This window comes from Microbulbifer sp. GL-2 (assembly GCF_007183175.1).
Taxonomy (GTDB): domain Bacteria; phylum Pseudomonadota; class Gammaproteobacteria; order Pseudomonadales; family Cellvibrionaceae; genus Microbulbifer.
In genome coordinates this window covers 4810985-4867141 of the sequence record NZ_AP019807.1, presented here as the reverse complement: position 1 = coordinate 4867141, position 56157 = coordinate 4810985, and the positions used below count along the sequence as shown (strand labels likewise).

63 protein-coding genes and 4 tRNA genes (2 of these 67 only partly in view) are annotated in these 56157 nt (G+C 48.0%); 54 read left to right on the top strand and 13 right to left on the bottom strand.

All coding sequences use genetic code 11. The annotated features are described in order from the left end of the window. Together GL2_RS21025 and GL2_RS21020 are read left to right on the top strand one after the other, a co-directional pair. Positions 1 to 114: the 3' portion of a glycosyltransferase family 4 protein gene (locus tag GL2_RS21025; protein ID WP_143732670.1), read on the top strand. 774 nt of this gene lie to the left of the window's left edge; only the last 114 of its 888 coding nucleotides appear in the window; its start codon lies off the left edge, out of view; its stop codon occupies positions 112 to 114. Between the two features lie 226 nt (positions 115 to 340). Next, entirely contained in the window at positions 341 to 2116 is a 1776-nt protein-coding gene (locus tag GL2_RS21020) for a nucleoside-diphosphate sugar epimerase/dehydratase (protein WP_232053702.1), read from the top strand. A 629-nt stretch (positions 2117 to 2745) separates the two neighbouring features. Here the strand turns inward: GL2_RS21020 and GL2_RS21015 are convergent. The 3 genes from GL2_RS21015 to GL2_RS21005 form a co-directional block, all read right to left on the bottom strand. Continuing rightward, positions 2746 to 3741, bottom strand: a complete 996-nt coding sequence (locus GL2_RS21015; protein ID WP_143732668.1) for a right-handed parallel beta-helix repeat-containing protein — start codon at positions 3739 to 3741, stop codon at positions 2746 to 2748. Between the two features lie 458 nt (positions 3742 to 4199). Then, positions 4200 to 5222 (bottom strand): tyrosine-type recombinase/integrase, encoded by a 1023-nt coding sequence (locus tag GL2_RS21010; protein ID WP_143732667.1) that lies wholly within the window; start codon positions 5220 to 5222, stop codon positions 4200 to 4202. Then, positions 5212 to 5544 carry a RodZ family helix-turn-helix domain-containing protein gene (locus GL2_RS21005; protein ID WP_172621231.1) on the bottom strand — a complete coding sequence of 111 codons (333 nt, stop codon included), beginning with the start codon at positions 5542 to 5544 and terminating at the stop codon, positions 5212 to 5214. Before GL2_RS21005 ends, GL2_RS21010 begins: the two co-directional genes overlap by 11 nt. Positions 5545 to 5748: 204 nt before the next feature. Here GL2_RS21005 and GL2_RS21000 point away from each other — a divergent pair, with 204 nt between their 5' ends. From GL2_RS21000 to GL2_RS20960, 9 genes are all read left to right on the top strand, one after another. Continuing rightward, complete coding sequence (locus tag GL2_RS21000) at positions 5749 to 5961, top strand: DNA-binding protein (RefSeq protein WP_143732665.1); 213 nt, start codon at positions 5749 to 5751, stop codon at positions 5959 to 5961. Positions 5962 to 5971: 10 nt separating this feature from the next. Next, entirely contained in the window at positions 5972 to 8704 is a 2733-nt protein-coding gene (locus tag GL2_RS20995) for a toprim domain-containing protein (RefSeq protein ID WP_143732664.1), read from the top strand. Between the two features lie 256 nt (positions 8705 to 8960). After that, positions 8961 to 9233, top strand: coding sequence for a hypothetical protein (locus tag GL2_RS20990; protein WP_172621230.1), 273 nt, complete (start codon positions 8961 to 8963; stop codon positions 9231 to 9233). Then, complete coding sequence (locus tag GL2_RS20985; protein ID WP_143732663.1) at positions 9230 to 9670, top strand: hypothetical protein; 441 nt, start codon at positions 9230 to 9232, stop codon at positions 9668 to 9670. Before GL2_RS20990 ends, GL2_RS20985 begins: the two co-directional genes overlap by 4 nt. Beyond that, entirely contained in the window at positions 9663 to 9905 is a 243-nt protein-coding gene (locus GL2_RS20980) for a hypothetical protein (RefSeq protein ID WP_143732662.1), read from the top strand. The genes GL2_RS20985 and GL2_RS20980 overlap by 8 nt, the downstream gene beginning before the upstream one ends. 19 nt (positions 9906 to 9924) lie before the next feature. Continuing rightward, positions 9925 to 10164, top strand: coding sequence for a hypothetical protein (locus tag GL2_RS20975; protein ID WP_143732661.1), 240 nt, complete (start codon positions 9925 to 9927; stop codon positions 10162 to 10164). Beyond that, complete coding sequence (locus GL2_RS20970) at positions 10161 to 11150, top strand: hypothetical protein (protein ID WP_143732660.1); 990 nt, start codon at positions 10161 to 10163, stop codon at positions 11148 to 11150. Before GL2_RS20975 ends, GL2_RS20970 begins: the two co-directional genes overlap by 4 nt. A 72-nt stretch (positions 11151 to 11222) precedes the next feature. After that, on the top strand, positions 11223 to 11711 hold the full coding sequence (locus tag GL2_RS20965) for an SMI1/KNR4 family protein (protein WP_143732659.1): 489 nt from the start codon (positions 11223 to 11225) through the stop codon (positions 11709 to 11711). Positions 11712 to 12123: 412 nt separating this feature from the next. Beyond that, positions 12124 to 12867 carry a hypothetical protein gene (locus GL2_RS20960; protein ID WP_143732658.1) on the top strand — a complete coding sequence of 248 codons (744 nt, stop codon included), beginning with the start codon at positions 12124 to 12126 and terminating at the stop codon, positions 12865 to 12867. An 82-nt stretch (positions 12868 to 12949) separates the two neighbouring features. On the opposite strand, the gene GL2_RS22520 is transcribed toward GL2_RS20960, so the two are convergent. Continuing rightward, positions 12950 to 13231, bottom strand: a complete 282-nt coding sequence (locus GL2_RS22520; RefSeq protein ID WP_143732657.1) for a helix-turn-helix domain-containing protein — start codon at positions 13229 to 13231, stop codon at positions 12950 to 12952. A gap of 316 nt (positions 13232 to 13547) precedes the next feature. Between GL2_RS22520 and GL2_RS20950 the strand changes: the two genes are divergently transcribed. Continuing rightward, on the top strand, positions 13548 to 13796 hold the full coding sequence (locus GL2_RS20950; protein ID WP_143732656.1) for a hypothetical protein: 249 nt from the start codon (positions 13548 to 13550) through the stop codon (positions 13794 to 13796). On the opposite strand, the gene GL2_RS22515 is transcribed toward GL2_RS20950, so the two are convergent. The 3 genes from GL2_RS22515 to GL2_RS20935 all read right to left on the bottom strand — a co-directional run bounded on the left by GL2_RS22515 (position 13793) and on the right by GL2_RS20935 (position 16959). Beyond that, positions 13793 to 14044, bottom strand: a complete 252-nt coding sequence (locus tag GL2_RS22515; RefSeq protein ID WP_172621229.1) for an ogr/Delta-like zinc finger family protein — start codon at positions 14042 to 14044, stop codon at positions 13793 to 13795. The genes GL2_RS20950 and GL2_RS22515 overlap by 4 nt on opposite strands. Positions 14045 to 14130: 86 nt before the next feature. Further along, positions 14131 to 15186: a phage portal protein gene (locus GL2_RS20940; protein ID WP_143732654.1), complete on the bottom strand. Its 1056-nt coding sequence runs from the start codon at positions 15184 to 15186 to the stop codon at positions 14131 to 14133. 12 nt (positions 15187 to 15198) lie between these two features. Beyond that, positions 15199 to 16959: a terminase large subunit domain-containing protein gene (locus GL2_RS20935; protein WP_232053701.1), complete on the bottom strand. Its 1761-nt coding sequence runs from the start codon at positions 16957 to 16959 to the stop codon at positions 15199 to 15201. Positions 16960 to 17132: 173 nt separating this feature from the next. Between GL2_RS20935 and GL2_RS20930 the strand changes: the two genes are divergently transcribed. From GL2_RS20930 to GL2_RS20810, 26 genes are all read left to right on the top strand, one after another. Further along, entirely contained in the window at positions 17133 to 17981 is an 849-nt protein-coding gene (locus tag GL2_RS20930) for a GPO family capsid scaffolding protein (protein WP_143732653.1), read from the top strand. A 50-nt stretch (positions 17982 to 18031) separates the two neighbouring features. Then, the gene (locus tag GL2_RS20925; RefSeq protein ID WP_143732652.1) at positions 18032 to 19081 is read left to right on the top strand and encodes a phage major capsid protein, P2 family; all 1050 of its coding nucleotides are present in this window, start codon (positions 18032 to 18034) and stop codon (positions 19079 to 19081) included. A gap of 70 nt (positions 19082 to 19151) precedes the next feature. Next, the gene (gpM, locus tag GL2_RS20920; protein WP_143732651.1) at positions 19152 to 19859 is read left to right on the top strand and encodes a phage terminase small subunit; all 708 of its coding nucleotides are present in this window, start codon (positions 19152 to 19154) and stop codon (positions 19857 to 19859) included. 95 nt (positions 19860 to 19954) lie between these two features. Continuing rightward, entirely contained in the window at positions 19955 to 20419 is a 465-nt protein-coding gene (locus GL2_RS20915; RefSeq protein ID WP_143732650.1) for a head completion/stabilization protein, read from the top strand. Between the two features lie 2 nt (positions 20420 to 20421). Continuing rightward, complete coding sequence (locus tag GL2_RS20910; protein WP_143732649.1) at positions 20422 to 20910, top strand: phage tail protein; 489 nt, start codon at positions 20422 to 20424, stop codon at positions 20908 to 20910. Then, complete coding sequence (locus tag GL2_RS20905) at positions 20900 to 21547, top strand: phage virion morphogenesis protein (protein ID WP_143732648.1); 648 nt, start codon at positions 20900 to 20902, stop codon at positions 21545 to 21547. The genes GL2_RS20910 and GL2_RS20905 overlap by 11 nt, the downstream gene beginning before the upstream one ends. A gap of 8 nt (positions 21548 to 21555) precedes the next feature. Then, complete coding sequence (locus GL2_RS20900) at positions 21556 to 22665, top strand: DUF2586 domain-containing protein (RefSeq protein ID WP_143732647.1); 1110 nt, start codon at positions 21556 to 21558, stop codon at positions 22663 to 22665. A 55-nt stretch (positions 22666 to 22720) separates the two neighbouring features. Continuing rightward, positions 22721 to 23167: a phage protein gene (locus GL2_RS20895; protein ID WP_143732646.1), complete on the top strand. Its 447-nt coding sequence runs from the start codon at positions 22721 to 22723 to the stop codon at positions 23165 to 23167. A 9-nt stretch (positions 23168 to 23176) separates the two neighbouring features. Beyond that, a complete protein-coding gene (locus tag GL2_RS20890) occupies positions 23177 to 23386 on the top strand; it encodes a TraR/DksA C4-type zinc finger protein (protein ID WP_143732645.1) in 210 nt (69 codons plus the stop codon). Between the two features lie 38 nt (positions 23387 to 23424). After that, positions 23425 to 23976 (top strand): hypothetical protein, encoded by a 552-nt coding sequence (locus GL2_RS20885; protein ID WP_232053700.1) that lies wholly within the window; start codon positions 23425 to 23427, stop codon positions 23974 to 23976. Continuing rightward, positions 23973 to 24455 (top strand): hypothetical protein, encoded by a 483-nt coding sequence (locus GL2_RS20880; RefSeq protein ID WP_143732643.1) that lies wholly within the window; start codon positions 23973 to 23975, stop codon positions 24453 to 24455. Before GL2_RS20885 ends, GL2_RS20880 begins: the two co-directional genes overlap by 4 nt. Further along, entirely contained in the window at positions 24455 to 24718 is a 264-nt protein-coding gene (locus GL2_RS20875) for a hypothetical protein (protein ID WP_143732642.1), read from the top strand. The genes GL2_RS20880 and GL2_RS20875 overlap by 1 nt, the downstream gene beginning before the upstream one ends. Before the next feature lie 34 nt (positions 24719 to 24752). Beyond that, complete coding sequence (locus tag GL2_RS20870; protein WP_143732641.1) at positions 24753 to 25061, top strand: putative phage tail assembly chaperone; 309 nt, start codon at positions 24753 to 24755, stop codon at positions 25059 to 25061. A 14-nt stretch (positions 25062 to 25075) separates the two neighbouring features. After that, a complete protein-coding gene (locus GL2_RS21605; protein WP_172621002.1) occupies positions 25076 to 25243 on the top strand; it encodes a hypothetical protein in 168 nt (55 codons plus the stop codon). 4 nt (positions 25244 to 25247) lie between these two features. Beyond that, positions 25248 to 27164 carry a phage tail tape measure protein gene (locus GL2_RS20865; protein WP_143732640.1) on the top strand — a complete coding sequence of 639 codons (1917 nt, stop codon included), beginning with the start codon at positions 25248 to 25250 and terminating at the stop codon, positions 27162 to 27164. Next, positions 27164 to 27487 carry a DUF2590 family protein gene (locus GL2_RS20860; RefSeq protein WP_143732639.1) on the top strand — a complete coding sequence of 108 codons (324 nt, stop codon included), beginning with the start codon at positions 27164 to 27166 and terminating at the stop codon, positions 27485 to 27487. The genes GL2_RS20865 and GL2_RS20860 overlap by 1 nt, the downstream gene beginning before the upstream one ends. Then, positions 27484 to 28653 (top strand): baseplate J/gp47 family protein, encoded by a 1170-nt coding sequence (locus GL2_RS20855; protein WP_143732638.1) that lies wholly within the window; start codon positions 27484 to 27486, stop codon positions 28651 to 28653. Before GL2_RS20860 ends, GL2_RS20855 begins: the two co-directional genes overlap by 4 nt. After that, complete coding sequence (locus tag GL2_RS20850) at positions 28650 to 29174, top strand: phage tail protein (RefSeq protein ID WP_143732637.1); 525 nt, start codon at positions 28650 to 28652, stop codon at positions 29172 to 29174. Before GL2_RS20855 ends, GL2_RS20850 begins: the two co-directional genes overlap by 4 nt. Before the next feature lie 9 nt (positions 29175 to 29183). Continuing rightward, positions 29184 to 30962, top strand: a complete 1779-nt coding sequence (locus GL2_RS20845; RefSeq protein WP_143732636.1) for a phage tail protein — start codon at positions 29184 to 29186, stop codon at positions 30960 to 30962. Positions 30963 to 30970: 8 nt separating this feature from the next. Further along, the gene (locus GL2_RS20840) at positions 30971 to 31615 is read left to right on the top strand and encodes a hypothetical protein (protein ID WP_143732635.1); all 645 of its coding nucleotides are present in this window, start codon (positions 30971 to 30973) and stop codon (positions 31613 to 31615) included. 3 nt (positions 31616 to 31618) lie between these two features. Continuing rightward, the gene (locus tag GL2_RS20835; RefSeq protein WP_143732634.1) at positions 31619 to 31819 is read left to right on the top strand and encodes a hypothetical protein; all 201 of its coding nucleotides are present in this window, start codon (positions 31619 to 31621) and stop codon (positions 31817 to 31819) included. A gap of 3 nt (positions 31820 to 31822) precedes the next feature. Continuing rightward, positions 31823 to 32728: a hypothetical protein gene (locus GL2_RS20830; RefSeq protein WP_143732633.1), complete on the top strand. Its 906-nt coding sequence runs from the start codon at positions 31823 to 31825 to the stop codon at positions 32726 to 32728. Then, positions 32725 to 33282 carry a hypothetical protein gene (locus tag GL2_RS20825; RefSeq protein WP_197736491.1) on the top strand — a complete coding sequence of 186 codons (558 nt, stop codon included), beginning with the start codon at positions 32725 to 32727 and terminating at the stop codon, positions 33280 to 33282. The genes GL2_RS20830 and GL2_RS20825 overlap by 4 nt, the downstream gene beginning before the upstream one ends. Beyond that, the gene (locus GL2_RS20820) at positions 33269 to 33970 is read left to right on the top strand and encodes a hypothetical protein (protein ID WP_143732632.1); all 702 of its coding nucleotides are present in this window, start codon (positions 33269 to 33271) and stop codon (positions 33968 to 33970) included. Before GL2_RS20825 ends, GL2_RS20820 begins: the two co-directional genes overlap by 14 nt. Continuing rightward, positions 33955 to 34914 carry a hypothetical protein gene (locus tag GL2_RS20815; protein ID WP_143732631.1) on the top strand — a complete coding sequence of 320 codons (960 nt, stop codon included), beginning with the start codon at positions 33955 to 33957 and terminating at the stop codon, positions 34912 to 34914. The genes GL2_RS20820 and GL2_RS20815 overlap by 16 nt, the downstream gene beginning before the upstream one ends. Positions 34915 to 34944: 30 nt before the next feature. Then, positions 34945 to 35196, top strand: coding sequence for a hypothetical protein (locus GL2_RS20810; RefSeq protein ID WP_143732630.1), 252 nt, complete (start codon positions 34945 to 34947; stop codon positions 35194 to 35196). Between the two features lie 43 nt (positions 35197 to 35239). Here GL2_RS20810 and GL2_RS20805 read toward each other — a convergent pair whose 3' ends face one another. The 5 genes from GL2_RS20805 to GL2_RS20785 form a co-directional block, all read right to left on the bottom strand. After that, entirely contained in the window at positions 35240 to 36031 is a 792-nt protein-coding gene (locus GL2_RS20805) for a hypothetical protein (RefSeq protein ID WP_143732629.1), read from the bottom strand. Between the two features lie 66 nt (positions 36032 to 36097). Continuing rightward, on the bottom strand, positions 36098 to 36886 hold the full coding sequence (locus GL2_RS20800; protein WP_143732628.1) for a DUF2971 domain-containing protein: 789 nt from the start codon (positions 36884 to 36886) through the stop codon (positions 36098 to 36100). 58 nt (positions 36887 to 36944) lie between these two features. Further along, positions 36945 to 37394: a hypothetical protein gene (locus GL2_RS20795; protein ID WP_143732627.1), complete on the bottom strand. Its 450-nt coding sequence runs from the start codon at positions 37392 to 37394 to the stop codon at positions 36945 to 36947. 488 nt (positions 37395 to 37882) lie between these two features. After that, positions 37883 to 37958: transfer RNA gene (locus tag GL2_RS20790), tRNA-Asn, on the bottom strand. A gap of 46 nt (positions 37959 to 38004) precedes the next feature. Continuing rightward, positions 38005 to 38080, bottom strand: a tRNA-Asn gene (locus GL2_RS20785). Positions 38081 to 38320: 240 nt separating this feature from the next. On the opposite strand from GL2_RS20785, the gene uvrB reads away from it, so the two are divergent. The 15 genes from uvrB to GL2_RS21600 all read left to right on the top strand — a co-directional run bounded on the left by uvrB (position 38321) and on the right by GL2_RS21600 (position 54304). Further along, entirely contained in the window at positions 38321 to 40327 is a 2007-nt protein-coding gene (gene uvrB, locus GL2_RS20780; RefSeq protein WP_143732626.1) for an excinuclease ABC subunit UvrB, read from the top strand. A gap of 172 nt (positions 40328 to 40499) precedes the next feature. Then, a tRNA-Val gene (locus tag GL2_RS20775) sits at positions 40500 to 40576 on the top strand. 85 nt (positions 40577 to 40661) lie between these two features. Continuing rightward, the gene (gene thrS / locus GL2_RS20770; RefSeq protein ID WP_143732625.1) at positions 40662 to 42590 is read left to right on the top strand and encodes a threonine--tRNA ligase; all 1929 of its coding nucleotides are present in this window, start codon (positions 40662 to 40664) and stop codon (positions 42588 to 42590) included. Positions 42591 to 42617: 27 nt separating this feature from the next. Continuing rightward, the gene (infC, locus tag GL2_RS20765; RefSeq protein ID WP_143732624.1) at positions 42618 to 43157 is read left to right on the top strand and encodes a translation initiation factor IF-3; all 540 of its coding nucleotides are present in this window, start codon (positions 42618 to 42620) and stop codon (positions 43155 to 43157) included. A 146-nt stretch (positions 43158 to 43303) separates the two neighbouring features. Continuing rightward, the gene (gene rpmI, locus GL2_RS20760) at positions 43304 to 43498 is read left to right on the top strand and encodes a 50S ribosomal protein L35 (RefSeq protein WP_020413351.1); all 195 of its coding nucleotides are present in this window, start codon (positions 43304 to 43306) and stop codon (positions 43496 to 43498) included. Positions 43499 to 43534: 36 nt separating this feature from the next. After that, positions 43535 to 43894: a 50S ribosomal protein L20 gene (gene rplT, locus GL2_RS20755; RefSeq protein ID WP_020413350.1), complete on the top strand. Its 360-nt coding sequence runs from the start codon at positions 43535 to 43537 to the stop codon at positions 43892 to 43894. Positions 43895 to 44088: 194 nt separating this feature from the next. Next, the gene (gene pheS / locus GL2_RS20750; RefSeq protein ID WP_143732623.1) at positions 44089 to 45102 is read left to right on the top strand and encodes a phenylalanine--tRNA ligase subunit alpha; all 1014 of its coding nucleotides are present in this window, start codon (positions 44089 to 44091) and stop codon (positions 45100 to 45102) included. Positions 45103 to 45198: 96 nt separating this feature from the next. Further along, positions 45199 to 47574 (top strand): phenylalanine--tRNA ligase subunit beta, encoded by a 2376-nt coding sequence (gene pheT / locus GL2_RS20745; RefSeq protein WP_143732622.1) that lies wholly within the window; start codon positions 45199 to 45201, stop codon positions 47572 to 47574. Positions 47575 to 47705: 131 nt separating this feature from the next. Then, positions 47706 to 48011: an integration host factor subunit alpha gene (ihfA, locus tag GL2_RS20740; protein ID WP_020413347.1), complete on the top strand. Its 306-nt coding sequence runs from the start codon at positions 47706 to 47708 to the stop codon at positions 48009 to 48011. Then, on the top strand, positions 47992 to 48360 hold the full coding sequence (locus GL2_RS20735) for a MerR family transcriptional regulator (protein WP_143732621.1): 369 nt from the start codon (positions 47992 to 47994) through the stop codon (positions 48358 to 48360). The genes ihfA and GL2_RS20735 overlap by 20 nt, the downstream gene beginning before the upstream one ends. Positions 48361 to 48472: 112 nt before the next feature. Next, positions 48473 to 48549 (top strand) — tRNA-Pro (locus tag GL2_RS20730). Positions 48550 to 48603: 54 nt separating this feature from the next. Continuing rightward, positions 48604 to 49416 (top strand): hypothetical protein, encoded by an 813-nt coding sequence (locus GL2_RS20725; protein WP_143732620.1) that lies wholly within the window; start codon positions 48604 to 48606, stop codon positions 49414 to 49416. 1510 nt (positions 49417 to 50926) lie between these two features. Next, a complete protein-coding gene (gene csrA, locus GL2_RS20720) occupies positions 50927 to 51106 on the top strand; it encodes a carbon storage regulator CsrA (protein WP_143732619.1) in 180 nt (59 codons plus the stop codon). 945 nt (positions 51107 to 52051) lie between these two features. Next, positions 52052 to 53875, top strand: coding sequence for an integrin (locus GL2_RS20715; RefSeq protein WP_172621228.1), 1824 nt, complete (start codon positions 52052 to 52054; stop codon positions 53873 to 53875). Between the two features lie 216 nt (positions 53876 to 54091). After that, positions 54092 to 54304, top strand: coding sequence for a hypothetical protein (locus GL2_RS21600; RefSeq protein ID WP_172621001.1), 213 nt, complete (start codon positions 54092 to 54094; stop codon positions 54302 to 54304). 309 nt (positions 54305 to 54613) lie between these two features. Here GL2_RS21600 and GL2_RS20710 read toward each other — a convergent pair whose 3' ends face one another. Then, positions 54614 to 55648 (bottom strand): IS481 family transposase, encoded by a 1035-nt coding sequence (locus GL2_RS20710; protein ID WP_143732617.1) that lies wholly within the window; start codon positions 55646 to 55648, stop codon positions 54614 to 54616. A 338-nt stretch (positions 55649 to 55986) separates the two neighbouring features. Here GL2_RS20710 and GL2_RS20705 point away from each other — a divergent pair, with 338 nt between their 5' ends. Beyond that, positions 55987 to 56157: the 5' portion of a hypothetical protein gene (locus GL2_RS20705; protein ID WP_143732616.1), read on the top strand. Its footprint extends 126 nt past the window's final position; 171 of the gene's 297 nt are visible here — the first part of the coding sequence; the start codon lies at positions 55987 to 55989; the stop codon falls past the right edge of the window.

The following is a 56157-nucleotide window of genomic DNA, read 5'->3' as shown; positions in this document are numbered from 1 at the left end:
CAAAAAAGTGCTATTCGTATGGGGGTTAAGAATACATTGTATCTACAGTTGGTTTTTATGCTTTGTATGTCGATATTGGCGGTAGTGCTGTCTGCTCTTGATATAAGTGGATAAAGGGTGAGGTCAGCCTCCCGGTTTTCAAAAAAATTTGGGTATTTGTGTGATTAGTGTTTGGCGGAAATTAGAAAAAGCGCAAAAACCGGTGCTAATGCTGTTATTTGACTTGGTGATGCTAAGTCTCGCTTTTTTTATTGCGATGGCAGTTCGCCTAAATAGTATATCTCACGCCCTAGAGTTCAAAATGCTTGGCTGCCTTTTGCTTACGCTGAGCTGTACAAGCTTGATTTTTCTCAGGCTTGGCCTGTATCGCACAGTTATCCGTTATATGGGGCAGAAGGCAATTATTGCTGTGCTTCAGGGGGTAACTGCGTCGGCAGTGGTGTTGGCGGTTGCCTCATATCTTACGACAGCGGGAGTGCCGCGTTCGGTGCCAGTAATATATTGGTGTTTTGCCCTTATGACAGTTGGTGGGTCCCGTTGGTTGGTTCGTATTTACTATCAGATGGCTCTGGAGATACATAAGACCCGTGTGGCGATTTACGGTGCAGGTACTGCGGGCTTGCAAATGTATAAAGCCCTTGTGCATGGAGAAATTTATAAGCCGGTGGCTTTCTTTGATGACAATATCTCAAAGCAGAAAACGTTGATTGATGGGCTTCTGGTTTATAGCCCGGGAAGTATTTTGGAGGTGGTGGCTGAAAAGGATATCGCTGAAATATTGCTTGCGATGCCAGGAGTGCCTAAGCGTCGACGCAGAGAGATTACTCGGGCTTTGAGGGAGCGGGGCCTGGTTGTGAAGGCAATTCCTGGTGTTGAAGAGCTAGTTGATGCGGCGGGTAAAGTGGAAGGGGTATCCCAAACCTACGAAAATATTCTTGGGCGCGCCCCAGTAGAGCCGCAGAAGGCGCTGATAGCTGGTTCGATCAGCGGCAAAGTAGTACTTGTTACAGGAGCTGGGGGATCTATTGGCTCTGAACTTTGCCGGCAGATCGCCCAGTGGGGGCCGGCCCATCTGGTGTTGGTGGAGTCTTCTGAATATGCCTTGTACCAAATAGAGCGAGACCTGTGCCAGCAACAGCTGGATGAGGGTTATCAGCTGAAAGTTACTGCACTGCTTGGCGATGTTCGAGATAGGACCCGAATGGTGGAGATCATAAAGGGTTTTGCAGTTAATACAATCTACCACGCTGCGGCATACAAACATGTACCTCTAGTTGAGCAGAATGTGGTGTTGGGGGCTGATAATAATGTCCTGGGTACGCTTTCTGTGTTGGAGGCGGCCGAGACTTCAGGGGTGGAGCAGTTTGTGTTGATCTCCACGGACAAGGCCGTGCGTCCCACCAATGTGATGGGGGCAACCAAAAGGCTTGCCGAGTTGCTCTGCCAGGACTTTGGGCGCCGATATAATAGTGGGACACAGATTTGTATGGTCCGATTTGGAAATGTATTGGGCTCCTCTGGGTCGGTAATTCCGCTCTTCACTGATCAGATCAATGCTGGTGGTCCGGTTACTGTGACTCATGCCAAGGTGACGCGCTATTTTATGACCATTCCTGAAGCTGCACAGCTCGTATTGCAGGCTGGGAGCATGGGGCGCAACGGGGATGTATTCGTTTTGGATATGGGTGAGCCTGTTCAGATACTTGATCTCGCCGAGCGTCTTATTAGGATTATGGGACACTCAGTCAGGGATGATAAAAATCCTGACGGGGATATCGAAATTCAGATAACCGGTTTGCGACCTGGGGAAAAGCTCTATGAAGAGCTGCTCCTCGGTGATAATGTTTCTGGAACGGATCACCCCATGATCATGCGCGCAGAAGAGGAGTGTCTCGAGAATGGGGTGCTGCAAGCGCTGATAGGAGAGTTGCGACATGCTTGTGCCCAGCACGACTGTGAACGAGTCCATCAACTTCTATCCTCAGCCGTGAAAGATTACGTTTCCAAGCAGGGGCTGGTTGATGTGGTTTGGGCGCAGCATCATCAAGTGCACCCAACACCCAAAATGGCCAAAGTGGAAAGGTTGCCCGTTGCTAGTGAGACTGGCGCCCGCTAGTAATTTAGCGGTTTTCCTTGAAGCTGAAGTTTCTTGGGAGGGCAACAGGCTTTGCTTTTACTTGAAGTGCAAAATAAAAAACCCCGCACAGCTTGCACCGTGCGGGGTTTTTGTTTGGCTCCGCCTGCTGGGCTCGAACCAGCGACCCAATGATTAACAGTCTATTTTTTAAGTATTCTTTATTCTCCTACACGCTCCAAACCCGCATAAACTCTAAGCTTCTTTACCCTCTGTTAACCTCTATTACTCACCCGCGTTGACACTTTGTTGACACTATGCGAGTTCTGTGAGGAGGGCGAGTCAATTTGCCTGGAGGCCGAACTGTATCAGCAAAAAATGGGTTAAGGTTCTTGAAGCTTCAATCACTCCAATTTCGATTGGCATAAGTTCAATTCTACTACTTCACTTTTAAGGAGCTAACTTTAATTGAAGTACACTGTTACAAGATCAAAAAGCGGAAATAACCTGAATGATAAGATGCAAAAAACGTCAAAATTCCTGTTATTGAACGCCGTCCTGAAATGGCCCTGAATTAATAGTCCAACAGACCTAGTACCATGCAATGCACAGTAAGCAGTACATGAACCACAGTGTGTATGAAAAGTATGTGGTTCATGTATGGCTCACCGCTATTGATCTTTTAAACACTCAGGGTCAGAAGTTCCATCGATGCCCACATCATTATTAGCCCAGGTATTTAATTGATTCGTGCATGTCATATTCTCAGTAAAATCACGCAAGTCAAAACCGCTATTGTTCATTACTGTGTTATCCTCAATAGTATTACCTGTGCCGTTAAAATTTATAATGCCATCTCGGTTTTTATTTACCGTGTTGTCCCTGATCAAGTTGCCTGTACTGTCTTCCGCTATAAGTATTCCATCATCGTTGATTTCGGTCACAATATTGTTAGATATAAAGTTCGAATCACTCAATACTTGAATCCCGTCATCGTCAGTGAAGCTGATAAAATTACCGGTTACCGTAGCTCCTCCTGAACCCATCAGAAGATTAATTCCATCGCGCTGAATGTCTATAATTTCATTTAGTGTTATGGTTGTGTGTTTGCCGTCGACTTGAATTGCATCATCGTACGTAGTGCTAATAAAATTATTATTTACAGCGTTATAATTTGATTCAGACTCAATAAATAATCCTACGCCATTTCCCAGGCCTGCTCCAGCCTCGCCAAGTCCAACTATTTCATTCCCTTGCATGAAGTTAAAGCTACTCGAAATAATGATTCCATTATTTGTGAAGTCAGTTATATTAGAATTTAAGATGGTATGGTTACCCAATCCCTTCACACTAATACCATCCGAGCAAGATTCAATTTTTCCGTTGATAACGCTTGCAGAAACTCCTTCCATAAGTATCCCGTTGCCGGTTACACCACCTAATGTGCAAGTAAGTTTTCCAGCGCCAAGCATACGCAGGCTTCCAAATGGGCCAACTATGGTCAAGGCATACGGGTTGCCAGGTGTTGGAGGGCAAATAAGATCCTCCACAAGTAAGGTAGGGGTATAGATGGTATCGTAACATTCAACAGAGAGAGCGTAAGAAGAGGAGAAAATTCCGTAAGCCAAAAGAGAGGTGGCTAATGCCGATTTTGTTTTTATAGACATAGTGAAGTCCTTTTACAATTTTTATAACAATTTGTGTACTGAAATAAGGCGCTCAGCGCTTAGGTAAAATAATCTATTTCATTAAAATATACTCTTTAACTTTAAGAGTTTGTTGAAATTTAAAGCATCATCATAAGAATTTTTCGTTTGGACAATACGTGCAATGAGTAAGAGGGGTCACGATAGAGTGGTGGGTTTAAAGGGTGGGCGGCTCAAATGATAATGCCGCTAAATGCCATGCCGGCAGTCCAAATCAAGCGGGATGGTGATGTTTCCGAGAATCTCTTTAAAATTTGTGTGATTAATGTCGAAACCAGAGTTTAGGTATGTCGGTCGACCAAAAAAACTGAAAATTGGAGGGGGAGACAAATAAGTTGATCATAGGTAAGAGTACACAAACTACTACACCCGCATAAACTCTAAGCTACTTTACCATCTATTGCCCTCCGGCATTGACACTAGGCAAGCTCTGTAAGGGGGTTCCTGGTGACAGCGTCTTCAAGGTGTTCTGGCGATAGATGGGCATAGCGCATAGTCATTTTTATATCAGCGTGGCCAAGTATTTCTTTTAAGGTGAGAAGGTTTCCACCACGCATAATGAAGTGACTCGCGAAAGTGTGGCGTAGTACATGACTGGCTTGACCCTTGGGCAAATCTATCTCGCACTTGTCTAATACGCGAGTAAAAGCCTTATAGCAGTATTGGAAGAGGGGGCCTGTTCGCGGCCGCTCCAAAAATATTGCCTTCTCTAGTGACTCACTGATTGGAACCACGCGAACTTTACCGCTCTTAGTACCTGAGAAGGTGATACGGCTGTTGCGAATTTGTTCGCCGCGCAAGTTTTGTGCCTCGCTCCAGCGTGAACCAGTTACTAAACATATTGTTGCCACGAGGTAGGCGTGTTGTGAGCCGCTTTTCTTTAGGGCACTGAGTAGCGTTTTTATCTGTTCTTTATCAAGAAAACTTAATTCTTGATCATCATATTTCAGTCGCCGTACACCAGCGAGGGGATTTTCCCCTTGCCATTTCCCCAGGCGAATTAATTCATTAAATACCGCGCGCAAATAGGCTAAGTCATGGTTACAAGTATTTGCGGAGATGGGCCCCCGATGGCGCTTGTTGGTTTTCAAATCACCCTTTAGGCGTTGCTGGCGAAACTCTGCATAAAAACCAGCGGTTATCTGGTTAGCTAGGGGGTCACCCATTAATTGGCAGAGCGACAAAAGGTTGTCCCGCCGTTCCTCTCCTTTTTTCAGGGTATGTCCATGTAGGTTGTACCACTCTACGATTAAATCCTGTAATCGCCGTTTGTCACGTTGAGGTGGAACCCATTCTCCTTTGTCTGCGGCGGCTAGCTGCGCGCGCTCCCAGCGGATACCCTCGGCCTTCGTATCAAAAGATTTGCGGACACGGCGCCCGCCGCGCCCTTGTGGCTGTATATCTACTTGCCAACGCCCACTATCAAGTTTCTTAATTGCCATCCCGAATATCCAGAAAGGGAGCATCGGCAACTAAACCAATGTCTATGCGTACTACTAACAACTTGCAAAAGTCACTCTTGCTTTGCTCCAGTTGTTCTAAAGAAACTTTGCCACCGTAAACCACCCAGGGCAGAAGCTCAGGCATAAGGCGCCCAATCTCGGCAAATACCTCTTCAGGAATCCGAGAGGTTCCGTATTCAATATTTTTAACTTGATGAACTTTTATATTTAGTTTCGTCGCGAAGTCCGCCTGCGTAAGACCTACCGCTTCTCTAACTTTCCGCAGCCTCTTTCCCGCACTATCTGTCGGCGCCTCACTCACCTTTATTACCCTCTGTTACTTGTTTGGTGCGGAATTTAGCCCAAAAAGCAGTCAATTCAAAACAAAAAGTCATTACATCTAAGCTTATGTGTTGAATAGTGCGCCAAAGATTAACATTTATACCCAATAAGTATTGAATCTAAACCTTATTGCATCTAAAAATAGGCCCTCAAGTAATCAATGCAGAACAAAGGGCAATAAGGAATGAGTGATAAAGCAGATCCAGCACCACTGAAAGCACCAGTTTCAACCCAAGAGCAATATGCCATTGATACCGGTCTCACCTTAAAAACGGTGCGGGGCCAAGTGCAGCGAGGCTACCTGCCAACAATCAAGATTGGCCGTTACAACTTAATCAACATGGTCAAACTGTCCCAGCTCTGCATGGGCGAAGACGCCCAATCAACTAAAGAGTAGGGCGGTTTCTATGGACTACAGCCAAATAAACCGAGATGTTGCCGAGTCGCTAGAAAAGGATTTGAGTTTTAAATTCAAGCGCAGTGGCAAGTATCTAAATTCTGGCAACTGCCCAGATTGCGGCAAGAAGTCAGCCTGGATTGAGATTGAAAAACCAATCACTGTGCGCTGTAACCACAAAAACAATTGTGGGTACGAAGAACCTGTCCGGGATATTTACCCGGATATTTTCGAAAATTTTTCCGAGAGATTCCCGGCAACTCCTGAAGAACCCAACGCAACAGCCCGAGCGTATATAGAGCACGTTCGCCAGTTCCCGCTTCTTAAAGTGGGAGACTGGTTTGAACAGGCCGCGCGGCCTTTACCTGAAGGTGACTATGCACCCGTGGTTCGTTTTCAGCTATGGGACGGTTTCTACTGGGATCGCGTAATTAATAAAACCCATGAGCGCGCATTGGGCGACAAAAGCTTTTTTAAAAAGCATATTAAGTACGGGGGTAAATGCTGGCAGCCCCCAGGCCAGCAGATAGAAAAGGGCGATACCGTTTTTATTGTGGAGGGTATCTTTCACGCTATCGCCTTATGGCTTTGCGGCTATAAAGTGGTCGCCGCATTTTCAAGTAATAACCTGCCCACAGAGCTAATAGAAGAACACAAAGCCCAGGAGATAACCTGGGGTCTTGGCTATGACGATGACCCTGCCGGTCGTTCCATGGCAAAGAAATATTATGATCGTTTGCGCAAGCAAAAAGAAAAGGTCGATGTTGCCCTGGTGGGCGGCGGTAACGACTGGGATGACCTATACCGGGCTGATAAATTAACCCCAGAATTTATTGAAGACTGCCTTTACCGGGGGCGCCTATTCACTGCCGGCAGTATTGAAGAAAAAGCCTACCACTGGCACTGCAAAAAACGCCGTAATTATACGGTGCTTGATTTCAATAACCGCCTGTATTCAGTCCATATCGAAGACGATATTAACCGGGAACTGTCAAAATCTATTGAGGAGCAAAACCAGACTGATATAGAGGATACAGGCACCGAAAAAGAAGCAGTCAAAACCCTAGAAGATGCCTTGGCCACAGACCGGGGGCGGGAAATTTTCAATAGCAACCTCAACGTCAATAGTATTAGTAATTGCCTGCCAAGGTTTCTTTACTGCGAGATAGACCAAGAGACAACAGACGTTGCCTATTTTTTTGATATTTATCTTCCCAAAGGGAAGGGGTTGCAAGTCGCCCTCACCGGCTCAAATCTAGAGAGCCCAAAATCCTTTAATAAAGCACTCCTCAACCAAGCACCGGGCAGTACATTTGATGGCAGTGAAAACCAGCTCAAGATGTTGCGTGATCGCTGGTTTGATAATGGCGTTAAGCAGGTGCGGACTATTGGATACCTGGGTTACGACAAGTCCTGTCAAACCTATGTCTTTCAGGATTTCGCCTTTCACAATGGCCGACGCTTAAAGGTCAATAAGCAAGGCTACTTTGTTGCCGGTAAAGACCGTATTAAAACTGGCTTTAAAAGTCTCTACATCCACAACAATAAAAGCTTTGATTCCAGCTGGATACAGGATTACTACTTGGTGTTCTCCCATCTAGGCATGGTCGCGCTTGCGTTTTGGATGGCTTCACTATTTGCCGAACAGATCCGAGCAGAACTAAAGGTATTCCCATTCCTGGAGCTAACTGGCGAGCACGGCGCTGGTAAATCCACGGTGATTGAATTTCTGTGGAAGCTATGTGGTCGTGACGACTACGAAGGCTTCGACCCCAGTAAAGCCACCTTTGCAGCCCGTGCCCGTGCATTCTCTCAGTTGTCCAATATGCCGGTGGTATTGATTGAATCCGACCGTCAGAACGATTCGGCCAAGAAGGGCAGCTTTGATTTTGAGGAGTTGAAGACCGCCTACAATGGCCGCGCCATCCGCTCAACCGGTGCCTTTAATCGCGGCAATGAAACCGTAGACCCGCCATTTCGCGGCTCTATTGTAATTGCCCAGAATGACACCGTAGACGGTAGCCCCGCACTGCTATCGCGCATAGTCCACTGCCACGCGACCAAAGCGCACTTTTCAGAGAAAACAAAACTGTTAGCCCAGCAGTTCGAGCGAGCCGCAGTGGAAGAAGTCAGCGGCTTTCTACCCGCTGCATTGCACAAAGAGAAAGCCATTATCGGCAAGATCCTAGAGGACTATCCGAAGTTTGATGCGGAGTACGCCCACCGGGGCGAGATCCACGACCAGCGTGTAGTGAAAACACATGCGATGGTTTCTGCCATGGCTGGAACTTTGCCCATCCTGTTTCCCTCGCTCACCGCCAATACCGTTCAGGACATCCAGCACTTTATCTATACCCGCGCGGTAAACCGCCAGGGCCGCTTAAGCGCGGATCACCCGGAAGTACAGAAGTTCTGGGAGATATACGACTACCTCAATGTTCGCCTAATGGCGGACACAGAGGCGCCTGCTGTGTACACCAATAGCGCCGGCAAAGTAGAGGCGCAGACCCTCAATCACAGCAAAGACAACGGCTTAATTGCCATCAACCTGATTCATTACAAGCAGCAATGCGAGCTGGCCAAGGTGGATCACCCGGACATCAGAGAGCTGAAAAAGCTATTGCCCAACAGCCGCCGCCACAAGTTTATCGCCTGTAAAAACGTGAAGTCGGGGATAGACGGCGACCGCACTCGATATTGCTGGGTTTTCCAGCATAGAGACGCCAAGAAGGGCGCCGATTAGGAAACGGTAGGGGGCTTCGGAAAGACCGAACCGAGCTAACCGAAACCCAAAAATGCCCGCAAAGCCAATAACCACGCGGGATATAGAGAAACCGGGAAAACGAACTTTTACCTAACCAGGACCGAACCAAGTTAGGAAAAACAAAAACTAGAAACCTAACTTTTTACTTTAAAAAAACCTATATAAATCAATTGGTTAGGTTTTTGGTTCGGTCAGGTGCGGTTTTCAACTGAACCGAAATTAGGGAGCTAAGTGTATGGAAGATAAGGACTTTTTATTGGTGCAGAGGGAGCGGTTAGCCCGGTTCGGTCTTTCCGACACCCCCCCCCTTATATCTGCCGCTACAGACACTTATAGCGAGTCCCACCGCCGCAACTGCCTAGCCTGGCACTTGCTCTGCACCCGTACCCGATCCGAGATAGGGCAGTGGCTGAAGAAGCAGAGCGGGGGTATGGCCGAGGATATGCGCAGCCGCTTGAACCAACTGAAACAGCAGGTACAGGAAATGCGCCGGGAGGCTGAGGAATGAACCAGCGCGGGTTACGCCTTTACCAGACGGTTACTGAATATCAGGTTTACAACGCATGGCTCAATAACGCACAGGTCCACGCCGCCTGTAGTTGGCCAGAGGTTGTGCGTGATCAATTGCTTTTTGGTTGTCTCTATCGTGAGGCCGCCTACACCCATCGCGGGCAGAGCCCGCAACAGTTTTCAAAATACAACAATGAGGAAATCGCTATGCCCGCCAAAGAAGTTTGTGTACTTGATCTAGCTGAAGTTCGCCAAATAAAGCTTGCGCTCGCTTTATGTCGTGAGCGTATCGCCTGCCCGGAAACAACCACCGTAAATAGGCAGGAAGCTGTTCGGGAATTAAGAGCTGCGCAAGATATTTTTGTAGCACATGAAGATCGGGTTTCAGATATTAGAAAGTTAAATAGTGAACTGGGAGGGGCCGCACATGGATAAGAAAACCGTTGCTATTTCAACAGACCTGTTGAATCGCATTGAATATTTGGTTGGGCTTTTAAATGGATACGAAACGCATCTTGTGAACGGAGGATCACTAACGCCTGAGATAGAACGCAATAGTGATTGGGCAAGAAGCCAATTGACAGATTGCGCAATAGACATCTTTGAAGAAATCAGTCTGCCACCTATACAGCCCCAGAACATTCATAAGGTTTCTGGAAAAATTCACTAGGGAAGGTGAAGGATAGCAAATGACTAATGATCAAATGGAAGCCTGGGAAAAAATCGGATCGGTATCAGATAGGGCCAAATTTCTTTTAAGTATTGGCGTGACTGCTGAACTGGAAACTGATGAACCAAATTTAGAATTTCGGGCATGTGTGGGCGATGTACGATTACCCATTACCGGTGCAACAAAATTAACAGCCATAGAAAGGGGTACTACTTGGTTACAGGAAAAAGCCAGTGAAAATGAGGAGGAGAAAAAGTGAATTTCTGGATATATCCAACTGGTGTAGCCGCCCTTATATTTTGCGGAACCTCTGTAGTTTTCACCATAGGTCTCTGGGTATCTATTCCCTCTGCTGAGGGGGAGCCCCTGATATGGGGCATAACTGCTGGTGGGTTGGTGGCGGGTTTGACCGCCGCCGCCCTGGAGTTGTGTAAATTCTCCTTTGCACCTCTCGGTTTATGGTTGAAAAGGAAGGGCCGTTCTATTGGTAATGTTCTGTTGATCTTATGGCCTTTTCTCGTATTAATCAGCATAGCTGCCACTGTTGGCTTTCTGGAAAGCAACACAACAAAGCAACAACAGTCGATAGCTGTTAATAGCGCTGAGTATCAAGCGTTAAAACAACAGTTAAACAGTTACAACCGGCGAATCAACAATATAAACGAGATAATCACCGGTTATAAGGCGGGTAATTTCAAGAAAGTAGCTCTTGAAACAGATGAACGGTTGGATGAACTAGAGGAAAATCGAGATAAGACATTGGCCCAACTTAAAGCCGTACAAGGCAGTACCGCAAATAGCGCCCAGGCGGCTTTTACAGGCTGGGCAACCCTAACCCACTTAGACCCACAAAAACTACAGCATAGCGCTTTCTTGGCGCTCGCTGTAATTACTGATTTGGTAGGGCTGATTGCATTACTAGCATTTAACAGTGCATTAAACGTTTACTCCAATCATTCCCTACAGAGTTGGGGGAAAGGTAAGAATCAACATCAAGGAAAATGTGTAAGTGAAGAGGTAACGCACACAACGATGCCTGAAAATTCTTTAAGCGAGCTACAGCAGGAACTTGCAGAGCGTATAATGGATGGTGAGTTTGGGGCGCGCCCAGTTCTGAGAAAGCTCAACGATAAATTTAAAGGGGGGAACAATTTTGTTAGACCTGTTTTCGAGTATCTGTTACTGAAAGGGGAAATCAAACGAAAAGGGAAAGGTTTTATCTTAGCTTCTTATGATTTGAGGTGATGAATAGCATTGCATTCAGAGTTCTTCTTAACGCAGAATGTGGCCCAGGTATTACAACTGAGAAATTTTAATATGGAATTTTTGGCAAGGCTGTCTAAATATGCAGAAAATCTCGCAGCCGTTATTGGTGAGCCTGACCCAAATATATTTGAGGCGGATTCAAAAACGATTCGTGAAATTGAAAAAAATATAGGGTTGAAATTTCCGGTAATCTATGTTGACTTTCTAAGGGTTTTCGGTAGGGGGCCAAAGAGGTTAAATGAGCTGTGCGGCTTTATGCTTATTGATTGTTTGATAGAGTTTCAAGAAGAGGTCAGGGAAGAGTTAGAAGAGGAAGGTGATAGTGATAAATTACTAAGTAGTAGTTTTGTTTTTAGGTGTATAGATGGCGCTGAATTACTTTTCTTCGAGTGTAGCGCCGATGCTAATCCAATAGTATATGAAATAAGTTATGGAAGAGATGGAGCGGAAGTTAACTCCACGGGGGAAACATTGGAGGAGTACATAGAAATCGCAATTAGAGATCTACTACGGGGAGCTGACGTAGAACCTAAGAAGTAATTCATCTATTTCCACACCTATAGTGGTTCAAAGTTGATCTGACATTTATCAATTTTTCTATTGGTGGTTAGTCAGGTCAGCTTCAATATGCTATTCCTTCCCTCTAGACCTTTTATCGTGATGAGTTCGTGCGCTAGAATTTAGCGCATGATTTATCTTGCAGTGTTATTTGATATGTTAATATCCATATTAAAGCCAGAGATCCGCTCTGGGGAGTGAATTACTTGTTTTATTTAATCCCCGTTATTTTGTCGTACTGTTTTTGATTATCAGAGAAAATAATCGTTTACAAATTGCTAATATAGCAGGAGTATAGCTTTTTAGTTGTTAATCGGTTATATCTGATGCTCTAAGGTTTTTAATCTAATTATATTTAAAAGATTACATAAGGATCTCCCCAAGGAGGGTATAAATGCCATTTATAAGCGAATTGAAATCAATTGGTAATGAATTGATTGAATGTGATGTTTCCCGTGAAACTGTCAATGAGTTGATAAGAGGTGTTGCTGCCAGGATATCTACCGATTGGAATTCTACCATGAGTGATTTACCTGGTCATTTGTACGAAATCACAAAGCTCAGGAAGCTTTACAGGACGGGTAGAGTTGTGTTGGAAAATGACAGTTATGGTGATCAGTTTTACGAGTCGAAAGAAAGGACTACTGTTACCCAGCAGAAGTGGTCCACAGCGACTTCTCAAAGAGGTGCCTTGAGAAATGTTAGCCTCGCACTGACACAGCTAACTGGTGAGAAGGGTGAGAATCCGCCTGCGGCCTCGAACAGGTTGATTGCGGATGTAGTTATTGCTGGTATCTCCGAGGAAGGTTTTCGAGGTAAATTGGATAGTTATTTGGATACAGGCGTCAAGAGTTTTGCAAAAAATGATATGCCAGAAGTATATAAGAGTAAAGAATGGGGGGTTCGAGTTACCCACAGAGATAATGATCAGCCAAATTTAAGCAAAAAGAAGTTTTATTCATTTGGTGAGGATGGCAGTGTAACTCTAACAAAAAGTTCAGAAAAGGAAAGAAAAGAGATCAACGATGTTATTAGTATGATGATACTGGCCACTGATGATTATAAAGTCAAGGGCAAGGATAAACTTAAAAGGGAGATTCAAGAGTTGGCCCAAAGTTTCCTAGCGGCTCAGAGTTGACTTTAATAGAGCACCTTCTAATAACTAGACATTAGTAAATAATTATCGTGGGCTGCTTTTCAGCCCCTTTCTCCTTCTTCTATCATCTCTCTTTTTTCTCATGCTTATAAACCATTTCCAAATGCTTAAGAACTAGCGTCCTATGATCTTGGTTCAACTCCGATAGGATTTTCATATAGAAAAGAGCCTCCTCCTCATGGGCTCTATCAGTTCCTTCTGGGTAAAGAATTGTAGATACAGAAACCTCCAAGATACAGCACCAATCAGCAAGGAGTTCCGCGGGGATAGCTTGGTCTCCGTGTTCCATTTTGGAAAGGCTGGTCGGATGGACTCCAAGCTTGTTGGCCAATTCTTGACCTGTCATGCCAGTCTGTGTTCGAGAGCGTCGTAGCTGGTAGGCGATTGAGGACCTTTTGCTTGAATAGTCAGGTACGCGAGGGTTGGTCAATTACTGTACACCTTAATTCAACAGCGGGCTGCTTACAGGTTGTGTAAAAATCACCCAAAATTTCGATATTAGAAATCCCTTTCACGTAATATTTCGATATTAGAGATATAAAATAAATTCCATTTACAGCTGTGATTCTTTGATGGTAAAAGATTTTTACGTTAGCCACTTGGAGGGAAAATTTTCCTAAAGAGTGGGTGTGAATGCTTAGTTTAAAGATGGAGTTTTAGACATGACTAACGCAAAACGTAAGACCGTCAACCTGCCAAATTCTCTTGTGGCTGTAGTGGAACAACGGAGAATACAGTTTGTGAAAGAGCTATCTGATTTGCGGCTGGCTCTTAAAATGTTTGGGGGGGATGCTCCGCAAGAATCAAGAGTAGCCTATCTAAATCTGATTGATCGGGAATTAATGCGGATACAAGAGGGGGTTAATGATGACCTGCGACAATTACCAGATTGGCTTACAAGCCAAGTTTAGCTTGTAGCCAGTTGTTTTAGCAGCTCGTTGCGCTCTGTAGTGGGCATGGTATTTATCAAGCCTAAAAGCAGGGCGCGACGATCTGTAGCGGGTGGGCAAATAGTGTGTTTAAAACTTAGGTCCATTACGAAAGTGTGCCCGCAGTCAGTGTTTTTACAAGCGCAATAGAGCTGTGAAAGCTTAGGGTCAAGATCTTTTCTGCTGGTTATCGTTGCTTTGCTACCACACTTGATACAGTTTATAAGCATTCCACCATCACCTTCTTCTCTGAAGCATCCGCTCATTTTACTACCTTGGTATAACATGTAAATTAAAAAGCATTGAAATTATACTTTTAGTTTTGAGTGTGGGCGAAATCTGGTTGAGTAAACTCAATCTTCTTTCCCCTTGGCAATAATTCATTAAGCTCTAAGAAAACATTCTGCATTGGTAGCACCTCGTTTTCGTAGTAAACGCGGTCTATTTTTTCAATATCACCAAAGCCACCGTTGTTCTCTGGCATAACCCCAGCAAGGGCGGGTTGGATTCGCCAGCTGCTGAGGATGTCGTTTCGGCTCAAATCCTTAATTTTTGCAAACTCATCTTTAGTGGCAATGTCACCCACAGGAATAATCTGGACGCTCTTTTCTTTCCCGTCAGGAATGTTGATGAACATTGAACGGAAGTTGCCGACCCCCTTGCTCTGTTCAATCTGGGATTGGATACGTTCTTTGTCTTTTTCACCCAGGTTTTTATCAGCGGTGTAGAAAATGTACCCCATGTGCGCCCCGTTGTTGTAATACTTGCGCCGGAATAGGGTGCTATCTTCATTCAGCAGAACAGACTGGACCCCGCCCAGGTACTGGGGCCTGCCGTATATCTGCTGGGTTGGGTCATATTCTTTCAGTTGGACCACTTCGCCCGGCTCAAATGGGATTGGATCTGCTCCGTTCGGTTGCAACATGCAATAGCGATCTTTTTCTTTCATCCGGCGAATATTAAATGCCGGTAAGTGTGCCAGGCGCAGGAAGTGGCCAAACGGGTTAAATATCCTTTTGAAATAACAATGCCCGAATACAGAGTGATCAAAACCAGCGTTTGCTAAACACTCGGGCCGTAAAACCTTATTGGGGGCATACCATTTACGCAAAAGGTTACGTTTGAAAAATGGAATAGTACCGTGGTGGGCATTGGCACCCAGCAAGCTTACCAATCCTTTCTGACTTATTGGCGGCTCGTAGTAGTCACCGTTGGGCTGTAGAAAGGTGCCGAGATAGTCGCCCCAGTTACCACCCAATACCGGTTCAGGCTCGCCAAAGCTAAATAACAGTGGATCATTATCATTCCTGACTTCTGCTTTTAAATTTTGCTTAGCGGCTTTCGCTTTGAATCTTTTGTTCTTGCGTCCCATGGTCTGTACTCGTTAGCTGGCAAAGGCTACGGTTGTTGTTTGCTGTTGACGGTTTAGGGGTTCGTTGCTGAGGGCGTGCATTAGTGCCCAGGCCACGTCCGCATGCCCGGTGCTGCTGGTGCGATTGGCTGCATAAGTGATTTGGTCGTTACCGGTGGTGGTTTGGTGAATCTGCATAAACGCCTGCGGTAAATCGGTGTGCTCTGCGTCCCACTCAACCCGGCCCGATTCGATAACATCCTGCGCTTTTAGCACTAGGTTGGTTTTAGTGCTAATGCCGTAGGTAATGGGGGTAACGCCGGGGAAGAAACCCTGTACCATTTCATAAACACCAGACCCAGGTCCGGTACAGTCAACACCGATAAATTGCACATTGTATTTTTCGGTAAGCTCTTTGATTCGCTCCGCCTGCCACTGCCAAGCGCGATTGCGCATGACAATTTTTTCTAAAACCCGGAATTTACCACCAGATTTTAATGGAGGCGCAATCACTACAACTGCTGCACCATCGCCACTGCGGGACGGATCGTAGCCAATCCAAACGGGATGATTACCATATGGGCGTACTTTATCAATTTTGAAATCACGCCATGTTTCCTTGGAATCTATAGAGCAATTAAGAAGGTCTCCGAGCTTAAAGACTGATAGTCCCGCCTCCATAAAGGCGCACATATATTTATTATTGAATGCTGGTGTACTGTTCTCTATTTTTAACTGTTCAATGTCAAATAGGTCACACCCTTGTTCCTCCGCATCCTTAATGGTGACAATGTTCCTCCATATCTTATCCGGGCCGAGCAGGCCTTGCTTTAATGCCTTGTGGCTTAAATCAAAATCTACTTTGTTTTTTCTTTCCTTGTTAAAGTTTTCCCCGCTCCACATTGCGTAGGCGCCATGACTTTTTATTGATGGTACTGAAAAGTATGTAAGACGCCATTTCTTATGCGTCGCCATACCGGACGCTAAGTTGTTGGTGTTTTCAAAATCAGGAATCCAAAACACTTCATCTGCATAAAAGTGACCATGGTATCCTTGCGCGGTCCTTCCATTCGTTGATACAAATCGTAATTCAGCACCGTTTGATAGTTCCATGAAATCTGCTCCTTTAAGTTCAAGGTCAAAATATTCGCGTGCGAATTTAATGATGTAGGCTTTGAAAATCTCAGCTTGGCTGCGGCTGGCGGATAGGAATATCTGGTTGTCACCGCTAAGTATTGCGTCCTCGAAAGCTTCCCAGGCAAAATAGTAGGTAGCCCCGATCTGGCGTGACTTAAGAATAAAGCGGGTTCGTTGGTCCTTGTTTTCGTGCCAGCGGTGCTGATATTCATAGAACAACTCCTTACGGATTTCCTCAAGTTGCTCTGCGGTTATCCCGCTAATATCGTTTCTTGTCTTTTTCTTTTTACCTTTCCCGTCTCCGCGTTCCCCTCGTGAAGCTGCGGCTTTCTCCTTGGCTGCGCGTGCTTTCTTTATGTCAATACCGGCGAGTTTATCTAGCAGGTTGCTTAGGCGCTCTATCTCCTTGAAATCTTCATTAGTTTTGTTGGGCTTTTCAATGAGGACAATAAGTCGGCGAGACGTGGCTTGTTCCACAGTCTCATGCTGGAGCATTTCATCCCATTTACCTTTCTCCGCCCACTGGTAAACCACCCGTGCATTGTTCAGGTTTAATTGATCCGCTATTTCTCGTGCGCTCAATCTGCGCAACCACATAATTTTAGCGGCTTGTTTGATTTCGTCTGAGTAGTTAGCCATGCCGCGCAGTTTACGCAAGGAAAGTCTTTTTTTGCGTAGTTCTATTCCTGAAAATTCCTATATCTCAGAAATAGGAATTTGTAGGAATTTATCTGATTGTTTGCCTTGCTCTACCTCTTTAAATTTGGAGTCCTCAGAGCGGCAGAGTCCGCACAGTAAAAAAACACTCAAACTTTGATACCGGGCAGACAATGGCAAGAAACCTAAAAACAGGATGGGTTGTTTTGGCTACCAGTGGATCGGTTGTGCATGGGGCTGAAGATGGTCGCACGATAGAGAAGCAATGGCTGGAAGATATGGCAGAAACCTATAACGCCAAAATTCACACAGCCAGAATTTGGCCAGATCATCGCCGTTACGTTAATGGCGGAAAAGTTCTAGCCCTGAAGGTCGAGCCAGCAAAAGAAGCTGAACTTAAGGGTGAGATACAGCTCTATGGAATTCTTGCTCCAAATGACTTCTTAATTAGCGCAAATCGCCATGGCGACTATACGCACCCTTCTATAGAGCTTGGAGATAATTACCGTGGAACAGGGAAGTTCTTTCTTAGTGGTCTTGGCGTAACAGATCAGCCAGCAAGCTGTGGTGCCTCGGAACTTCTCTTTTCCAAGCAAAATGGAGAAGAGGAAAAGGTAACTGTATTTTTAGGTGATCAAATCAATGTTGCAGAATCCTTGGAAGAGGATAACAGCATCTTTAAACGTATTTTCAGTAGGCAAGCCGAACAAAAACCAAATACCCATCAATTACAGGACGGTGAAGACATGCCATTAAGTGAAGAGCAAATGGGCGAGTTGAAGAGTTCTATTAAAAGTGAAGTCGAAAGCGCATTTTCCAGTTTGAACTTAAAGCCAAAGGGAAACAACGAAACAGAATCCGATGATGACGAATCGGAAACCGTGCCACGTAGTGAATTTAATCAGGTGAAGCAGGAGCTGGATGAGTTGAAAACCCAGTTCTCAGAAGCGTTGAATCAGGAAACGCCCGGTACACATACCCCTGAAGGTACCGGCGGTGACGCAACCGAGCGTGTGCTTTAACAGAATTTTTGTATTTAACCCTTAAAGACAAATTACCGGACTGAAAAATTATGAACCCTAAAACCAGTAAATTATTTGCGGCAATGTTGACTGCCATGGCTGCAACCTACGGCGTAGCCAGTGTATCTAATGAATTTAGCGTTCAACCCACAGTGGCCCAGGAACTATCGGACGCGATTGTCGAGAGCCATGAGTTCCTTCAAAAAATCAATGTGTTACCCGTTGAGCAAATTAAGGGTGAGAAAATTCTAGGTTCAGTAACTGGCTTGGTGGGTAAACGCACCGATACTGAAAATGAAGACCGTCAAACCAGCGAAGTGCTTTCCCTTGGTAGTAAAAAATACGAGTTGTTTTCTACAGAGTTTGATACTCATATCCGCTGGGTAACCATTGATTCTTGGGCGAAGTTTCCAGATCTGTCTAAACGCTATGGGGAGTGGGTACGCAAGGCAATCGCTCTGGCACGCATACGTACTGGTTGGTTAGGTACTCACGCAGCAGAACTTAAAACTGATAAAGCCTCCTATCCCAATGGTGAAGATGTCAACAAAGGTTGGTTGCAGTTGTGCCGGGAATATGACGGTGGCAGCCACTGGTTTGATGGCTCTGAAGGAACCCAGGCGGCAAACAAAATCCGCATTGGTGCTGGTGGTGATTTTGAAAACCTGGATTCTGCGATTCATGCTTTAAAGCAAATGATTAACCCTCTTCATCGGGGCGCCAAGGATTTAGTGGCAATTGTTGGCGAGGATCTTATCGCCGAAGAAAAGGCCGCTCTTTATAAAGCGTTGGGCCAAAAGCCCAGTGAGAAAGAGCGAATAGAAAAAGAGGTGGTGACAAAGGTCTATGCAGGTCTACCTATTGTTACCGACGTTGCATTCTTTCCTTCGCGCGGAATCTTTATTACCAGCCTGGACAATCTTTCCATTTATTTTCAATCAGATAGCTGGAGGCGTGAAGTAGCAAACGCTACCAAGCGGAAGCGCGTCGAGGACTACAACTCTGTAAACGAAGGCTATGTGCTGGAAGATGAAGAAAAAACAGCGGGCCTAGAATTTGCCAATGTACAACTTCCTGACGGCAACGGCGGCTGGGCATAGGTGAGCGGCATTTCCCTCGGTCTTCGGGCCGGGGGCTTTTTAAAAATCAAAATTAAAACAGGTTAAGAAAATGCCGTTTATTACTTTGCAACATCAGGCCAAGTGTAAAGCCAAAGTGAAAGCAGAAAAGATTCAGGAAGATTTGGAGCAAGGCACGGTTGAGCCTGAAATTTTGGTTGAAGCTGCTGAAGATGATAGCTCTCGCGATTTGGTTCAAATATCTCTTGATCGGGATCTAGAGCTTTTAAAAGAGCGTGCCGACATTAAAGAAAAGATTGAGCTTAAGCGTCAATTGTTGCCTAAGTATCTGCCACTGGTAGAAATGTACCGAGGAAAAGGTGAGCGCTACCAGAATTGGCCCCTGGTGTACTGCACCATCTGGGCCTTGGATGTTGGGCAAATTGAAACGGCATTGAAACTTGCCAAGTTTGCAGTTGAGCAGCAGCAAAAACTACCAAGCTTCTTCAAGTCTGCTGACTTACAAACTTTTATGGTCGAAGGGTTCCACGATTGGGCCTTAGAGCAATTCAAACAAAACGGCAGTGCTTCCCCTTATCTCGATGAGGTTGTGCAACTGGTGAAAACTGAAACGTGGCCAGTAACCAATACCATTGTACTCAGCAAACTATACAAGGTGGCCGGCATGTTTGCTGAGCGTGCGGGAGAGATTAAAGCCGCCGTGTCATGGTTCGAAGCCGCAGAAGAATCTAACCCTGGTAAAGCGGGTGTAAAAACCCGGCTTCAGGTTCTCTATAAAAAAATAGAAAACAATTCATAAAAGTTCCACCACCCGCGCGGGCCAGTGGGGCGCCTGTCGCCCTGAGCGTTCAAGCAAACCACTTGGCGCCGCGTTTTTAAATATGGACTTGCTTTATGAGCTTTACCGGAAGACCTGACACCTACTTGGAAGCCGTTATAGAAAACAACGGTTTTTTCCCCGACCTTACATTGGGTGATTTCCAAAAAATGTACGGTGTGCCGGCGGACATAATGCAGGAGAAGACAGAGCACCTATTGCGGCTGTCAATTCTTGATGTCAATGACAGTTTGATTGATGAGCAAGCGGCATGGCAGGCAGCGGGACACGCAACCCTGGAAGCTGTACCCGCGCAGAAGATAGGCGGAAAAAGCCGGTTAATTATTCAGTACCAGCGCGCCGTGTTTGCACAAGCAACAGCTATGGCTTTTCGACAATCAGCGACTATTACCCGGCGCGAGATTGGAGAAAACAAAGCAGCGGAAAGTCTGGAAACAGAGCAGATGTATCGCGCAGAGTCTGACAAGGCGATACGTAAACTGCGCGGCATTGAAACCAATATCACTGTGGAGTTGATCTAGCGATGGCCGGCAGAAAACTACAAGCCATTTTTTCCCACTTACGTTCCGCCAATCTGGTAGCTGATACAAAGATTGAATCCTTTATGGATGACGTAAAGGTGGAGGCTTGCAGCAAAGATCTAGGCAACGGCATTCGCGTAAGTCGGGTTGAATATAGAGCGGAAATAATCATTGAAGAATTTATTGGAGATTCGGCCTTTGTTTTCGCCCTAGTCACTACCTGGCTTATGGAGCACGACAGCGAACGCCACCACGACAGGGTTGCTGAACCGACAATCGAAGTCACGCCAGTTGATAAAAAATCCGTAGATATTGAAATTTCAATTCCATTTTTTGAGAGCGTCGATTTAGTCCCGGATGACAACGGACCCATTAATTACTTGGGGGAAAACTGGGCGGTGGCCGTTGTGCCGATTGATGAACCAAACCAAGTAGCAGTTGGGGACAACAAAGATTTACCAACAGACGCCCCGTACCCCAATGCAAATTGATCTAAGCGGACATTTAAAAGTGCGGCAGCAATTGCAGCTGCTGAAGATGCCACCAGCAAAGCAACGGCGCGTGGGGGCAATCATAGCTCGCAAGGTACGTACCTACAGCCGCAAACGGTTGCGCGAGCAGAAAGGATTGGATGGTAAAGCTTGGGAGAAGCGCAAAAAAAAGGACCGTAAAAAAATGTTGCGCGGCCTTAGTAAAAAGATGCGGTCTAAGGGCGTTGAGTTAGGTGGTGAAGTTTTCTTTGTCGATGGTAAAACCGCCGAGATTGCGCACCAGCACCAGTACGGCGAGCCGGAAGAGTGGACCAGCAAGAAAGCGGAAAAGGTTTATGGCCAGCCGGACTACGGCGCGCCGGCGACAAGTTATCAGGCACGGGCACTGAAGAAAGAAGGCTACAAAGTGCGCTTGCCCGGTGGGCGAAAAAAGAAACCCACCATGCGATGGATAAAGGAAAACCTCAGCCTTGGGCAAGCGGGATTGATATTAAGAACACTGCGCGATGACCCACGATTAAACCGTTGGGTCATTGAGTTACCAGAACGTGATTTTTTAGGGGTTACAGAACGGGAAGTCTCCGAACTGGCCAGCAAAATATTTGATGAAACAAGCGGACGCGTTAAAGGCGCATAGGGGGCCAAATGGCACTGGGCAAGGTAACAGTCAATAACTTGAATTTGGGGCAGGGAAGCTTTGACGAAATTGAACGCAAGGCGCTTTTCCTGGGTGTGGGCGATACCAGCAAGGGAAGTGTGGTAGCGCTGAACTCTCAAAGCGACCTGGACCAGATGTTAGGGGCCAATGAATCGCAACTGAAAACTCAGGTGGCCGCCGCACAGGCAAACGGCGGGGAGAACTGGCAAGCCTGGGCTTTTCCCCTGGATGTATCCGACGATTGGAAGGTGGGCCTGGATACCGCTATGCAGAGCGTTTCCCCAGAGCTTGTGGCGGTCTGTACCCCAGCTTTGGCCGCTAACGACCTGGATGTAGCCTTTGCCAAGGCGGAGAGCATCAGAACCAGCATGGGGCGGCGTGTAGCAATGCTTGTGGCTACCCCCGGCATCGATGACACCAGCCAAACCTGGAGTGACTACCTGGCAGCACAGGCAGCCATTGTGGAGCCGGTGAGGGCCTACCGCCTATCACCAGTCCCTCTGTTGCACGGGAATAACCTGGGCGTGTTGGTGGGGCGCTTGTGCAACCGTGCGGTGACTATTGCCGATACCCCTATGCGCGTTGAAACGGGGCCCGTGTTGTCGCTGGGATCGGTCCCGAATGATAAGGACTCCATACCCTTAGACAATGCCATGCTCGCCAGCCTGGATGCGCTGAGGCTATCCGTACCCCAGACCTATACAGATTACTCCGGCACTTACTGGGGTGACTGTAACTTACTGGATGCTGAAGGCGGGGATTATCAGGTAATCGAAAACCTGCGTGTCGTGGACAAAGCGGCGCGAGCGATCCGGGTGTTGGCAATTGCGCGCATTGGTAATCGCCAACTGAATAGTACCCCGGCTTCTATTGCCTCAAATAAAACTTACTTTTCCCGACCACTGCGGGAGATGTCACGCGGTATTCAAATCGGCTCAACGGTATTTCCCGGCGAAATCAAAGCGCCGAAGGATGGCGATATAGAAATCTCGTGGCCAACTCGAAATAAGGTGTGGGTGTTTTTCAAGGTTACGCCTTACAACTCACCGAAAGAGATTGTGGTGAATATTGCGCTCGACCTGACAAACGCTGGGTGATTTTAGTTAATAAAAATCACAAATATTAATTTTTAAATACTGGGGGTATTTACCTATGTCCAAATTATCTGGGCGCGATGTTGACGCGATGATCGGTAGTTACCGAGTCAACTTTGATGAAGCCAGCATATCCATAGAAGACGGCACCGGCGCCACTAAAACCCGTGGAATACCTGACGGTTTTCTTCCGGGTGATGTCGCCGCCAGTGGTGAAATCAAATTAAATACCGGGCAGTTCAATATTATTCTTCAGGCCGCTAAAGAAGCGGGTAGCTTTCGGGGATTGCCAACTTTTGACTTGGTATTTAATGCAGAGTCCAGCGATGAAAAGCTCAACATTGAGGCTTTTGATTGCAAGTTAAGTGTTACGGATTTGCTCAACGCCACACAGGGCAATGAACGTTTGATGCACACGATTACTTTTGAGGTGACAGGCCGCGAGTTTGTAAAGGTCAATGGCGTGTCCTACCTGCGCCCCGAAGAAATCGAACGGCTGAACTAAGGGCCTACCATGCCAGACCAATTTGACCGGGCATCACAGCTTGAAGAGGAGGAGCGCAAGCGTTCGCTGGATGCACAGCGCAACCGCACCAACTTCGACAAGCCAAGCCTGGAGAACTGCGAGGATTGCGATGGGCCTATACCGAAAGAGCGGCAAGCCTTCGGCGGTGTGACTCGGTGTGTTGAGTGTCAGGGGTTCTTTGAAAAAACAGGACGGTAATTGAAATGCGGATACGTTACGGAAAATTGCAAACGGCAATGATCAGAAAAGGCTATCGCTTTTTTGACGAAGGTGATTTTAATTTGAACTTGATTGGTATTCGCACAGCGGACAATCAATCCAATTCTTTTAACGATCACTTTGCCGTTGCCTGGCGTTTTGATGGCGTACCGCATTGTCTGGTGTTTCCGGCTACCACCGACCCCGGCACCTTTTGGAGAGAGAACCCGATTAACACCGATGGCACCGCCATTTTAGTTCCTGGGCAGTATCCGGGCCTTTGGCAACTGGGATTACACAGGGGCCAGTATCGCGCCCTGGTACAACGCAAGCCGGCGCGAGTGTACCGAGACAATAACCGGGATTCGGTTATCGATATGGATGCACCTATCGATGACGGCTTGTTCGGTATCAATTGCCATAGAGCCAGCGGAACCCGTGAAAGCCTGCGGGTTGATAAATGGAGTGCTGGTTGCCAAGTGCTGGCTAACCCTTTCGATTTTTCATTGCTGATTGCCTTGTGTGACCGGGCGGCGGAACAGTGGGGAACCACTTTTACTTACACACTATTGGAAGAGGCGGACCTATGAAGCTGTTAAAAAAATTAGTGGATGTTGCTACAGGTGGTATTGGGAAGTTGGCTTTTGATGTGGCTCAGAAATATTTCCCGCCGAGTATGAGCGAGGCCGAACGCTCCAAAGCACGTATGGATTTTGAAAGCATGGAACTCCAACGGGCTAGGGAAGCTGACGAGGCCGCGTTGGAAGCGGAAAAAGCACACACAGAGAGGGTGCGCATTTTGGAGGGTTCCGCTAATGACCTTAAATCAATACCGCTGTTAGGTCCGGTGGTCCTTTTCTTAAGGGGTTGTCAGCGCCCATTCTGGGGGTTCGCCACAATCTATTTGGATTGGCTTTGGTTTAGTGAATGGGCTCTTACAGAGAAGCAGGAAACCGCATTAATTGTTATTAACTTCTTAGTTTTAGGTTTTCTTTTTGGTGAGCGTGCTGTGCGCAATGTAATGCCAATGATTACAGAAGCATTTAGGGCACGCACGGAGGGCAGATAGTGGCAAACCTCACTGAGCAGGAAGCAGAAGCAATTGCGAAGCGGGCGGCAAAGGAAGCCAATGACGAACTACTACAAAAGCTTGGTGTGGATACAGAAAACATTCTGGAGATGCAAAAGGATTTTGCACACTTACGGCGGCAGCGTGTCGCCTCAGATCAAGTAGGGGTATGGACTAAGCGAATAGTTCTAGGAATTGTTCTTTCCGGTCTGTTTGCAACTTTATGGGCTGGATTTAAAACGGCCTTAAATATCAAAGGCTAATTAATCAATAAACTCAAAATTGAGGGAAACCAAAATGGCAAAAGCCACTAAAGAAGTACAAGAAATCACTGACGAAAATACACAAGATTTTAACGCTCACATTGAGGGCCAGGATTTTGTATTCAAAGTCACTCGCGGTGAATACAACAGTTTGGTTAATGTGCTTGGGCCGGGTAACAAGGTGAATGCCTTCCACAACTTTCTGGTTTCCACTGTGAGCGATGATGGCAAGGAGGCACTTGTAAAGATCCTGGCTAATAAACCCGGCAGTGAAATTACTATTGGTACCAATATTTATGAAGCCTACACCCCGGACTTGAACGTAGTTGTAAAAAAGCTTTAGCCCTTGCCGATGCGATGGCAGATAACGGGTATAGCCAATTGTGCGCCTATGCGCGCAAGTGGCTTCCTGGGGAACCACTCACAGTAGATACGTTGGCAACTGCGACTCTGTTAGAGCGGGAACACTGGAAGAACTTTGAAGCGGCTGTAACCAACGGAATCGGCAAAGCCTGGAAGAAATAGCGTAATGAGCACTAAATTTGAAAAGCTGATGTTTCGTATTGGGTTAATTGATACGGCTAGCGGCCCTATCAATAAGATCGATGCGCAAATGCAACGGCTTTCCAATCGTGCCACAAAAGGCGGCGCCATGCTCGGTGGTTCAGCTGCTGGGGCCTGGGCTTTGCATCGCTCACTTTCCGGGCTGCTCGGTCCCTCCATCGAACTTAACCGCGCAATGGGCGAAGTACGAAGCCTGGACGTACACGGCGAAGCCCTGGACAAATTACAGCGCACGGCTATTTCATCTTCCATTAAGTATGGAACCGGTGCCGATGATTTTATTCGGGCCTCTTATGATATTCAGAGCGCAATTGGAGGGTTAGAAGGCGGGGAGCTGGCCAAGTTTACCGAGGCCAGCGCAGTACTTGCGCAAGGCACCAAGGCAGACGTGGGCACCATCACTGATTATATGGGCACCATGTATGGCATTTTTCAGAATGATGCTAAAGAGCTGGGCAATGCCAAATGGGTTGAGATAGTCGCAGGACAAACAGCCACAGCGGTGCAGATGTTTAAAACCAACGGTGCCGAAATGGCTTCTGCCTATTCCGCCTTGGGTGCAGAAGGGCAATCACACAAAATAAAAATGGCCGAACAGATGGCCATTATGGGCCAGCTACAGGCCACCATGAGCGGCAGTGAGTCCGGTACTAAATATAAGGCGTTTTTACAGGGGGTAGGCAAAGCACAGGGCCAGCTGGGGTTACAGTTTACCGATAGCCACGGACGGATGCTCCCGATATTGGATATTCTCGGCAAGCTAGAGGGCAGGCTTGCCGGTTTGGGTTCGGTAGAGCAGGGCCAGTTGTTAATGAAGGCGTTTGGCCGTAAAGAGGCCGTATCCCTGATTCAACAGCTGATGCTAGATACAAAAGGGCTGGCCAATAATATTCAAGCCCTGGGCAACGTAAAGGGTATGGAGAAGGCGCGGCGCATGGCAGCCGAAATTGCCGACCCTTTCGACCGCTGGACCCAAAGTAGTAAAGCAGTGCGCGCGGTGATTGGTAATTCTCTATTACCTGTTATTTCTCCGCTCGTTGAAAAGTTCACCCAGGGAAACGCCACCCTGGTTGACTGGTCCTATAAATTCCCGCACCTCACCAAAGCAATAGGAATCACCACACTAGTGATTGCTGGGCTTATCAGCACGGTACTGTTATTCGCCGCCGTGGGTGGTGTGGTGCAATTAACCATGGCTGGGTTGATAGGGTGGCAGACCGCCTGGACTGGAGCGACAGCACTATGTACCGGTGCTTTTGGACTGCTTACCAAAGGGCTCAAGGCCGCACGGATCGCAACTCTATTATTTAGTTTATCCCTTTACGCCAATCCTATTACATGGATTGCGGTTGCTGTTGTCGGTTTGATTGCAGGGCTGGCAATGCTGGTAATTCATTGGGATACCGTCAAGGCCGCAACCCTTGGGTTTATTAATGGATTTGTTGAGCGCTGGGGTTCTATTCGCAAAGCAATAGAAGGCAATCCAATAACGCGCATTCTAGCCGCGCCGTTTCTGCTGGCCGTTGATGGCGTAGGCTTCCTGTTTAAACAAGTAATGAAGATCCCCGCGCTTTTTACCCGTCTTAAGAATTGGCTAGGCAAATTGAATTTGTTCGATGCGCTGGGCAGTGCTGCGGATTGGGTAGTAGAAAAATTAAACCTGATACCGGGTATCAATATTGAAGCCAGTGTAGATAGAGAACGCACCAGCATTCCCAAAGCTTTAACGCCTCAGTATCAACCAAGCGCTGTGCCAACTGGGGGAATTTCTCAGCATATCCAGAACAACCAGCGCGGCGGTACAACTATCGAAAAAGTGGAAGTGTATAACCCTGTTAGCGGTTATGGCTTTGTTGACGAAATGGAAATGGCGGCGGGCTAATGGCTGAACCTAAATATCAAGACCTGTTGATTGTTAACAATGATATAGCACTCGACTCGGTTGGTGTGCCCATAGGCATTAGCGACCGTGCATCGATTGCGCAGGATATTAAGCACATGATCCGCGAAAGCGGTTTATTAGTGGAGTTGGTCGGTGAAAGACAGGCTGATAAATGGGCCTTGAATCTCTCGCGCTTGGAAAATCTGGTGGAGAGTGACACGCGCATTCAGCCGGGAACGGCAAAGCTAACCCGGCTGGAAAAAGAAATCGTTTTAGTTTTTGCGAAAACTGTCGAGTATCAACATATAGAGTTCACCCTATGAGCGAGCAAGAACTTTTCACAAATCTTTTGAAAGAGGGTGGCGTTCCAACCACTGAAGAGGAAGTGCGCAAGATATTTGAAGGCGATGTTGACGAGGAAAAAGTCGCTTTTACCAATAAGCGGGATATATCGCCCTGGTGGCGTATGGTGACTGAACTCATTACCACCCCGGTTATATGGCTGATTCGAGCGCTAATTAAGTCTGTGATGCCCCAAATGTTTGTGAAGACCGCAAGCGGTGAATTTCTCGCATTACATGCCGATGGGGTAAACCTTGAGCCGAAGAAAAAAGGCAAGGCGCGGGGGTTTGTACAGTTCACCCGTGCTGATAGTTCCGGTTCCCTGGATGTTGTCCAGAATACAGCAATACAAAGCCCGGTAATTAATGGGCGAGTGTATACCCTGCGTACCACAGCAAAAGTTACCTTTACTGACGGTCTGGAAACGGTATTGGCCCCAGTTGAAGCGGAAGAAGCCGGCAGCGCTTACAACCTGGCAGCGGGCTATTACTCTGTTTTGCCGGTGCTGTTGCCTGGTGTTATTGCTGTAACTAATTTGTCTGACTGGTTAACACATCCCGGCACAGATGACGAAGACCCGGAAGAGTTACGCAAGCGCATTCGCACACAGTATCAGGCTGTGAACCAGTGGCATACAGACGCAGTTTACCGGTCACTAATTGCGGGCTTTGATGGGGTGAACGATGACAATGTGTTTTTCAATAGCGATGCACCACGCGGCCCTGGTACTGCGGACGCCTATGTGATGTTTGAGATAGGCAACCCGGATGCCACTTTTATTCAAAGCATACAGCGGAAAATATCCGATGAAGGCAACCACGGGCACGGCGACGATTTAAAAGTGTTTCCCATGCCGGAATCTCAGCATGACATAACCGTCACGGTATACGCGATTGATGGCCTCAGCGGGGATACCAAGGATCATATAAAAGCGGATGTTGAGCACTTTATTCGCGCGGCATTCCGTGAAAATCAAGACTACAAACCAACCCTGGTTAAACCCTGGAGCCGCTTTTCTTTCTCATTCCTGGGGGGAGAGTTACACAGCCAATTTGAATTGCTGCGCGGTGTTGATTTCAATCTTGATTACATCGTTAGTCAGATGAATTTACCGAGAATCAATAGCCTATCGGTGACAGTAGCATGATTAAATTAAAATTATCCTTTTGGTTGGGTGGTCCGCAATTATCCAAACTGGAAAGAGCCACCCAGCGATTCTGGGAAAGGGTGGAAGGCTGGCTTTATTGGCCAGTACGACAGCTGGACCCTGAAACCTGTATACCCGGCGTTTTAGATCTTCTGGCATGGCAAAAGGGGGTAGCGCGGTTTGATGGTGAATCAATGCGGCTGTATCGATTGCGGGTGAAATATGCGTTTGTGAATGCACAGGACGCGGGCAGCGTAGCTGGGCTTAAACGGATCTTTGAACGCTTGTTAATTGGATACGTGGAAATTGAAGAGCGCCTACCGGACAGGGATTGGGATGTAATCAAGTTGCATCTGTCAGATCAGCAAATGGCAGATAACCCGGAACTATTACAAATCATTTTGCGCAAGTATGGCCGCTTGTGCCGTCGCTATGAGTTTGAAGTTTTAACACCACTACAAGTGCAATTGCGCACGGCGGATTGTGGGCACGATAACGGATTCTTAAAGGCTTCATTGTAGGAAAAGAATATGCCAGCAATTATTAATACAGGTGCGGCCTACATTGCCGCCAAGACCGGGGCCAGTGAGCCGGTAGAAATTTCCCGGTTTGTGCTTGCGGATATTAGCGGCTTGGACCATACGCAGCCGGTTAATCCGGCTGAGGCAATGCCAGCAATCAATGACATAGTGCATGAGGCGGCAGTTTCTCAAAAAGGCTATTTATCACTGGATAAGGTGGTTTATTCGCTGGCTATGGATACCAGTGTGGGTGATTTCCCCTTTAACTGGTTGGGGCTGGTGGCTAGTGATTCGACTCTTATAGCGGTTGCCTATCTACCGCGAACAATTAAAACCGCCACAGCAAATGGTGTTCAGGGAAATAATATTACCCGCAATTTCCTTTTACAGTTTGCCGACGCGCAACAGGCTACAGGAATCAACGTACCCGCCGAGACCTGGCAGATAGATTTTACTGCCTGGTTAAACTCGATGGATGAGCGGGTACGCCTCAGCAATCGGGATATATACGGGCGCGCTACCTTCTTTGAAAGTGGTTGGAAGCTGGTTGCAGACAATGGAGATTACAAAATACTGCCGGGCATTGCTTACGTTGAAGGTATTCGCATTGTTAATGCTCAAGACATTTTTGTCCCTACTCCGAGTGGTCTACCAAAGTCAATTTGCCTGGATGTTTCTTTACAAAAGGACGTTGATCAAGTTAAAGCCGTGGTGACGGTTTATGTCGGCCTTAAAGATGATTATGTGGATAGCGCAGGGGTTCAACATTATGTGGAGAGAATTGCAGGCTTAACGGTCAGTGGTTCCACGCAAGATAGACGCGCTTATCATAATATTAATGAAGGCGGGGTAATTAAATATTTAACAACCCGCACGAATCTTTATGTATCAGTCAATCAATTCGCAACAACCACTGAGCACGGTATTGTCAAACGCGCAACTCAAACGCAGGTTTTAGAGCGTGCAGATGATCAAACCTATGTTTCCCCAAAACAGTTATGGGCGGCCCTGGACCATTTAGTTCCAAAAAATGTTGGGGTTTTCTGGCACGGGACACTTGATGATATACCCGAAGGCTGGGCACTTTGTGATGGCCAAGACGGGCGGCCAAATACCATCAGCCGGGTAATTGTTTGTGCGGGTGCCCAGTATGCCATAGGCGAAAGCGGCGGCGCCGATTCGCAGACAAGTTCCGCCAATGGTGGCCACACGCACACCGCCTCATCAAGTACCACGGGGGCGCATACGCATTCGGGCGACACTGCGGATGGAGGCCTACATACGCACTCGGCCTCAAGTGGTAATGCGGGTAGCCATTCGCACAGCGCGTCAACTGGCAGTGCCGGGGCCCACGCCCATACGATTTCAGTAGCAAATCACACCCTGGCAACTTCGCGTATACCAGCCCACGGGCACAGCATTAATAGTATTTCAATGCTGAAATATCCCGGTAATGAATCCTCTTGGTTTGGCCCGGATTATGACCCCAGTGACCGCGACGGCGCGACGGTAACGGGCGCGAATAATGGTAGCGGCGGCGCGCACAATCACTCCGCGAGCAGTAATAACACAGGGGCGCATACCCATACGGTAAGCGTTGCCAGTAACGGTACACATAATCATTCAGTGTCGGTAAATAAAGACGGGACACATAAGCACAGTTACGTAACGTCAAATGATGGTCTCCACTCACACACCATTACGGTTGGCAGCGTTGGCAATCATTCTCATTCTGTTGATGTGCGCCAGCGCTACTACGCCGCCGCGCATATTATTCGAATTGCTTAGGGGGATTTATGCAGCTAACCATCATTAATGGCGACGCGGGAGACGATACCGTCGTGATTGATGGCCTTGCCTTCAAGTTTGATTTGGCGGGTCTCATCGATGATGCGATGTGGGCGGTACAGTGGAGTGATGAAGGGGTAAAGCCTGCGGGTGAAATTGAAATGCGCAATGGGTCGCATAAAAAGATCACATCTATTCGGAAATTTAAAAAAGTGATTGATCGTTGGCATGAGGAAAAAGCCAAGGCTGATGCCAAAGAACAGGAACAGTTAGACATTATTGCGAGCCGGCAATTTGCCCTTGATGTGATTGACAACACAGCGGGGAAAACGCGGCTTAAGTTTGTACGTATTGGCTTCGGCATTACCGATGAATACACGCGGGTAAGGACTGAAGCACAGCGTTTCAAGGATGCCAAATTTACAGGCGATGTCCCGGCAGTTGTGCAGACCCACGCAGAAGTTAAAGAAGTGGAGCCACAGGAAGCCGCAGAACAGATTCTAAAAGCGGCCAGCAATTGGGATAGCGCTATCGATAAGATCCGCGATATTCGGATTAAAGCGAAAACCAAAGTCAGAGATGCGGAAGAGGATGCTGATTTTATGGCTATCGCTCGCCCATTTTTGCAATCATTAAAAACACTGGAGGTTTAAACAATGTTTAGAAAAATCTGGGAATTTATCCGCTGGCACTTTGCGCCGCGCCATATATTCACGCCGTTTGCGACCATCAATAATTTGCACCATATAAAGCCTTTGCCAGACAATAAAGGCTTTGTGGTTAACGGTCGCCAGCATATTTATATATTTGGCATACGCGTCGCCTGTATTCAGCGTACGACCCCTTGGGAAAAATAGCTGATGACTTGGCAGAGCGCGCAGGTGCAGTTTCCCCCCACCGCCAAGGGCCTTAGCGACTCGGTAAACACCGCTCTGGAGCAAGGTAAAGGGGAAATCAACACGGCACTGTCACGACTGGGGGAGATTTCCCCCAGCTTCGCGACCAACCCAACCGCCAGCACCGCAACCGGTAGCGCGGCAACACAGAATACCCTGGTAGATTTATTCGGGGCTGAGTTGCGCGCGTTAGTGGTTCACCCTTATCAAGAGGGCGTAGGGCAGGGGGAAAGCTACAGCCGGCACCTATCGGCACCCAATGCACAGCAGGCACTAGCAGCCAAACTGGGGGACGCCTGTGACAGCTTCAAGCCTGGGGGTTCCCTGGAGGCCGTGTGCGTGCTCTTTGCGGAACAGACGCTATCAGCCTTTGCCGAGCGCTTGAAAGCGGTGTGTCAGTTGTTCCCGCTCTCTGAGTTGTGCGAGGCAGAGCACCGCGCCGAACAGCTGTTACGCCTGGAGTCTGAAAAGTCGGTACTCCCTGGCGCGCCCCTGGGCGGCCACTGGAGGCCGCGCAGGCTTACCCAGCTACAGACGGCCCGCTGGGCTTCGCAAGCGATAGGGGCGGAGATTGCCAGCGCCCACGGTTACGAGGTGGAGAACACCAACCCTGTTCAGGAGCTGCAAGCCCTGGCGGATAAAAAGCGCCAGTACCTGGACACAGTGCGGGCAAATACGGAAATCCTGGCCGCACAGTTTACCGGGACCGGTAATACCTATTGCCTGTTTGCTTCCGGCACAACCCGGCAGATAGCCAGCCAGATTACCGCCACACACCCCTTTGACCATGACCACGGTTTTAGCGCGGCCATGCTGTTTACCGGTTCCCCTGGTGAGCTAACCATTCTGCAGGAGTTGTTCGGGTTATGAGATTAAACGATTTCACAGTGCGCGGTACTGAGCTAGCCGTAAATGGTGTATTGCGTATTGAAACCGAATCACTAGGCGGCAATACCAGCAGCAGCGACCGGGCCAAAAACGGTATTAAACCAAAGACGTTGACTGTTTCCCTGGTTATCAATATGGATAACCCCGACGATTTATCCGAGTTGATACAGCAAGCGGAATCCGTGGATGAAAACGGAAAACTCACGGTATTTGATATTGTTGATGAAACTGCGCGGGCTATGAATATTCGCCAAGTTCAATTTAATGAATCTGTAAACGCGCGCAAGATCCCAGAAAAAACCGCATGGCGGGTGAATTTCACCCTCTCGGAATATTTATCCATACCCGAAAAGGTCGAGCAGCGACAGAAAACCGAGACTGCCCAACAGCAGAGCGCCAACGGTGAACAGGTGGCCGCAACAGGGGTAGAAGATCAAGAAGAAGCCGAGAGCCTAACCAGCTTTGAAAAAGTATTGAAGTTTGCTGATGACGCATTAGCACCGGATGAAGAGGAGAGCGCCGGTGCAGTTGCATAAACGGCTAACAGTGAATGGCGAGCCTGTCCCGCTCATCGATGACGATGTGCGCCTTGATTTGTTTTCCCCTGGGCGTGCGGCTTTTACCGTGAGCAGTAACACCCAATTAAAAGGGCTGGTGCAATTGGATATGGGATACAAGCCCAACCAGTTACAGCGCTTTTTTATGGGCTATGTAACGAATTGCACAACAGTAGATAACGACCGAAAAAAATTAATGTGCCGTGAATTCACTGCCTCACTTGCGCAACTGGTCCCACTGGCAGAGCGCTATATAACTTTGGCTGGCGTGTTGGGTGTTGTGTCTGCAATTACCGGTTTGCAGTTCATAACCGGTAAAGGAAGTTATACCGATAATAAAGCACCGGCTTTTTATAGTGCGGGTACTGGTTATTGGGTTATGGATCACCTAGGGCAAGCCTTCGGGATACCGCAATACACCTGGCAGCAGCAGGGCGACGGCAAAGTATTTGTAGGCAGCTGGGCTGATAGTTATTGGGCGGGCCGCGCCCTGGAGCTGCCAGCAGGGTTTGCCACAGACTTTGGTATTTCCAACCGGGCAAAAGTGGCCTGTATTCCACGGCTGCGCCCTGGTGTTTTATTAAATGGACACTACGCAACTAAAGTAGAGCTCACCGGTAACTTTATGAATTTAACCTGGAGCGCGGACCCATGGAACAGCAATTAAAGCGCTTAATCAGTCGGCTCTACCCGGAAATAAAAAGCGGATTACATTTGCCGATACTGGCTAAAGTGGTTGCAATCAGTGACCCCATGGAAAAGTCAGAATTAGCGGAAGAGTTCCGCCCACGTTATGGGGTGGATGTGCATGTGTTGACCCCTGAAGGTAAAGCCGATGAGCGCTTGCCTATTTTTCGTAGTGTACCGCTGCCACTGCAATATGCAGGCAATGAGCGTGGGGCCTTTGGTTTTCCGCAACCGGGCACAGTGGTTGAATTGGCTTTTGCTTATGGCCAGCCAAACCAGCCATTTATACGCACGGTGTTATCGCACGGGGTAGGGCTTCCAGCGCTCGACCGTGAGGATTTAATTTGGCAGCAAAGCGATTCAGTACGGCAAAAGGTGGACGCCAGCGCAGAATGGAGCCGGGAAACTCACGGGGATATACGCGAAAAATCTTTATGCAGAATTACCGAGGCCGCCGAAATTAAAGCGAGCTGCGACAGTGAATACCGACAGGTACGGGAACATTCCGTAGAAGAGGTGGCCGGCGTAAAAATAATTGAAGCGCTTGGGGCTTTACGTTTCTTATCTGCTGGTGGCCTGAACTTATCCGCGCTGGATAATCTAAATATTACAACAGCCAGTGATATTAATATTTCAGCGGGCCGCGATTTAAAAGAACAGATCGGAAATATTCGCGAATCAGTGGCCAAGGTTCGCCAAACCATCAAGGTAAAAGACGGCGGTAAGGTTTGGTTAGGCAGTGAATCTTTAAACGTGCTGAAAGTGCTAGAAGATTTAATAAGCGTAGTGTCTGCCCTGGCCGCCACCCTGGCGACGCACTCACACCCAGGGAATGGCCAGAAGCCAACCCAAGAGGCGGCCATTAATGGGCACAAGAGTAGTGCAGATAGTTTGAAATCTCAGCTTAGCGCGGTTCGGGCTTAGGCTGTTTGTACACTTAAAAGGAGAGAAGTTATGAAAAATAAGGTAAACAGGTACGCTATTTTCGCAGAACGGGTCCACCTGATGAATGGTGGAGCGAAGAGCTATAGAGATTCCGCGCCTACTGAAGAGGCGGCATTGGAGCTAGCCGAAGAAATTGCAAAGTCTAAGAAAGCAGAGTTTTATTCCTGGTTGCAAATACTTGATATTATGACCGGAGCCTATACCGAGTACTCGATAAAGTGGGGCGGGGTATTGGAGAGAAGAGAGATGACTTCTTTCTAGAGTGTAAGATATATCCCCGCTCAAGCGGGGAAAGTCTCTGGTTTTACGTTATTGCTCCAGTTTTTTCTGAGTCAATGAATTTTTCTAACCCTAGAATAATATTTCTTTGTTCGTGCTCATCGAGAACATTTAGGGTTTTAAAGTTTAATCGATCTTCTTTATCATTTTTGATGTATGTCATTTGGTTTAATTTGAACTCGCCGAGCACATTAACTGTGGGGTCAGTGCAAGAGAATACAAATATGAATAACTTTCCTAAGTAAAATGATACGGCTTGGGTGTTGGGCGAAATTTTATTGAGGTGTAAGTGAATTGTTGCCGCCGTTCCTAATCTTGTTGTTGTTCTTGAGTAGTCTGCGATCTTTGGAGAGTTATGTTTTGCTACATATATTTTAAAGTGCTTGGGTATGATTCTATTGGCGCCAAAGTTAAGTAAATCACTTTTAGGTGTGGAGTGCCTATCTAGTTTTGTGTGTTCTGAAACCATGGTTTTCATTGTTATCCATTTTGCTAACCATAGTGTTTCAGATTCAGACAATAGCTGATCGCAATTACCTATGGAATTCAAAATGATGGGTTTGAGGTCTTCTTCTAGTTTGCTCATCCAGCCATTATTGCAACTTTTACAAACGGTTCTGAATGTTATTGTCGTGACATCTCCAGAGCGGTAATGCTCATTTTTTTCGATTTCATTGCCTTTCGGTACTCCCTGGACTGATCCACGAATATACTTTTTACTATTGTCTTTCTTAATGTGCTCTCTGATCCAGTTTGGCCAAAAATGCTCTTTACTCATTCCGCTTTGCCCGCAAAAAATACAGAGTTTTTGTTTCATTTTTTGGCATCCTTTACAGAAAATGATTATTTTTTATGGGGTCGTACCACATTGTATTGAAAGGCTTTACCTAAAACTTATTTCTGATAGTTTAAGATTGATGCTGCTGCCTTTCTGGTGTAGGTACTCTTCTAGCGCTTCATGATTCTGTTTCATGTCGCCGAGCGGGCCAACGGTCACGCTTTCTATACAGTCAGAAATATTATCTACCTCAATGTACGGTATGAGTCTGCCGTTTGATGCTCTAAAGTGAACCCTTTCTTGTTCATTCGCTAATTCTTTATATATGCGAATTTCTTTTTCTTCGTGATAGCCAGGAGATTTATTCTCGATTCCGATCATTCCTTTTTTAATTATCCACATCAGATAGCCTCTTAGTCCATCTCTAAAAGGTCTTCCAGTTTCAAGCCTCTCAAAATTCTTTACAAGTGGCTCTGCAAGTTCCTTCCACTGTCTAATGGTTTCAGTGGGTTCGTAGTTGCAATTAGTGATTGTGAATTCTTTATGCAATTTACTGAGTTTATTTAAATTAAATCCGATGCAATACCCTCCCTCTTTGGAGCAGTATCCGCGCCACTGGCTCAAAAGATCATGAGCAGCTGAGAAGGAGGCAACATAGACGCGAGCTTGATTTTCATTGTTTCCTATGTGCGAAGTCATTAATTGTGAATAAACTTTCTCTTTAAAAGCATCGGGGCACTCACTTAGAATTTCATTTTTATTGTCGAGCAGGATTTTTCGGGCATATGTGCCCTCTGTAGGGTCGTTAAGGAATCTATGATCAGTTAGCCAGAATTTGCCACTGAGTATTCCATGAAGTCCATGCACGTCCGTATAGTGATAAATTGTCTCCACGACCTATATAATCCTTGTTTTTTGGTTAAAAATTAATTCTTATTAACTAATTCTTCAATCAGTCTGATTCGCTACGCTTTGCTATTTTTGTCAATGCAAGATAATTTTTATTTTTTCGGTTCAATAGTTGCAGATCAACTGTTATTTGATCTTTATTGATATTTAAAGCTACCGCTGTATGGTTTTTCCTTGACTGGATAAATTTTTCCTTATTCCAAAAGCATACAGCGTTTATTTTGTCGGGTTCCTCTAAAGAGCTAACCGCGATTTTAAACTCTAAAGTTGCCCGCTTAACCCTAATTTTACACTGGCGGTTTGTTGATTCACCTACCGTAACTAGAACACCTTCTTCAGTGTCTTCAGCTTTCAAAACCTTGAGTCGATGTGGCTCAATCTCTTCCAGGTTATCTACCGTTGGGTAGATTTCATTTCCCTTCATTACATCCTGGCATCCAGATAAAGCTACCAAGCAAGCGCCAACCTTCAAAAGCCCCTTAAAAATTCGCATAACCAGGTCCCTTTGATTTTGTGTGATCAATAATTGTGCAGGAAAAATGACCGCCGGTCACTCCTCCCCACGCCTGCCGATTTTTGGCGTTCTTTTGGTCAGTGAAACAGAGAATAGGGCGGGGCGGTGAGTTGGCGCGGGCTCCAGAGGCAAGCCAGATTTCATAAATTGAAAGCTTTTGAAGTGTTGCGAAGTTTTCTTTCGTTGCTCAAGAGGCGCTTTCAAGACAACCCAGGCCAGAGAACCCCCGCATGTTTTTTAACCAGATATAGAGGTGGCCGCTCTAAAGGCTTATTTCGCGTTGACACTTGGTTGACACTTTTGCAGACGAGGGCGGCTCACATTCAAATTGGTACTTTCGCACCCAATCGCTAGAAGCTGGCGCTTTCCTGGAGCTACAACGAAAAAAGGCGACACCCAAAAACTGGAGTCGCCTTTCTCGAACCGCTTCGCGGTGCCTTGTAACTCAATGATTTACAAGACTTTTTTGGCTCCGCCTGCTGGGCTCGAACCAGCGACAGGTTGATTAACAGTCAACTGCTCTACCAACTGAGCTAAGGCGGAATTTAATCTAATTTATAGAGCGCAAATTAAGCTGCGCTTTGAAATTTGGCTCCGCCTGCTGGGCTCGAACCAGCGACCCAATGATTAACAGTCATTTGCTCTACCAACTGAGCTAAGGCGGAATATCTCAGCGGCTATGCCGTTCAGATGGCGCGTATATTATAGAGCAGTTTTGGGCAGGTCAACTCTTTTTTTCGGTTTAACTAATTGATTTGTCAGGAAATTATTTGTTCGATTTGTGCGCAAAAAGATATCGGATAACAAAGGGTGAGAGGAGATGTGATAGGCCTTTCGGGTTTGTCGGCTCCATGAGGAGGGCCTACAATCGCATTCTATTTTCGGATTGATGCTTGGGTGAGTGTATGGAGTCGCGTCCGTTCAAGGTGGAGAGTAACTATAGCCCGGCTGGTGACCAGCCGGCGGCGATTGAGCGGCTAGCCGAAGGGATTGATGATGGCCTCAGTCACCAGACGCTGCTCGGGGTAACCGGCTCAGGTAAGACCTTCACTATGGCCAATATTGTTGAGCGCTTGCAGCGCCCAGCTATAGTGATGGCGCATAACAAGACCCTGGCAGCTCAGCTGTATGGTGAGTTCAGGGAGTTCTTTCCCAAGAATGCTGTCGAGTATTTTGTCTCCTATTACGATTACTATCAGCCGGAAGCCTATGTTCCCTCATCGGACACCTTTATTGAGAAGGATGCATCCGTAAATGAGCACATCGAGCAAATGCGTCTTTCCGCTACTAAGGCACTGATTGAGCGACGCGACGTGATTGTGGTTGCCACGGTATCGGCTATTTATGGTTTGGGCGATCCGGATAAGTACTTAAAGATGGTGCTTCATCTGGATCGTGGTGATCTGGTAGATCAGCGTACAATCCTGCGGCGCCTGGCCGAGTTGCAATATACGCGCAACGATGCAGATTTCCGCCGCGCAACTTATCGTGTGCGTGGCGACATTATTGATATCTACCCGGCGGACTCCGATATGGAGGCGGTGCGTCTTTCCTTGTTTGATGAGGAAATTGAGGAGATTACGCTGTTCGACCCCCTCACTGGCGAGCAGCTTAAAAAGGTGCCTCGGGTCACCATATTCCCCAAGTCGCACTATGTTACTCCTCGGGAAACCGTCGTCAGCGCCATCGATCAGATCAAAGAGGAATTGCGCTTAAGGCTCGAGCAATTGCGTAGCAACAACAAGCTGCTGGAAGTGCAGCGCCTTGAGCAGCGCACCCGGTACGACCTGGAGATGATGCAGGAGCTGGGTTACTGCAATGGCGTTGAGAACTATTCCCGCTATTTGTCCGGGCGCGATCCTGGCCAGCCACCTCCCACATTGTTTGATTATCTGCCCCACGACTCCCTGCTGTTTATTGATGAAAGTCATGTGACTGTCCCCCAGATTGGCGGCATGTATCGGGGGGACCGCTCGCGCAAGGAGACTCTGGTTGAATACGGTTTCCGCCTGCCTTCCGCCCTGGATAACCGTCCCCTGAAGTTTGAAGAGTGGGAGCACCTGGCTCCGCAGACGGTATTTGTATCGGCGACACCGGGTCCCTATGAAGGTGAGCACGCAGGTCAAGTGGTTGAGCAGGTGGTGCGACCGACAGGTCTAGTGGATCCGGAGGTGGAAATCCGTCCGGCCCAGACCCAGGTGGATGACGCCTTGTCGGAGATTCATCGCTGCGCTGATCTCGACCAGCGCGTACTAATTACCGTGCTTACTAAACGAATGGCTGAGGACTTAACGGAATATCTGGCCGAAAATGGGGTGCGTGTACGCTACCTTCACTCGGATATCGATACTGTGGAGCGCGTTGAAATTATCCGCGACCTGCGTATCGGTGAATTTGATGTACTGGTGGGCATTAACTTGCTACGCGAAGGTCTGGATATGCCGGAGGTGGCATTGGTGGCTATCTTTGATGCCGATAAAGAGGGCTTTCTGCGCTCGGATCGCTCACTGATTCAGACAATCGGTCGCGCGGCGCGCAACCTTGAGGGGCGGGCTATCCTGTACGCGGATAAGGTGACAGGCTCTATGGGGCGTGCACTCGAGGAGACCCGCCGCCGCCGTGAGAAGCAGCTCGCCTTCAATGAAGAGCACGGCATTACCCCCAAAGGGATTCGCAAAAGTGTTGCGGATATTCTTGAGGGCGCTGTGGCGCCGGGTGTGCCGAAAAGCAAGCGTAAAGTGGCTGAAGGGAAGGGGGCGTACAAGGTTGACGCAAAACCGCTGTCCGACAAGCAGCGCTGGGCGAGAATCGGCGAGCTGGAGGAGCAGATGTACGAGCACGCTAAAAATCTTGAGTTTGAATCAGCGGCCAAGTTGCGCGATGAAATTACTCGCCTGAAAGAGGCCGAGTAAGATGTCGAGTAAGAGGTAATGGGTGTATGGCCAGCGATTTGACGGGTGTCGATCGATGACCAAAAGTCTTCAAAAAAACCACACATAAGCTCAGTAAGTTGTTGAAAACACTGAAAAGCGGTGCTAAAGTTCGCGCTCTTCGCAGCACTGGGTTCCCCCGCTGCAGAGTTTTAGACCCGTAGCTCAGTTGGTTAGAGCGCTGCCTTGACATGGCAGAGGTCAGCGGTTCAAATCCGCTCGGGTCTACCATCTTTGGACAGGATGGCTGGCCCATCCAGATCAAGTTTTTCATGCGGTCTTTGGTAGGGATCGCCACTGAGAGAAAGGACAAACAATGCCCGTTGTTACTCTCCCCGACGGTTCTCGTCGAGAATTTTCCGCCCCGGTTTCCGTGCATGATGTTGCTGCAGATATCGGTCCAGGTTTGGCCAAAGCCGCCCTTGCCGGTGTTGTGGATGGCAAAGAGGTCGATACCAGCTATATCATCGATCGCGATGTAAACCTGGCAATCATTACAGACCGCCAGCCGGAAGGCCTGGAAGTTATTCGTCATTCCACCGCACACCTGTTGGCGCAGGCTGTTAAGCAATTGTATCCGACGGCCCAGGTCACTATTGGCCCGGTGATCGACGATGGCTTCTATTACGATTTCGCCTACGAGCGCCAGTTTACGCCGGAGGATCTCGAGAAGATCGAAGAGCGGATGGAAGTGCTGGTAAAAGAAGATATTCCAGTCAGCCGCCGACTTATGCCGCGCAAAGAGGCAGTGACATACTTCCGCGAAATGGGCGAGGAGTACAAGGCTGAAATTATTGACAGCATCCCCAGCGATGAGGATATCTCCCTTTACCGTCAGGGTGACTTCGAAGATCTGTGCCGTGGCCCCCACGCACCCTCCACCGGCAGGCTAAAGGCCTTTAAGCTGACTAAAGTGGCTGGCGCCTATTGGCGCGGAGATTCCAATAACGAGATGTTGACCCGTATTTACGGGACTGCCTGGGCCAACAAGAAAGAATTGAAAGCCTACCTGCGTCGTATTGAAGAGGCAGAGAAGCGCGATCACCGTAAGCTGGCCAAGAAATTCGACCTTTTCCATATCCAGGAAGAGGCGCCCGGCATGGTGTTCTGGCATCCGAATGGCTGGACTATTTACAGCACGGTTGAGCAGTACATGCGCCGCCGCCAGCGTGAGTACGGCTATAAAGAAATTAAGACACCGCAGCTGGTGGATTTCAGCCTGTGGCGGAAGTCCGGTCACGCGGACAAGTTTGCCGACGATATGTTTACGCTCACCAGTGAAGAGCGTCAGTTCGCGATCAAGCCGATGAATTGCCCCTGCCACGTCCAGGTATTCAACCAGGGCCTGCGCAGCTATCGCGACTTGCCCCTGCGCCTGGCGGAGTTTGGCTCCTGCCACCGCAGCGAGCCCTCCGGCTCCCTGCATGGCCTGATGCGTGTGCGTGGCTTTGTACAGGATGATGGGCATATCTTCTGTAGCGAAGATCAGATCCAATCGGAAGTATCCGACTTTATGGATCTGCTGCACTCTGTATACAAAGACTTTGGCTTTGATGATGTCATTTACCGTCTCTCCACTCGCCCGGAGAAGCGTGTAGGCTCCGATGAGAGCTGGGACAAGGCCGAGAAAGCTCTGGCGGATGCGCTCGATGCCGCGGGCCTGCCGTGGGAAGAGCTGCCAGGTGAAGGTGCCTTCTACGGACCCAAAATCGAATTCTCTCTGAAAGACTGCCTCGGCCGTGTATGGCAGTGTGGTACCATCCAGGTGGACTTCTCCATGCCGGATCGCCTGGATGCACAATATGTCGCTGAAGATGGCTCTCGCCAGTCCCCGGTTATGTTGCACCGCGCAGCCCTGGGATCCTTCGAGCGTTTTATCGGTATCCTGATCGAGCATTATGAGGGAGCTTTCCCGACTTGGCTGGCACCACAGCAAGTTGCGATCATGAATATTACCGATCGGCAGGCCGACTACTGCCGTGACCTTGAGGCTCGTCTTGGTGCTTTACAGTATCGGGCTGCAGCTGACTTGAGAAACGAGAAGATCGGCTTTAAAATCCGCGAGCACACACTTCAGCGTGTCCCTTATCTGCTGGTAATCGGCGATAAGGAAGTAGAGAGCCAGACGGTTGCCGTGCGCACTCGTAGCGGCGAGGACCTGGGGGCAATGACTTATGAGTCGTTCCTGCAGCTCCTTGAGCAAGACGTAAGTCGCCGCGGCCGTTTGTCCGAAGATAATGCATAACAACTTGGCAACTGGGAGACCATAGCTATTAAACGAGACACTAAGGGACGGTCCAAAAAGGCCCGCATAAACGATCAGATTGAAGCGTCAGAACTCCGCCTGATTGGCGCTGATGGCGAGCAGGTGGGCATTGTCTCCCTGGAAGAGGCGCTCGAGGCTGCGCAACAGGCCAGCTTGGATCTCGTTGAAATTGCTTCGGACTCCACGCCGATAGTCTGTAAGATCATGGACTACGGCAAGCACGTATTCGAGGCGAAGAAAGCCAAGAATGCCGCCAAGAAGAAACAGAAGCAGCAGCAGATCAAGGAAATGAAATTCCGCCCGGGCACCGATATCGGTGACTACCAGATCAAGCTGCGCAACCTCACCCGCTTCCTTGAGGCGGGTGACAAGGCCAAAGTATCCCTGCGCTTCCGTGGCCGTGAAATGGCCCACCAGGAGCTGGGTATGGAAATGATGCAGCGCATCGAGAAGGATCTGGAAGAGCTGGCCATTGTAGAGCAAAGACCAAAGATGGAAGGTCGCCAGATGCTTATGGTTCTTGCTCCCAGCAAAAAGAAAAAGTGAGGTTTGGGGAATAATTTCCCGGATCCTCCTTTGAGAAGTGATTGGGCGACGGCTGCCTCCTCACTCTCACAGTGCTGATAACTCCGGTTATCGGCAGTTACTAAAGGTGCCTGTTCTGCAGGCGAATATTCACTTTGGAGTACAAAATGCCGAAAGCAAAGACTCACAGTGGCGCTGCCAAGCGCTTCAAGAAGACGGCTGCGGGCTACAAGCACAAGCACGCTAACAAGAGCCACATCCTCACCAAGATGACCACCAAGCGTAAGCGTCAGCTGCGTGGCACCCAGACTATGAACAAGTCTGATGCCGGTTTGGTCGATCGTATGTTGCGCGCCAAGTAATTGGCCCAAATCGCAAAGGTTTAAGAGGATAGAAGTATGGCCCGTGTAAAACGTGGTGTAGAGGCGCGTCGTCGTCACAAGAAGATTCTGAAGCAGGCTAAAGGTTACTACGGTGCGCGTTCCCGCGTATTCCGCGTAGCCAAGCAGGCAGTTATTAAAGCTGGTCAGTATGCATACCGTGACCGTCGCGTTAAAAAGCGTAACTTCCGCGCTCTGTGGATTACTCGTATTAACGCCCAGTCCCGTGCAGAAGGCCTGAGCTACAGCCGCCTGATTGCTGGTCTGAAGAAAGCGGACATCGCACTGGATCGCCGTGTACTGGCTGATCTGGCTGTTTACGATAAAGCCGCTTTTGCTGCCGTAGTTGAAAAAGCTAAGGCAGCCCTGGCAGCGTAAGCTGTCACTTCAGTTGTAAAACTGAATACTTAAAATAGGGAAGGGCTGTAGCGGCCCTTCCCTATTTTTTTATGGGGTTTCCGCTATTTTTTTACCGGTGGCGGTGCCTGGGGTAGACCCCTCCGGTGCAGAGAGCACCGGCCGAACAAAGCAGAAAAAATTAATCGAAGTTGGATTCAAACGGGAACAGTTCGATGCAAGATTTGCAGTCCCTCACCGAGCAGGCAATGGAGCTGGTGGAGAAGGCCGATGGCCTCGCCGCACTGGATCAGGTGCGTGTTGATTACCTGGGCAAAAAGGGCCAGCTGACGGCACTGCTGAAAGGCCTGGGTAAGCTGTCTGCTGAGGAGCGCCCGGCTGCGGGTGCCAAGATCAACGAAGCCAAGCAGCAGGTTCAGGAAAAAATTAACGCGCGACGCACTATGCTCGAGCAGGCGGCCATCAACGCGAAATTGGCCGAAGAGACCATAGATGTTACTTTACCGGGGCGCGGTGAAGAGCAGGGCAATGCTCACCCTATCACCCGCACCTTAAAGCGCGTAGAAGATTTTTTCGCGGGTATCGGCTTTTCGGTTGAGAACGGCCCGGAAGTCGAACAGGACTACTACAACTTCGAAGCCCTGAATATTCCCGCGCACCACCCGGCACGCGCGATGCACGACACTTTTTATGTGGACCCGACCACCGTACTGAGAACCCACACCTCCTCAGTGCAGATCCGCACCATGGAGAAAAAGTCTCCGCCGCTGCGTATTATTTGCCCGGGCCGAGTATACCGTTGTGACTCCGATGTCACCCACTCGCCTATGTTCCACCAGGTTGAAGGCCTGGTAATCGGTGAGAACATCAGCTTCGCCCACCTGAAAGGCACCATCGACCAGTTCCTGCGCGCCTTCTTCGAAGCGGAAGTACCGGTGCGTTTCCGTCCGTCTTACTTCCCGTTCACCGAGCCTTCTGCAGAAGCGGATATCCAGTGCACCGCCTGTGGTGGTGAAGGCTGTCGCGTGTGTTCCGGCACCGGCTGGCTGGAGATTCTCGGCTGCGGCATGGTGCATCCGAACGTATTTGCCGCCTGTGATATCGACAGTGAAAAATACTCCGGCTTTGCCTTCGGTATTGGTATCGAGCGCCTCGCCATGCTGCGCTACGGCGTTAACGACCTGCGCTTGTTCTTCGATAACGATCTGCGCTTCTTGAAACAGTTCTAAGCCAAAATCGAATTGTGTAGGCCTGCGAGGTGAAATAAGAGCCCCAGGTGAAATGCGCACAGAGCTGCGCTGACGGAATACAGAAAGAGATCAACTATGAAAATCAGCAACTCCTGGTTGCGGGAATGGGTAAGCCCGGAACTCACCACACAGGAACTGGCCGATCAAATCACCATGGCCGGTCTGGAAGTGGATGGCATAGAAAAAGTAGCGGGTGATTTTTCCGGGGTGGTTGTCGGTGAGATTGTTGCCTGTGAACAACACCCCGATGCAGACAAGCTGCGCATCTGTAAAGTAGCCGGTCACCCTGAAGGTGAAATGCAAGTGGTGTGCGGTGCTCCCAACGCGCGTGTGGGTATCAAAATTCCTTTTGCCCTGGTAGGTGCCAAACTGCCGGGTGATTTTAAGATTAAGAAAGCCAAGCTGCGCGGTGTAGAGAGCTTTGGCATGCTCTGCGCGCAAACCGAATTGGAGCTGGGCGAAGACAACGATGGTATCTGGGAGTTGCCGGAAGACGCACCTACCGGTACCGACCTGCGTGAATACCTGCAGTTGGATGATGAGACCATCGAAGTGGATCTCACCCCGAACCGTTCCGATTGTCTCGGTGTTGCCGGTATTGCCCGCGAAGTGGGCGTGCTGAACCGCTGCGCCGTTCAAGGCCCTGAAATTGCCCCGGTACCCCAGCAGATTGAAGAAAGTCTGCCGGTATCCCTGCTGGCGGAATCTGCCTGCCCACGCTACGTAGGCCGGATAATTCGCAATATCGATATCAAAGCCCAGACGCCCCTGTGGATGCAGGAGCGCCTACGCCGCAGCGGCCTGCGCAGCATCGACCCGGTAGTGGATGTCACCAACTACGTTCTGCTGGAACTCGGCCAACCCATGCACGCCTTTGATCTGGAGAAACTCTCCGGCGGTATCAAAGTGCGTATGGCTGAGCACGGTGAAGAGCTGACTCTGCTGGACGGCCAGGAAGTAAAACTGCAGGAAGGCACCCTGGTTATTGCCGACGAAGAAAAGCCCCTGGCGATGGCCGGTATTATGGGTGGCCTGGATTCCGCTGTTACCGAAGGTACCCAGCACATTTTCCTGGAGAGCGCCTTCTTCAATCCGCTGGCGATTGCCGGCAAGGCCCGCTCCTACGGCCTGCACACTGATTCCTCCCACCGCTTTGAGCGCGGCGTGGACTACCACCTGCAAGAGAAAGCGGTTGAGCGCGCTACCCAGCTGCTGCTGGATATTGTCGGCGGCGAGCCCGGCCCAGTACATCTGCGCGAGCTGACTGAAACCATGCCCGCCGAGCGCCATATCACCCTGCGCCGCGCGCGGGTAGAGCAGGGCCTGGGTATTCAGCTGGCCGATGATGAAATCGTCGACATCCTCACCCGCCTGGGACTGGAAAAGATCGATCAGAATGAAGAGGGCTGGACCTTCCTCGCACCCAGCTTCCGTTTCGATATCGCCATCGAAGCAGATCTGCTGGAAGAGCTGGCCCGTGTGTACGGCTACAACCGTATCCCCAGCGAAAGCTTTACTGCCGAACTGGAAATTGCCCCGCGCCCAGAGAGCATGGTTACCCAGGACAACCTCGAGCAAACCCTGCTGAGCCGCGGCTACTACGAAGCGATTACCTTCAGCTTTATCGATAGCGACAACGCCGTACTGTTCGACCCGGAAGCCGACCCGGTAGCCCTGCAAAACCCGATCAGCGCCGAACTGGCGGTTATGCGTACCACCCTGCTGCCAGGCCTCTGTAAAGCACTGCAATACAACCTCAACCGCCAGCAGAACCGTGTGCGCCTGTTTGAAACCGGCCTGCGTTTTGTACCTGGCGCCGAGCTGCACCAGGAGCAGATGATCGCGGGCCTGGCTTATGGCAACCGTTATGCAGAGAACTGGACGGGCAGTAAAGACAGTGTGGATTTCTACGATGTGAAAGCTGACGTGGAAGCCCTGCTGGCACGCACTGGCGCCGCCAATGAGTTCCGCTTTGTTGCCGGCCAGCACCCCGCACTGCACCCAGGCCAAACCGCCAAGATCATGCGTGGCGACCGCGAAGTAGGGATCATCGGCGCTCTGCACCCGCAGTTGCAGAAGAAGCTGGATCTGTCCAAGACCGCCTTCGTATTTGAGCTGGGCCTGGAAGCGATTGGAGAGGGTAAAGTGCCTGCATTCCGCCCGCTATCCAAGTTCCCGGAAGTACGTCGCGACCTGGCTTTACTGATCGATGCCGATGTTCCTGCCGCCAGCTTGGTGGAAACCGCCGTCGAAGTAGCCGGCGAAACCTTGACCGACCTCAAAATATTTGATGTCTACCAGGGCAAAGGCATTGATTTAAATAGAAAAAGTGTCGCTTTGGGGTTGACCTTTCAGCATTCGTCGCGCACCCTTAATGACGACGAAATCAATGCCGCTATGGATGCGGTGGTCGGAAAACTAGAAGAAAAATATAACGCTAGCCTGCGCTAACCGAGCATGATGCTCTCAGGGTGCAGGCTGAATTGCACCCCGAGAGCGTCTGCTACCGGGTTGAAAGCCGCCGCGGTTAGGGCCGCTTTCCGATCTGGAGTCGACGCCTCTGAATCAATTGGTAGGATCCAATGACAGAGGCACTGACCAAGGCCGGGCTCGCCGAGAAGTTGTACGAGGAGCTGGGCTTCAATAAACGTGAAGCAAAAGAGATCGTCGAATATTTCTTCGAGGAAATCCGCAATGCGCTGGAAAACAACGAGCAGGTAAAGCTCTCGGGCTTTGGTAACTTCGACCTGCGCGACAAAAGCCAGCGGCCAGGCCGTAACCCCAAAACCGGTGAAGAAATTCCCATCTCAGCCCGCAGGGTAGTTACCTTCAAACCAGGGCAAAAACTCAAGGCACGAGTAGAAGAATATGCTGGAACCGAGCAATAACGCTCAGCTACCTGCAATTCCTGGAAAGCGTTATTTCACCATTGGTGAAGTGAGTGAATTATGCGCCGTTAAACCCCATGTCCTGCGTTACTGGGAACAGGAATTCCCTCAGCTGAAGCCTGTAAAACGCCGTGGTAATCGCCGATATTACCAACACCAGGATGTCATCATGATCCGCCAGATTCGTGCGCTCCTGTACGAAGAGGGCTATACCATTGGTGGGGCCCGCCTGCAGATAGAGACAGGTAGCGAGCGGGCAGAGGTGGTACAACTACAGCAGGTACTGCCGGAAGTGATCGCGGAATTGAACGATGTGGTGGCCCTGCTGGAAGGGGAAAATAATTTCTAAAATCACTAATCCGGGCTTGCAATCCACTGCTAGTCCGGTATGATTCACGCCACATCGGAACACGATGTCTTTAAAAATCAATCACTTAGCGAAGTGAGCGATTTTTCAAAATCGGAGCGTAGCGCAGCCTGGTAGCGCACCACACTGGGGGTGTGGTGGTCGTCGGTTCAAATCCGGCCGCTCCGACCATATATATCGTTGCATAGCAACGGCCAAGAAACCCGCTTTTTAGCGGGTTTTTTTGTGGCTGGAATTAAAGTTGGTTTGCCGGAGTGGGAGGTTAGCCAGTTAAAGAGATGGTTTAGAAATTTGGCTTATAAAAAAATAGAGGCATCGGGGAAAAGGCAAATGCTTTGGGAGGCAGTGGGTTATGTTACTGAGGTTGGTACGAAATTACGAATAATATTTATTGTTGCTTTTTTGTGTTTGTTTCTGGGGCAATTGGGTTGGACTTCAGAATCCGAAAAGCTTATTAGTATGTGTAAGGAAGCTCAGGATTTTAATGCAAATCTGGTTGATAGCATAGATTGGCTAAATCAAGAGGGAACTTTTGAGAGTTACTCAAAATTAGATGTTGTAAACTACAAGGCTTTAGATGTCCCTATTTTCGACACTCAGTTGGACTCAAAGAGTGAAATGGATCTGGGAAATTTTAATGGGATTAAGCTCAATTTTAAAAAAAGTATTACAGAGGTAATGCTTATTCCGTATGAGAATGAACATTATCTAGTAATTGCTGACCTTATCTCTAGCGTGTCTGAAGAGGAAGGTATTAAATATCAAGAGTTTGTAAAAAATAGAACGTTCAAAGATCAGCTCAATATATATTTATCGGAATTACAATATGTTGAAGGGTGCAAATCTTCCTCATCTGATGTGTGGACTAAGTTATATGTGGAAGAAATCTTAAAGACTGTATTGCTAAATACAATTGATAAAAAAGAGATACAGGTCTTTAAGGGCGGAATAATATATAGGCATGATGGAGCGTTGGGTTTTATTTCGCTAACGCCTGATAAGAAGTTTATCCTAAAAGCCTATACTTATTACAAGTGACTGCGTAAAAGTGAATTTAGGGTTTTGAGTGCGATATTTAATGTCATGTTTGGCGTTAAATTTTGTTAATAAAATTCTATTTTTTAGTTTGCCTTGAGGGATTATTTGTTCTGGTTTCGTTAGAGAGTTTTTGATTTTTGAATTGGTCAAACTGCTACTGGCATCAAGTTATTAAAGAAGGAGAATTTATCTGTTCTATGAAGACCTGCTATGCCATAGGGGGTCTTTATTTTTTTGGTTGGTTTAGATAGGAATATCAATTGCGTTACATGAAGTTTCTGTGGAATGACTACTTGTAAGGACTGGATATAAGGTAAAAGGCATACGCAGGTCTCAGTCAGGATTTTCTTATTCATGAGCCTTAGGATCATTTTTATGGTTAGAGGGAGTTTATTTCGCTCCTAGACACCCAAAGATTAGAGGAGGGTGCCAGTTACGCTTCAAGCATCGTTTCTGTGGGTTCTTTCTATCTGATTCAGATGTAAGGGAGGTGAAATGTTGGGAATTTGTGTTCAGGCTTTGGGTAACGAAATTTTGGATAAAAAAGACAATCGTACTAATGAGGACTTCTAGTAGGGCTCGATTAGCAAGGAGTGGCTGAGAAGAAGCGCCGGCAATCGCCTATGCCGTATACACAATGTTTATTGAACTGTCTACAAGCTTGTTGCACGGCCCCTACTGATCCCACCAATCCTTTAAGGCGACTTTCAAAATTCCGGTTGAGAAATTGTCACTGATTGGGTGAGATACTGAGCCGCTCTAGGATAGGGTTCATGCTTTCGGTAATACAACACCATTTTCTGGGGTCTAAAACCGGCCACTCCAGCCCGCCTGCTCGAAATAGTGATCTAGCTAAAAAGGTAGCCCTTTCGGCATATTCAAACGCTTACCGCTGACAAACGAAATTATATCTTTAATCTTTTCGGGAAAGCATGTAGGAAATTCCAATATAAATTGAAGCTGGCAATTGTTGACTGAAGTTTCCCTGGGCGGAAATATAAAAAATATAGGCGCGAAAATAATCCTATTGGAATTTATTCGGTTTGTTTCAATCTCAAAGCTGCGTAAAATCGATAGATATTTTTGGTATTTTGGCTGAGATTGAGCGAGCCAATTTAAAACGCCTCAGAAGTTTAAAGGATTTTTAAAGATTCGATAGAACCGAGAATTTTCTAAAAGACCCATCCCCTCAAAGGAGAACGGTAGCGTGACGTAAGAGTAAGTAAAAGGCGCTGACCCAAGGTGCTAGGAACACCCGGGGTCAGCTAACCAAATTGATACGTAGACTATCAAAGTGGCTATATGCATAGTACGCTAGAAACCCGCTCGTCTTCAATAAAGTCGAGTACATTCAGCAGCTTGGGGCCTGTTCCCAAGCTCTGGAAGCCTAGCGCCCGCCTTTTCCTCTTCTCTGCCTACCGCCCCCGCGCACCACCCCTTCCTTTAAACGTTAAAACCTAGATTTCCCATCCCGGAAGCGCCCAAACTTTGACGATAGAAGGAAATAAGTATGTTGATCTTAAAGCGACGGACAGGTGAAAACTTAAGGATCGGAGCAAATGTCTCAGTCACAGTGCTTGAGGTTAAAGGTAATCAAGTGAAGATAGGCATTAGCGCCCCCAAGTCACTGCCCATTCACCGTGAAGAAATTTATCTGCGGATCAGAAAGGAGCGGAAAGTGCGGGCCTAAATATGTCGAAAGGGTGGGGCAGTTCTGGGTACCCAATGATCAATAAAACGGAATTCCAAATAGAATCGTTATACCTTTGTTGGGTAGGCGGTATACGCCCCCTGGTTCGAATACTTTTTGGGTATCAAAGGTAATCAGGTGGCAAATTCGGTGCGGACATACAGGTGTCTTGGAGGGGTTTAATAAGCAGATCCTCTTAGTCGACTGGATGAGGGGGTAAGCAAGTCTTGTTAGTCCTACATATACGTACTAATTGCTTGTTTTACTATACACAGATCCTGCCGCACCAATATATCGAGCCCATCAGCTGCTTAAAGCGGCTTTCAGGGCTGCGCTAAAGAAGCCCACTCCTTGCCTAGATACCTAGCCATTCGATGATGGAGGAATATGCTCATCAATGCTCTCTAGCTTTTATGTGCTGAGTTGGCGGCCAATCCATTCAGCCAGTCCGAGAAAGTGGTCTAGCTAAAAAGTAGGCCTCTGGCCACCGTTTGGTGTTTTCTGCTCCGAACTACCCTGGCGAGGAGCAATCATTTAAAACTGGCCGCATAAGGGCACCGATGCCATGCATCTTGATGTATTAATTCCCTAAGCGGCAAAAAGGCTCCAAGCTCCCGAGCTCGGGGCCTTTTCCTTTTCTAGCAGTCAAATAGCACAAAAAACATACTATCAAAAACAATTGGCTAGAGCGGGATTGCACTTCATTTCTTACCGTGACTAGTTAGTCGATTAATGATGTTGAGCCCCCCAATCAATCTTGCGCTACGGGACTATCCTCTTTCCTGCAGATACAAATTCAACCTCTGGAAAGCCTGCCTCCACATTAGTTACAGTCTCTGCTTGGCGTATATTTCATCTTTAGGCATAATCCCGCCCTCACTTCGCACCGGGATGTGCAGTCGTTATCTAAACGGCTTTTCGCAATCCAAATACCCACATTCAAAAATGAAAAACACGACAATCTATGTCTTCGCTATCTTTTTGTTTCTGCTTGCCGCCTGTGGCGGTGGTAGTTCTGGCTCGGATAGCGGTAACAACGTCGTTACCGTGCCAGCTCAGCCTCAGAATGTCAGCTTGAGCTTCCAAGCTGTCAAACTCTTCGAATTTACTTGGGACGAGGTAGAGGGGGCCAGTTACTACCGGCTCCAGGAAAATTCTGATGGTGTTTCCGGGTTTACCCAAGTCGGAGAGGATATCCCTCAAGGTACGGAGACCTATACCCTGGAAGTGCCAATCTATGCCAGAATCAACGCTCAATACTTATTGCAGGCCTGTAATACAGGAGGATGTTCTGACTCTGAGGTACTCACGGTTGACAGTACGTTAGCCGACAGCATCGGTTATTTCAAAGCTAGCAATACCGATAAAGAGGATTTATTCGGCTATTCAGTCAGTCTCAGTAAGGACGGCAAAACCCTTGCTGTGGCAGCCCCCGAAGAGAGCAGTAATGCCACAGGTATTGATGGTGACCAGAACAACAACGATGCACCTGAGTCTGGCGCTGTATATGTATTCGCTCGCATAGGTGTGGACGCTAGATGGGCTCAGCAGGCCTATTTAAAGGCCAGCAATACCGATAGTGGCGATTACTTCGGCTATTCTGTCAGCCTCAGCGATGACGGCGACACCCTTGCGGTGGCAGCTGTCTCTGAGAGCAGTAATGCTACAGGTATTGATGGCGATCAAAGCAATAACGATGCGTCTAATTCCGGTGCTGTATATGTGTTTACCCGTACCAGCACCACCTGGATTCAACAAGCCTATATTAAGGCCAGTAATACCGATGGATACGATATATTTGGCAATTCCATAAGTCTCAGCGGTGATGGCAACACCCTCGCGGTGGCGGCATATCAAGAGGGAAGTAATGCCACAGGTATTGATGGCGACCAGAGCAACAATGATGCTGTCAATTCCGGTGCGGTATATGTATTTGTCCGCATCGGCGCCACCTGGGCTCAGCAAACCTACTTAAAGGCTAGCAATACCAATGAAGGGGGGTTATTCGGCAACTCTGTCAGCCTCAGTAGTGATGGAGATACTCTCGCCGTAGCGGCTGTAGGTGACAATAGTAATGCTATTGGTATTGATGGCGACCAGAGCAACAACGATGCGTTCTTTTCCGGCGCTGTATATATGTTTGCCCGCACTGGTGCCTCTTGGGCTCAGTCGGCCTATGTCAAAGCTAGCAACACCGATGATGAGGATTTCTTCGGTTCTTCAATTAGCCTCAGTGGTGATGGCAGCACCCTTGCGGTAGGCGCCCGAAGAGAAGACAGTAATGCCACTGGCATTGATGGTGATCAGAATAATAACGATGCACCTGTTTCCGGCGCTGTATATGTGTTTGTCCGCACCGGCGCCACCTGGGCTCAGCAAGCCTATATCAAGGCCAGCAATACCGATTATCAGGATTCATTCGGCTTTTCTATTAGCCTCAGCGGTGACGGCAACACCCTCGCGGTAGGTGCCCTGGAAGAAGATAGTAATGTCACCGGCATTAATGGCAATCAGAGCAATAACGATACGTCTAATTCCGGTGCTGTATATGTATTTGTCCGCAGAGGTGTTACTTGGACTCAGCAGGCCCATCTCAAGGCCAGTAACACCTTTGGGGTATACATGTTCGGCTATTCTGTCAGCTTGAGCGGTGATGGCAGAACTCTCGCTGTGGGGACTCCTGGTGACAAAAGTGATTCAACTGGTATTAGTAACAACCGCAGTAACGACCATAGTGCGTCCTATTCCGGCTCAGTTTTTATTTACTGATTAATACTAAAAAAATTGAACGTTTTCTTACTTAGTTAAAAGACACCAAGCGGGTCAAAGTCATTAAATTAAGCAACAATTAAGGATTTTCTGGGATTCGCTCTCTATTACCTTATAAGGGAGCGAAAACCAAAAAGGCCCCAAACTATTATTAGGCTTGAGGCCTCTCCTTTTTTTCAGGGCACCCCTGAATGGAACCCCATGGAGGTGCTGTAGTTGTGCATTAACTGCATTTATGCGATTACCAAAACCCTGAAGACCGGTGACGGCGAAACGGTAAATGTTGCCGGCCTGGTACCTGACTGTAATGTCGAAGTGCAAATCGCCTGGCCATGCATAGTTCTATTGCGGCTATGGCGATATCAAGCGGGTAATATTGGCCGTTGTTTTTGGTGGTTGAGTGGGCGTATCACCGATGCGAAGGCCTGAATTGTAGATCCATGGCTTACATCCGCAGAACGCTATCCCTAACTTGTTGATTTAATTATGGGTAAATGTGTTTAAGAGCGGGAGGGTGAATCGGGTGATCTGAGTCAACGGCCCTGTATCCCTGATTGCTATTTGAGCGAAAGTTAACAATCTGCTGTAAATCAAGGTCTTTTCACGTGGCTTGAGGGGGCAACCTCAGGAATAGGTCAAGTAGACCAAAGTAACTTCCCCTCCAGCCTCTCACATGTAGTAGTTCAGACTTGATCTGACAGTTACCGGTTTTTCAGAAGGTGTTCTGTCAGGTCAAATTCAGTTTACAAATTTTTCCTTCCAGATGCTTTTTCCATCTTCAAGTGTTGCCATCGGTGTGCGGCCACAACATTTCTTACCTTGATGGGTGCGATCATTATTATAATAGATGAGCCATTCGTCCAGATCCTTTTGTAGCTCTACTATTGATCCATAGATCTTGCGACGTAATGATGGTTGGTAGAATTCCTGTAAAATAGTTTTATGGAATCGCTCACAGATACCGTTGGTTTGTGGATGCCTCGCTTTTGTCTTGGTGTGTTCTATTTCGTTCACACTTAGATATAACTGATAATCATGTTGCTCCAGCTTGCCACAATATTCTGTACGACGGTCAGTCAGGATACGTAGCACCGCTAGATCATGCATGGCATAAAACGGTAATACACGGTCATTCAGAAAGTCTGCTGCCGTGATTGGTGTTTTGGTGGTATACAGCTTGCAATGGGCCACCTTTGCATAGGTATCGACATAGGTTTGTTGGTAAACACGCCCAACTCCCTTAAATGTTCCTACATAGAAGGTATCCTGCGAGCCTAGATAGCCCGGATGTTGAGTGTCAATTTCACCACAGGCCTCATCATCATGCCGCTTTCTCTCCAAAGCCTGAACCTGCGATTCTGTGAGAATCAGCCCCTCCTCAGCCACCTTGGCCTCAAGCGCTTTTAATCGTAAATTGAAGTTGGCCAGGTCATGCCACAGCCAGATACTCCGAACGCCACTAGGGGACACAAATACACCGCGTTTACGTAGTTCATTGGAAACACGTACCTGTCCATGGGCGGGTTCCTGGAGGGCATAAGCCAAGACGGCCTCTTCAATGACAGCGTCAACACGGTTTTTGTGGTTGGGTGCCCGGCGATTCTTTTTAAGGAGGGCATCCACGCCACCACTTGAAACGGCTTCCTTGTATCGATAGAAAGTATCTCTCGATACACCAAGCATCTTGCAGGCTTTGGAAATATTGCCGAGTTCTTCTGCCAGATTGAGCAATCCGGTCTTGTGTTTGATAATACGATCATTAGTATGGATCATGGGGTTTATCCTTGGTTTTGCTTATAGGTTTAGGCACCTTCATCAAAACCGGTAAACCCCTCTTTTTCAAGAGGATGTGTCAGATTTGGTCTGAACTAACCCAAATAAGAGATATAGGCTCTCACATCTGATATCGCATCGTTCCTTGTCGAGTAAAGATTTCCAGTTAACCACTCCCGCTTCAAACTGCCAAAAAAGCGCTAAGTCAGTGCATTGTCCTAACTATTTCCCTAACGGCTCATTGAGCACACCATCCCATGCTGCTTTATGAGCGCCTGGTAGTATGGCTAGCATAATGACTGCCTCTATCAGAGTGATATATCCAGTGGTCTTTGACGGTGATGGATGCTGATTACACTATTGAGAATGTTCGGGTGCAACATATCAATGGTGGCTTAGAGGATCTTACTCCTTGGTTTAAAGGCCTCCAAAATGGCCAGGTAATTGCTACAGGAGAATCCCTGGACTTCAAGGCTGTACCTTGTAGACGTACTGATAATAAAGCAGAA

Bases quoted from the DNA above. Each gene is read 5' to 3' on its own strand.
- GL2_RS21015 (WP_143732668.1), bottom strand. From the start codon at position 3,741: ATGTCTATAAAAACAAAATCGGCATTAGCCACCTCTCTTTTGGCTTAC.
- GL2_RS21010 (WP_143732667.1), bottom strand. From the start codon at position 5,222: ATGGCAATTAAGAAACTTGATAGTGGGCGTTGGCAAGTAGATATACAG.
- GL2_RS21000 (WP_143732665.1), top strand. From the start codon at position 5,749: ATGAGTGATAAAGCAGATCCAGCACCACTGAAAGCACCAGTTTCAACC.
- GL2_RS20995 (WP_143732664.1), top strand. From the start codon at position 5,972: ATGGACTACAGCCAAATAAACCGAGATGTTGCCGAGTCGCTAGAAAAG.
- GL2_RS20990 (WP_172621230.1), top strand. From the start codon at position 8,961: ATGGAAGATAAGGACTTTTTATTGGTGCAGAGGGAGCGGTTAGCCCGG.
- GL2_RS20985 (WP_143732663.1), top strand. From the start codon at position 9,230: ATGAACCAGCGCGGGTTACGCCTTTACCAGACGGTTACTGAATATCAG.
- GL2_RS20980 (WP_143732662.1), top strand. From the start codon at position 9,663: ATGGATAAGAAAACCGTTGCTATTTCAACAGACCTGTTGAATCGCATT.
- GL2_RS20975 (WP_143732661.1), top strand. From the start codon at position 9,925: ATGACTAATGATCAAATGGAAGCCTGGGAAAAAATCGGATCGGTATCA.
- GL2_RS20965 (WP_143732659.1), top strand. From the start codon at position 11,223: ATGGAATTTTTGGCAAGGCTGTCTAAATATGCAGAAAATCTCGCAGCC.
- GL2_RS20960 (WP_143732658.1), top strand. From the start codon at position 12,124: ATGCCATTTATAAGCGAATTGAAATCAATTGGTAATGAATTGATTGAA.
- GL2_RS22520 (WP_143732657.1), bottom strand. From the start codon at position 13,231: ATGACAGGTCAAGAATTGGCCAACAAGCTTGGAGTCCATCCGACCAGC.
- GL2_RS20950 (WP_143732656.1), top strand. From the start codon at position 13,548: ATGACTAACGCAAAACGTAAGACCGTCAACCTGCCAAATTCTCTTGTG.
- GL2_RS22515 (WP_172621229.1), bottom strand. From the start codon at position 14,044: ATGCTTATAAACTGTATCAAGTGTGGTAGCAAAGCAACGATAACCAGC.
- GL2_RS20940 (WP_143732654.1), bottom strand. From the start codon at position 15,186: ATGGGACGCAAGAACAAAAGATTCAAAGCGAAAGCCGCTAAGCAAAAT.
- GL2_RS20930 (WP_143732653.1), top strand. From the start codon at position 17,133: ATGGCAAGAAACCTAAAAACAGGATGGGTTGTTTTGGCTACCAGTGGA.
- GL2_RS20925 (WP_143732652.1), top strand. From the start codon at position 18,032: ATGAACCCTAAAACCAGTAAATTATTTGCGGCAATGTTGACTGCCATG.
- gpM (WP_143732651.1), top strand. From the start codon at position 19,152: ATGCCGTTTATTACTTTGCAACATCAGGCCAAGTGTAAAGCCAAAGTG.
- GL2_RS20915 (WP_143732650.1), top strand. From the start codon at position 19,955: ATGAGCTTTACCGGAAGACCTGACACCTACTTGGAAGCCGTTATAGAA.
- GL2_RS20910 (WP_143732649.1), top strand. From the start codon at position 20,422: ATGGCCGGCAGAAAACTACAAGCCATTTTTTCCCACTTACGTTCCGCC.
- GL2_RS20905 (WP_143732648.1), top strand. From the start codon at position 20,900: ATGCAAATTGATCTAAGCGGACATTTAAAAGTGCGGCAGCAATTGCAG.
- GL2_RS20900 (WP_143732647.1), top strand. From the start codon at position 21,556: ATGGCACTGGGCAAGGTAACAGTCAATAACTTGAATTTGGGGCAGGGA.
- GL2_RS20895 (WP_143732646.1), top strand. From the start codon at position 22,721: ATGTCCAAATTATCTGGGCGCGATGTTGACGCGATGATCGGTAGTTAC.
- GL2_RS20890 (WP_143732645.1), top strand. From the start codon at position 23,177: ATGCCAGACCAATTTGACCGGGCATCACAGCTTGAAGAGGAGGAGCGC.
- GL2_RS20885 (WP_232053700.1), top strand. From the start codon at position 23,425: ATGATCAGAAAAGGCTATCGCTTTTTTGACGAAGGTGATTTTAATTTG.
- GL2_RS20880 (WP_143732643.1), top strand. From the start codon at position 23,973: ATGAAGCTGTTAAAAAAATTAGTGGATGTTGCTACAGGTGGTATTGGG.
- GL2_RS20870 (WP_143732641.1), top strand. From the start codon at position 24,753: ATGGCAAAAGCCACTAAAGAAGTACAAGAAATCACTGACGAAAATACA.
- GL2_RS21605 (WP_172621002.1), top strand. From the start codon at position 25,076: ATGGCAGATAACGGGTATAGCCAATTGTGCGCCTATGCGCGCAAGTGG.
- GL2_RS20865 (WP_143732640.1), top strand. From the start codon at position 25,248: ATGAGCACTAAATTTGAAAAGCTGATGTTTCGTATTGGGTTAATTGAT.
- GL2_RS20860 (WP_143732639.1), top strand. From the start codon at position 27,164: ATGGCTGAACCTAAATATCAAGACCTGTTGATTGTTAACAATGATATA.
- GL2_RS20855 (WP_143732638.1), top strand. From the start codon at position 27,484: ATGAGCGAGCAAGAACTTTTCACAAATCTTTTGAAAGAGGGTGGCGTT.
- GL2_RS20850 (WP_143732637.1), top strand. From the start codon at position 28,650: ATGATTAAATTAAAATTATCCTTTTGGTTGGGTGGTCCGCAATTATCC.
- GL2_RS20845 (WP_143732636.1), top strand. From the start codon at position 29,184: ATGCCAGCAATTATTAATACAGGTGCGGCCTACATTGCCGCCAAGACC.
- GL2_RS20840 (WP_143732635.1), top strand. From the start codon at position 30,971: ATGCAGCTAACCATCATTAATGGCGACGCGGGAGACGATACCGTCGTG.
- GL2_RS20835 (WP_143732634.1), top strand. From the start codon at position 31,619: ATGTTTAGAAAAATCTGGGAATTTATCCGCTGGCACTTTGCGCCGCGC.
- GL2_RS20830 (WP_143732633.1), top strand. From the start codon at position 31,823: ATGACTTGGCAGAGCGCGCAGGTGCAGTTTCCCCCCACCGCCAAGGGC.
- GL2_RS20825 (WP_197736491.1), top strand. From the start codon at position 32,725: ATGAGATTAAACGATTTCACAGTGCGCGGTACTGAGCTAGCCGTAAAT.
- GL2_RS20815 (WP_143732631.1), top strand. From the start codon at position 33,955: ATGGAACAGCAATTAAAGCGCTTAATCAGTCGGCTCTACCCGGAAATA.
- GL2_RS20810 (WP_143732630.1), top strand. From the start codon at position 34,945: ATGAAAAATAAGGTAAACAGGTACGCTATTTTCGCAGAACGGGTCCAC.
- GL2_RS20805 (WP_143732629.1), bottom strand. From the start codon at position 36,031: ATGAAACAAAAACTCTGTATTTTTTGCGGGCAAAGCGGAATGAGTAAA.
- GL2_RS20795 (WP_143732627.1), bottom strand. From the start codon at position 37,394: ATGCGAATTTTTAAGGGGCTTTTGAAGGTTGGCGCTTGCTTGGTAGCT.
- uvrB (WP_143732626.1), top strand. From the start codon at position 38,321: ATGGAGTCGCGTCCGTTCAAGGTGGAGAGTAACTATAGCCCGGCTGGT.
- thrS (WP_143732625.1), top strand. From the start codon at position 40,662: ATGCCCGTTGTTACTCTCCCCGACGGTTCTCGTCGAGAATTTTCCGCC.
- rpmI (WP_020413351.1), top strand. From the start codon at position 43,304: ATGCCGAAAGCAAAGACTCACAGTGGCGCTGCCAAGCGCTTCAAGAAG.
- rplT (WP_020413350.1), top strand. From the start codon at position 43,535: ATGGCCCGTGTAAAACGTGGTGTAGAGGCGCGTCGTCGTCACAAGAAG.
- pheS (WP_143732623.1), top strand. From the start codon at position 44,089: ATGCAAGATTTGCAGTCCCTCACCGAGCAGGCAATGGAGCTGGTGGAG.
- pheT (WP_143732622.1), top strand. From the start codon at position 45,199: ATGAAAATCAGCAACTCCTGGTTGCGGGAATGGGTAAGCCCGGAACTC.
- ihfA (WP_020413347.1), top strand. From the start codon at position 47,706: ATGACAGAGGCACTGACCAAGGCCGGGCTCGCCGAGAAGTTGTACGAG.
- GL2_RS20735 (WP_143732621.1), top strand. From the start codon at position 47,992: ATGCTGGAACCGAGCAATAACGCTCAGCTACCTGCAATTCCTGGAAAG.
- csrA (WP_143732619.1), top strand. From the start codon at position 50,927: ATGTTGATCTTAAAGCGACGGACAGGTGAAAACTTAAGGATCGGAGCA.
- GL2_RS20715 (WP_172621228.1), top strand. From the start codon at position 52,052: ATGAAAAACACGACAATCTATGTCTTCGCTATCTTTTTGTTTCTGCTT.
- GL2_RS20710 (WP_143732617.1), bottom strand. From the start codon at position 55,648: ATGATCCATACTAATGATCGTATTATCAAACACAAGACCGGATTGCTC.